Annotated in this window: 50 protein-coding genes, 1 tRNA gene and 1 pseudogene (2 of these 52 running past the window's edge); 23 read left to right on the plus strand and 29 right to left on the minus strand. The window is 65.8% G+C overall.

Annotation, left to right across the window (positions count from 1 at the left end; translation table 11 throughout):
- The 3 genes from glyA to L8F97_RS16390 all read left to right on the plus strand — a co-directional run.
- Nucleotides 1-54 carry the 3' end of a serine hydroxymethyltransferase gene (gene glyA / locus L8F97_RS16380; RefSeq protein WP_242152673.1) on the plus strand. 1,266 nt of this gene lie to the left of the window's left edge, so the window shows 54 of its 1,320 coding nt (coding positions 1,267-1,320); its start codon lies beyond the left edge, outside the window; the stop codon is at nucleotides 52-54.
- Between the two features lies 1 nt (nucleotide 55).
- Nucleotides 56-517 carry a transcriptional regulator NrdR gene (gene nrdR, locus L8F97_RS16385; protein ID WP_242152676.1) on the plus strand — a complete coding sequence of 154 codons (462 nt, stop codon included), beginning with the start codon at nucleotides 56-58 and terminating at the stop codon, nucleotides 515-517.
- 94 nt (nucleotides 518-611) lie between these two features.
- A complete protein-coding gene (locus L8F97_RS16390; RefSeq protein WP_242152679.1) occupies nucleotides 612-1,748 on the plus strand; it encodes a TrmH family RNA methyltransferase in 1,137 nt (378 codons plus the stop codon).
- A gap of 190 nt (nucleotides 1,749-1,938) precedes the next feature.
- Here L8F97_RS16390 and L8F97_RS16395 read toward each other — a convergent pair whose 3' ends face one another.
- The 4 genes from L8F97_RS16395 to galE all read right to left on the minus strand — a co-directional run bounded on the left by L8F97_RS16395 (nucleotide 1,939) and on the right by galE (nucleotide 5,356).
- A complete protein-coding gene (locus L8F97_RS16395) occupies nucleotides 1,939-2,112 on the minus strand; it encodes a hypothetical protein (RefSeq protein WP_242152682.1) in 174 nt (57 codons plus the stop codon).
- A 25-nt stretch (nucleotides 2,113-2,137) separates the two neighbouring features.
- Nucleotides 2,138-2,794, minus strand: a complete 657-nt coding sequence (gene msrA, locus L8F97_RS16400) for a peptide-methionine (S)-S-oxide reductase MsrA (protein WP_242152685.1) — start codon at nucleotides 2,792-2,794, stop codon at nucleotides 2,138-2,140.
- 79 nt (nucleotides 2,795-2,873) lie between these two features.
- The gene (locus L8F97_RS16405; RefSeq protein ID WP_242152688.1) at nucleotides 2,874-4,283 is read right to left on the minus strand and encodes a M20/M25/M40 family metallo-hydrolase; all 1,410 of its coding nucleotides are present in this window, start codon (nucleotides 4,281-4,283) and stop codon (nucleotides 2,874-2,876) included.
- Between the two features lie 74 nt (nucleotides 4,284-4,357).
- Nucleotides 4,358-5,356: a UDP-glucose 4-epimerase GalE gene (galE, locus tag L8F97_RS16410; protein ID WP_242152691.1), complete on the minus strand. Its 999-nt coding sequence runs from the start codon at nucleotides 5,354-5,356 to the stop codon at nucleotides 4,358-4,360.
- Between the two features lie 90 nt (nucleotides 5,357-5,446).
- Between galE and msrA (L8F97_RS16415) the strand changes: the two genes are divergently transcribed.
- Entirely contained in the window at nucleotides 5,447-5,995 is a 549-nt protein-coding gene (msrA, locus tag L8F97_RS16415) for a peptide-methionine (S)-S-oxide reductase MsrA (RefSeq protein WP_242152694.1), read from the plus strand.
- Between the two features lie 248 nt (nucleotides 5,996-6,243).
- Here msrA (L8F97_RS16415) and L8F97_RS16420 read toward each other — a convergent pair whose 3' ends face one another.
- Together L8F97_RS16420 and L8F97_RS16425 are read right to left on the minus strand one after the other, a co-directional pair.
- Nucleotides 6,244-10,869, minus strand: coding sequence for an NAD-glutamate dehydrogenase (locus tag L8F97_RS16420; protein WP_242152698.1), 4,626 nt, complete (start codon nucleotides 10,867-10,869; stop codon nucleotides 6,244-6,246).
- A gap of 90 nt (nucleotides 10,870-10,959) precedes the next feature.
- Complete coding sequence (locus L8F97_RS16425; protein WP_242152704.1) at nucleotides 10,960-12,249, minus strand: hypothetical protein; 1,290 nt, start codon at nucleotides 12,247-12,249, stop codon at nucleotides 10,960-10,962.
- A gap of 190 nt (nucleotides 12,250-12,439) precedes the next feature.
- On the opposite strand from L8F97_RS16425, the gene L8F97_RS16430 reads away from it, so the two are divergent.
- Nucleotides 12,440-12,515: transfer RNA gene (locus L8F97_RS16430), tRNA-Thr, on the plus strand.
- Nucleotides 12,516-12,517: 2 nt separating this feature from the next.
- Here the strand turns inward: L8F97_RS16430 and L8F97_RS16435 are convergent.
- Complete coding sequence (locus tag L8F97_RS16435) at nucleotides 12,518-13,351, minus strand: tyrosine-type recombinase/integrase (RefSeq protein ID WP_242152707.1); 834 nt, start codon at nucleotides 13,349-13,351, stop codon at nucleotides 12,518-12,520.
- Between the two features lie 604 nt (nucleotides 13,352-13,955).
- On the opposite strand from L8F97_RS16435, the gene L8F97_RS16440 reads away from it, so the two are divergent.
- Nucleotides 13,956-14,438: a substrate binding domain-containing protein gene (locus L8F97_RS16440; protein WP_277925035.1), complete on the plus strand. Its 483-nt coding sequence runs from the start codon at nucleotides 13,956-13,958 to the stop codon at nucleotides 14,436-14,438.
- On the opposite strand, the gene L8F97_RS16445 is transcribed toward L8F97_RS16440, so the two are convergent.
- The 3 genes from L8F97_RS16445 to L8F97_RS16455 are packed head-to-tail and all read right to left on the minus strand — an operon-like array spanning nucleotide 14,424 to nucleotide 16,896.
- Nucleotides 14,424-15,305: an SDR family oxidoreductase gene (locus L8F97_RS16445; protein WP_242152710.1), complete on the minus strand. Its 882-nt coding sequence runs from the start codon at nucleotides 15,303-15,305 to the stop codon at nucleotides 14,424-14,426. The genes L8F97_RS16440 and L8F97_RS16445 overlap by 15 nt on opposite strands.
- A 16-nt stretch (nucleotides 15,306-15,321) precedes the next feature.
- The gene (locus L8F97_RS16450) at nucleotides 15,322-16,152 is read right to left on the minus strand and encodes a DODA-type extradiol aromatic ring-opening family dioxygenase (protein ID WP_242152714.1); all 831 of its coding nucleotides are present in this window, start codon (nucleotides 16,150-16,152) and stop codon (nucleotides 15,322-15,324) included.
- A 60-nt stretch (nucleotides 16,153-16,212) separates the two neighbouring features.
- The gene (locus L8F97_RS16455) at nucleotides 16,213-16,896 is read right to left on the minus strand and encodes an FMN-dependent NADH-azoreductase (protein ID WP_277925027.1); all 684 of its coding nucleotides are present in this window, start codon (nucleotides 16,894-16,896) and stop codon (nucleotides 16,213-16,215) included.
- An 18-nt stretch (nucleotides 16,897-16,914) separates the two neighbouring features.
- On the opposite strand from L8F97_RS16455, the gene L8F97_RS16460 reads away from it, so the two are divergent.
- Nucleotides 16,915-17,334 carry a winged helix-turn-helix transcriptional regulator gene (locus L8F97_RS16460; protein ID WP_242152716.1) on the plus strand — a complete coding sequence of 140 codons (420 nt, stop codon included), beginning with the start codon at nucleotides 16,915-16,917 and terminating at the stop codon, nucleotides 17,332-17,334.
- Between the two features lie 52 nt (nucleotides 17,335-17,386).
- On the opposite strand, the gene L8F97_RS16465 is transcribed toward L8F97_RS16460, so the two are convergent.
- A complete protein-coding gene (locus tag L8F97_RS16465) occupies nucleotides 17,387-18,310 on the minus strand; it encodes a LysR family transcriptional regulator (RefSeq protein ID WP_242152719.1) in 924 nt (307 codons plus the stop codon).
- An 87-nt stretch (nucleotides 18,311-18,397) separates the two neighbouring features.
- On the opposite strand from L8F97_RS16465, the gene L8F97_RS16470 reads away from it, so the two are divergent.
- Nucleotides 18,398-18,856 (plus strand): ester cyclase, encoded by a 459-nt coding sequence (locus L8F97_RS16470; RefSeq protein WP_242152722.1) that lies wholly within the window; start codon nucleotides 18,398-18,400, stop codon nucleotides 18,854-18,856.
- Entirely contained in the window at nucleotides 18,853-19,428 is a 576-nt protein-coding gene (locus L8F97_RS16475) for an NADP-dependent oxidoreductase (protein ID WP_242152725.1), read from the plus strand. The genes L8F97_RS16470 and L8F97_RS16475 overlap by 4 nt, the downstream gene beginning before the upstream one ends.
- 76 nt (nucleotides 19,429-19,504) lie before the next feature.
- Here the strand turns inward: L8F97_RS16475 and L8F97_RS16480 are convergent, their stop codons facing one another.
- The 3 genes from L8F97_RS16480 to L8F97_RS16490 form a co-directional block, all read right to left on the minus strand.
- Nucleotides 19,505-20,335 (minus strand): 23S rRNA (adenine(2030)-N(6))-methyltransferase RlmJ, encoded by an 831-nt coding sequence (locus tag L8F97_RS16480; RefSeq protein WP_242152728.1) that lies wholly within the window; start codon nucleotides 20,333-20,335, stop codon nucleotides 19,505-19,507.
- A 184-nt stretch (nucleotides 20,336-20,519) separates the two neighbouring features.
- Entirely contained in the window at nucleotides 20,520-20,840 is a 321-nt protein-coding gene (locus L8F97_RS16485) for a hypothetical protein (protein ID WP_242152731.1), read from the minus strand.
- A 195-nt stretch (nucleotides 20,841-21,035) separates the two neighbouring features.
- Nucleotides 21,036-21,488 carry a hypothetical protein gene (locus L8F97_RS16490; RefSeq protein WP_242152733.1) on the minus strand — a complete coding sequence of 151 codons (453 nt, stop codon included), beginning with the start codon at nucleotides 21,486-21,488 and terminating at the stop codon, nucleotides 21,036-21,038.
- A 161-nt stretch (nucleotides 21,489-21,649) separates the two neighbouring features.
- Between L8F97_RS16490 and L8F97_RS16495 the strand changes: the two genes are divergently transcribed.
- Nucleotides 21,650-22,933 (plus strand): mechanosensitive ion channel family protein, encoded by a 1,284-nt coding sequence (locus L8F97_RS16495; protein WP_242152736.1) that lies wholly within the window; start codon nucleotides 21,650-21,652, stop codon nucleotides 22,931-22,933.
- 283 nt (nucleotides 22,934-23,216) lie between these two features.
- Here the strand turns inward: L8F97_RS16495 and L8F97_RS16500 are convergent, their stop codons facing one another.
- On the minus strand, nucleotides 23,217-24,206 hold the full coding sequence (locus L8F97_RS16500; RefSeq protein ID WP_242152740.1) for an amidohydrolase family protein: 990 nt from the start codon (nucleotides 24,204-24,206) through the stop codon (nucleotides 23,217-23,219).
- Nucleotides 24,207-24,431: 225 nt separating this feature from the next.
- Between L8F97_RS16500 and L8F97_RS16505 the strand changes: the two genes are divergently transcribed.
- The 3 genes from L8F97_RS16505 to L8F97_RS16515 all read left to right on the plus strand — a co-directional run bounded on the left by L8F97_RS16505 (nucleotide 24,432) and on the right by L8F97_RS16515 (nucleotide 29,368).
- Complete coding sequence (locus L8F97_RS16505) at nucleotides 24,432-24,845, plus strand: DUF2946 family protein (protein WP_242152743.1); 414 nt, start codon at nucleotides 24,432-24,434, stop codon at nucleotides 24,843-24,845.
- 83 nt (nucleotides 24,846-24,928) lie between these two features.
- A complete protein-coding gene (locus L8F97_RS16510; protein ID WP_242152746.1) occupies nucleotides 24,929-26,980 on the plus strand; it encodes a TonB-dependent receptor in 2,052 nt (683 codons plus the stop codon).
- A 231-nt stretch (nucleotides 26,981-27,211) separates the two neighbouring features.
- Nucleotides 27,212-29,368 (plus strand): xanthine dehydrogenase family protein molybdopterin-binding subunit, encoded by a 2,157-nt coding sequence (locus tag L8F97_RS16515; RefSeq protein WP_242152749.1) that lies wholly within the window; start codon nucleotides 27,212-27,214, stop codon nucleotides 29,366-29,368.
- A gap of 8 nt (nucleotides 29,369-29,376) precedes the next feature.
- On the opposite strand, the gene L8F97_RS16520 is transcribed toward L8F97_RS16515, so the two are convergent.
- From L8F97_RS16520 to L8F97_RS16530, 3 genes are read right to left on the minus strand one after another with little or no spacing between them, the layout of a single operon-like run.
- Nucleotides 29,377-29,721 (minus strand): DUF393 domain-containing protein, encoded by a 345-nt coding sequence (locus L8F97_RS16520; RefSeq protein ID WP_313932023.1) that lies wholly within the window; start codon nucleotides 29,719-29,721, stop codon nucleotides 29,377-29,379.
- A complete protein-coding gene (locus L8F97_RS16525) occupies nucleotides 29,718-30,248 on the minus strand; it encodes a TspO/MBR family protein (RefSeq protein WP_242152752.1) in 531 nt (176 codons plus the stop codon). Before L8F97_RS16525 ends, L8F97_RS16520 begins: the two co-directional genes overlap by 4 nt.
- Nucleotides 30,245-30,493: a glutaredoxin domain-containing protein gene (locus L8F97_RS16530; protein WP_242152755.1), complete on the minus strand. Its 249-nt coding sequence runs from the start codon at nucleotides 30,491-30,493 to the stop codon at nucleotides 30,245-30,247. Before L8F97_RS16530 ends, L8F97_RS16525 begins: the two co-directional genes overlap by 4 nt.
- Nucleotides 30,494-30,686: 193 nt before the next feature.
- Here L8F97_RS16530 and L8F97_RS16535 point away from each other — a divergent pair, with 193 nt between their 5' ends.
- The 8 genes from L8F97_RS16535 (at nucleotide 30,687) to L8F97_RS16570 (ending at nucleotide 42,904) form a co-directional block, all read left to right on the plus strand.
- A complete protein-coding gene (locus tag L8F97_RS16535) occupies nucleotides 30,687-31,673 on the plus strand; it encodes an aldo/keto reductase (RefSeq protein WP_242152758.1) in 987 nt (328 codons plus the stop codon).
- Between the two features lie 110 nt (nucleotides 31,674-31,783).
- A complete protein-coding gene (locus L8F97_RS16540) occupies nucleotides 31,784-31,948 on the plus strand; it encodes a hypothetical protein (RefSeq protein ID WP_242152761.1) in 165 nt (54 codons plus the stop codon).
- Entirely contained in the window at nucleotides 31,932-33,809 is a 1,878-nt protein-coding gene (locus L8F97_RS16545) for an ABC transporter ATP-binding protein (RefSeq protein ID WP_242152763.1), read from the plus strand. Before L8F97_RS16540 ends, L8F97_RS16545 begins: the two co-directional genes overlap by 17 nt.
- A gap of 256 nt (nucleotides 33,810-34,065) precedes the next feature.
- The gene (locus L8F97_RS16550) at nucleotides 34,066-36,606 is read left to right on the plus strand and encodes a TonB-dependent receptor (RefSeq protein ID WP_242152766.1); all 2,541 of its coding nucleotides are present in this window, start codon (nucleotides 34,066-34,068) and stop codon (nucleotides 36,604-36,606) included.
- 139 nt (nucleotides 36,607-36,745) lie between these two features.
- Entirely contained in the window at nucleotides 36,746-38,290 is a 1,545-nt protein-coding gene (locus tag L8F97_RS16555) for a tryptophan halogenase family protein (RefSeq protein WP_242152769.1), read from the plus strand.
- 8 nt (nucleotides 38,291-38,298) lie between these two features.
- Entirely contained in the window at nucleotides 38,299-40,563 is a 2,265-nt protein-coding gene (locus L8F97_RS16560) for a beta-glucosidase (RefSeq protein ID WP_242152772.1), read from the plus strand.
- A gap of 101 nt (nucleotides 40,564-40,664) precedes the next feature.
- Nucleotides 40,665-41,867: an MFS transporter gene (locus L8F97_RS16565; RefSeq protein WP_242152773.1), complete on the plus strand. Its 1,203-nt coding sequence runs from the start codon at nucleotides 40,665-40,667 to the stop codon at nucleotides 41,865-41,867.
- Entirely contained in the window at nucleotides 41,864-42,904 is a 1,041-nt protein-coding gene (locus L8F97_RS16570; protein WP_242152776.1) for a LacI family DNA-binding transcriptional regulator, read from the plus strand. Before L8F97_RS16565 ends, L8F97_RS16570 begins: the two co-directional genes overlap by 4 nt.
- Nucleotides 42,905-42,925: 21 nt before the next feature.
- Here L8F97_RS16570 and L8F97_RS16575 read toward each other — a convergent pair whose 3' ends face one another.
- From L8F97_RS16575 to L8F97_RS16620, 11 genes and pseudogenes are all read right to left on the minus strand, one after another.
- Entirely contained in the window at nucleotides 42,926-45,166 is a 2,241-nt protein-coding gene (locus tag L8F97_RS16575) for a beta-glucosidase (protein WP_242152780.1), read from the minus strand.
- A 97-nt stretch (nucleotides 45,167-45,263) separates the two neighbouring features.
- Nucleotides 45,264-46,220: a SirB1 family protein gene (locus tag L8F97_RS16580; RefSeq protein WP_242152783.1), complete on the minus strand. Its 957-nt coding sequence runs from the start codon at nucleotides 46,218-46,220 to the stop codon at nucleotides 45,264-45,266.
- A gap of 119 nt (nucleotides 46,221-46,339) precedes the next feature.
- Entirely contained in the window at nucleotides 46,340-47,794 is a 1,455-nt protein-coding gene (locus L8F97_RS16585) for a GH1 family beta-glucosidase (RefSeq protein ID WP_242152786.1), read from the minus strand.
- Between the two features lie 60 nt (nucleotides 47,795-47,854).
- The gene (locus L8F97_RS16590; protein ID WP_242152789.1) at nucleotides 47,855-48,187 is read right to left on the minus strand and encodes an L-rhamnose mutarotase; all 333 of its coding nucleotides are present in this window, start codon (nucleotides 48,185-48,187) and stop codon (nucleotides 47,855-47,857) included.
- A gap of 16 nt (nucleotides 48,188-48,203) precedes the next feature.
- On the minus strand, nucleotides 48,204-48,935 hold the full coding sequence (locus L8F97_RS16595) for an SDR family oxidoreductase (RefSeq protein WP_242152792.1): 732 nt from the start codon (nucleotides 48,933-48,935) through the stop codon (nucleotides 48,204-48,206).
- Nucleotides 48,932-50,140 carry a UxaA family hydrolase gene (locus L8F97_RS16600; RefSeq protein ID WP_242152795.1) on the minus strand — a complete coding sequence of 403 codons (1,209 nt, stop codon included), beginning with the start codon at nucleotides 50,138-50,140 and terminating at the stop codon, nucleotides 48,932-48,934. Before L8F97_RS16600 ends, L8F97_RS16595 begins: the two co-directional genes overlap by 4 nt.
- The gene (locus L8F97_RS22870; RefSeq protein ID WP_313932028.1) at nucleotides 50,137-50,445 is read right to left on the minus strand and encodes a UxaA family hydrolase; all 309 of its coding nucleotides are present in this window, start codon (nucleotides 50,443-50,445) and stop codon (nucleotides 50,137-50,139) included. Before L8F97_RS22870 ends, L8F97_RS16600 begins: the two co-directional genes overlap by 4 nt.
- Nucleotides 50,446-50,478: 33 nt before the next feature.
- A pseudogene (locus L8F97_RS16605) lies at nucleotides 50,479-51,426 on the minus strand (aldo/keto reductase); the annotation flags it as partial.
- A complete protein-coding gene (locus tag L8F97_RS16610) occupies nucleotides 51,423-52,244 on the minus strand; it encodes an amidohydrolase family protein (RefSeq protein WP_242152801.1) in 822 nt (273 codons plus the stop codon). The gene L8F97_RS16610 and the pseudogene L8F97_RS16605, both read right to left, overlap by 4 nt.
- Nucleotides 52,241-53,482: an L-fucose:H+ symporter permease gene (gene fucP, locus L8F97_RS16615; protein WP_242152804.1), complete on the minus strand. Its 1,242-nt coding sequence runs from the start codon at nucleotides 53,480-53,482 to the stop codon at nucleotides 52,241-52,243. Before fucP ends, L8F97_RS16610 begins: the two co-directional genes overlap by 4 nt.
- 116 nt (nucleotides 53,483-53,598) lie before the next feature.
- Nucleotides 53,599-56,451 carry a TonB-dependent receptor gene (locus L8F97_RS16620; RefSeq protein ID WP_242152807.1) on the minus strand — a complete coding sequence of 951 codons (2,853 nt, stop codon included), beginning with the start codon at nucleotides 56,449-56,451 and terminating at the stop codon, nucleotides 53,599-53,601.
- 176 nt (nucleotides 56,452-56,627) lie between these two features.
- Here L8F97_RS16620 and L8F97_RS16625 point away from each other — a divergent pair, with 176 nt between their 5' ends.
- On the plus strand, nucleotides 56,628-57,431 hold the full coding sequence (locus tag L8F97_RS16625) for an IclR family transcriptional regulator (protein WP_242152810.1): 804 nt from the start codon (nucleotides 56,628-56,630) through the stop codon (nucleotides 57,429-57,431).
- Nucleotides 57,428-57,671, plus strand: partial view of an alpha/beta hydrolase gene (locus tag L8F97_RS16630; protein ID WP_242152813.1) — the start only. Its footprint extends 728 nt past the window's final position; the window shows 244 of its 972 coding nt (coding positions 1-244); its start codon is at nucleotides 57,428-57,430; its stop codon lies beyond the right edge, outside the window. Before L8F97_RS16625 ends, L8F97_RS16630 begins: the two co-directional genes overlap by 4 nt.

The raw sequence follows: 57,671 nt of genomic DNA on the forward strand, positions 1-57,671 counted from the left end.
CGGCAACGGGTTGCCGCATTGTGCGCGCGCTTCCCGATCTACGCGGAGATGTGATGTGCGCTGTCCCTTCTGCGGACATGAAGACAGCCAGGTAAAGGACAGCCGCCCCACTGACGACGGGGCGGCAATCCGTCGGCGGCGTCAATGCGAGGGGTGTGCGGCACGCTTCACCACGTTCGAGCGCATCCAGTTGCGCGATCTCGTCGTGCTGAAAAGCGAGGACCGGCGCGAACCGTTCGACCGGGAAAAGCTGCTCCGCTCGATCTTGATCGCAGCGCGCAAACGGCCGATCGAGCCGGTGCGGCTGGAAAAGCTCGTCTCCGGCATCCAGCGCCAGTTGGAGACGCAGGGGGAAACCGAGATCCACTCGCAGCGTATCGGCGAAATGGTGATGGACGGGCTGAAGGGTCTCGATTCGGTCGCCTATATCCGCTTCGCCAGCGTCTATAAGGATTTCCGCGAGGCGAAGGACTTCGAGGAGTTCGCCGGCAACGTGACTGCGGTCGCGAACGGATAACGCCGCCCGACCGCCGCCAGTCCCCGGCGAACCGCCAAACGCGTGTCGCCCCGCCTCTTGTCCAACCCGCGCATAGAAGGATAGGGCCTGAGCGATGAGCTTCTGGGTCTACATCCTGCGCTGCGCCGATGGCAGCTATTACACCGGCCATACCGACGATCTCGAACGCCGGGTCGGCCAACATCAATCGGGGGAGTTCGAAGGCTATACGCTGTCACGCCTGCCGGTGGAACTATTGTGGTCACAGGATTTCCCGTCGCGGGTCGAGGCGCTGGAGGCGGAGCAGCGGGTGAAGCCCTGGGCACGGGCCAGACAGGAGGCGTTGACCGCCGCGGACTTGGAGGCGTTACGCATCGTCGCCATGCCGCAATCCCAGCACGATGTCCCACGACCGGACCCGGAGCGAACGGCACATGGCGATGCCGGGCCCCGTCCCCAGCCCGTTCGTGCCGAGCGGGAACGGGGAACCGCCACAGTGCGATCCGAAACTCAAGCTCCAGCGCAAACACCGCCCCCCGTCATCGTGCTCGTCCGCCCGCAACTCGGCGAGAACATCGGCAAGGCGGCCCGCGCCATGCTCAACTTCGGGTTGGTGGAGATGCGTCTCGTCGCCCCGCGCGACGGCTGGCCGAACCCCGCCGCCGGCCCCGCCGCCTCCGGTGCGGACAGCGTGCTGGAACATGCGCAGGTGTTCGACACGCTGGCGGAGGCGATCGCCGATTGCCCCAACGTCTACGCCACCACGGTGCGCAAGCGCGGTGTCACCAAGCCGGTCGTCACCCCCGAAGTCGCCGCGCGCGCGATCCACGCCGGGCCAGGCCGCACCGCGATCCTGTTCGGGCCGGAACGCTCCGGACTTGAAACCGACGATGTCGCGGTCGCGCGCGAGATCATCACCGTCCCGATCAACCCGGAATTCGGCTCGCTCAACCTCGCGCAGGCGGTGATCCTCGTCGCCTATGAATGGTCGAAAGGGGTGGCGCTATCGCAGCCGCCCGAGGTCGATCTGCCCGAGCCTGCCCCACAGGAGGAACTCGACGGTATGATCGCGCAACTCGATGGCATGCTGGAGGAAGCCAACTTCTTCTTTCCGCCGGATCGCTCGCCGGTCACGCGGCGAACGCTGCGCACCCTGCTCACCAAACCCGCCTGGTCGAGCCAGGAGGTGCGCACGCTTCGCGGCGTCCTGTCGGCGCTCGCTGGCGCCAAGCGGAAGAAAACGCTCGACTGACGCGGGATCATCGCTCGGTTGATGACGGTTGCGGCATGACGGCCGACTTGATACCCAAACCGGGTGGCACCTCGGCCGCGATCTGTCTGGAGCACCTCATGCGCTTGCCCCTCATCACCGTCGCTGCACTATCCGCGCTGATCGTGGCCGCGCCGGGTTTGGCCAAGGACAAGAAGCCGATGGACCCGAACTAGCGGATCTGCCGCAGCGAGGTACCGACCGGCTCGATGATGTCCAAGAGCGTGTGCCACACACGCGCCGAATGGATCATGATCGACGAACAGAACCAGGCCGCAACCGACAGCGCGATCCGCTCGCGCCGCACAAACGGCCAATAACCGCACGACCGCCCGGGTACGGCCAATCATGCCGCTCCCGGGTTCGGCACGTCAGGCGGCGAGGCTCGGGAAGCCGGCCCGGAACGCCGCCACCTTGGGCTTGTCCCAATGCGTGATATACGGGTGGTTCGGATTGCGATCGAAGAAGTGCTGGTGGTACGCTTCCGCCGGGTAGAAGCCGCCGGTCTCCAGCTTGGTCACGATCGGCGCCTTGAACGCATGCGCCTGCGATAGCTGCGCGATATAGGCCGCCGCGACCGCGCGCTGCGCCGGGTTCTGCGGGAAAATCGCCGAGCGATAGCTGGTACCGCTGTCCGGATACTGCGCGTTCAGCGTGGTCGGATCATGCGCGACCGAAAAATAGACGCGCAGCAACGTGGCATAGCTCACCTTCGCCGGATCGTATACGACGCGGATCGCCTCGGCATGACGCGTCGTCTCGCTGCTGACCTGATCGTACGTCGCGGTATCGGCACTGCCGCCGGCATAGCCCGCTGTCACGGACTTGACGCCCTTCACATGCTCGAACACCGCTTCCATACCCCAGAAGCACCCGCCCGCCAGGACCGCGACCTGCGGCTTGCCGGCGTTCGGCACGTCATGCTGCGCGGCCGGAATCGGCACCGCGCGCTCCGCGCTGGCCGCCCCGCCCGAAAGCGCGAATACCGCCGCGCCGGCCAATGCGACGCCACCAATCAGGGATTTCATCGTGAGGTTCTCCATGCCACCGATATCGGTAGCGGAGCGACGATTTACACCCCCCGGCTGAACCATGCCTGACGGTGGATCAACCGGCATACGCCTTGACCAGATCGAACAGATAGTCGCGCCCCTCGAACAGCGCCTTGACGCCGATCCGCTCGTTCAGGCCGTGCATGCCGTTGCCGTCGGCATCGAACATAAGCCCCGGCGCGCCGTATACCGGAATGCCGATGCTCTCGAAGAAAACGCCGTCGGTCGCCCCGGTCGACATCAGCGGCAGGATCGGCACGCCCGGAAAGTAACGCGCCGCGACCGCCTTGGCCGGCCCCAGTACCTGCGGGTCGAGCGCGGGCGGGATCGCGGTCGGCCGGATCGGGGCGTTGGCGGTAACGGTCACCTTGGGGCCGGCAAGATCCTTCAGCTTGGCGAGCGTCCCAGCGACGGTCTCGCCCGGGAAGATCCGACAGTTGACGTTGGCGGTGGCACGCTGCGGCAGCGCATTCTCGGCATGACCCGCCGCCAGCAGGGTCGCGACGCAGGTGGTGCGCAGGGTTGCGCGAAAGGTCTTGTCGCGGTCGAGCAGCGCGGCGGCCTCGGCGTCCTGCGGATCGGCGAGCAGCCGCCGGATCGCCTCGGCTAGCAGCGGCGGCGTGCCCTTGCGATCCTGCGCCATCGCGGTGAAAAACGCGCGCGTCGTGTCGGTGAAACGCACCGGAAAGTCATAGCCCTGCACGGCCTTCAACGCATCAGCGAGATCGTAGATCGCGTTGTCGCTGGTCGGCTGCGAACTGTGCCCGCCCGGCCCGGTGGTGGCGAACGTATAGTTCTGCGCCGCCTTCTCACCGACCTGGATGGCGAGCAGTTCGGGCTTGCCATCGTCGCCATAGCGGCCACCGCCACCTTCGTTGAGCGCGAATTCGGCGGCGATCAGCGCGGGCCTGTTCCTGGTCAGCCACGCCGCGCCGTTGAACGCGAAGGTGGTTTCCTCCCCGCAGGTGAGCGCCAGCTTGACGGTGCGTTTCGGGTGATACCCGGTCTGCCGGAAGCGGATCAGCGCATCCGCCCAGATCGCCGCCATGGATTTATCGTCGGCGGTGCCGCGCCCGTAGTAATAGCCACCCTCCTCGACGAGCCGGAACGGGTCGCGCGCCCAGTCCGCCCGGTTTGCCTCCACAACGTCGATATGCGCGAGCAGCAGGATCGGCTTTGCGGCGGGGTCGCTGCCCGGCAGGATCGCCACCACGCCGCCTTCCTTCGGGTGGCCGGGTGCCGCGAACAGCGTCACGTCGCGCGCCGGATAATTGGCATCCTCCAGCCGCGCCGCCACCTTCGCGGCGGCATCGGTGCAACTGCCGGCGGACAGCGTGGTGTTTGTCTCCACCAGTTCCTTGTACAGCGTGAGGAATGACTGTTGATCGGGCCGCGTCTGCGCCGTGGCGGGCAGCGCGGCGACCAGCGCCACCGCGCCCGCGAGCGCCCACGCCAGTCTTTCCATCCGCCCCGCCTTTTTTCGCGCCAAAATCAGAGGCTAACGCGCACGCGCGGGAAAGCAATACGGACGCGACGCGATCAGACCCCGCGTTCGGCCAGCGCGCGTTCCCAAGCCAGCGCATCGCGCACGATCAGATCGAGGTCGTCACGCTGCGGCGTCCAGTCGAGCGCCTTCAGGATCGCGCCGTTGTCGGAAATCAACGCCGCCGGATCGCCCGCGCGCCGCCCCTCGATCTTGCGCGCGATCGTGACGTTGGTGACGCGATCAACCGCGTCGAGCACCTCCAGCACCGAGAAGCCGCGCCCGTAGCCTGCGTTGAGCGTGTGGCTCTTGGCCGGGTCGGCGGTGAGCAGGTCGAGCGCGGCGACATGCGCCGCCGCCAGATCGCTGACGTGGATATAGTCGCGCACCCCGGTCCCGTCGGGCGTATCGAAGTCGGTGCCGAACACGCCGACGCTCGCGCGCTTGCCGGTCGCCGCCTCGACCGCGACCTTGATGAGATGCGTGGCGCCCGCCGTCGACTGGCCCGAACGGCCCTGCGGATCGGCACCGGCCACGTTGAAATAGCGCAGCGCGCAATAGTTGATCGGGTGCGCCGCCGCCACGTCGCGGAGCATCGCCTCGGTCATCAGCTTGGACATGCCGTACGGGTTGATCGGCACGGTCGGGTCGCTCTCCATCACCGGAATGCGCGCGGGCGTGCCATAGGTCGCGGCGGTAGAGGAGAAGATGAAGTGCGGCACCCCGCACACCACCGCGCTTTCCAGTAGCGCGCGTGTCGCGACGGTGTTGTTGCGATAGTATTTCAGCGGATCGCTCACTGACTCCGGCACCACCACCGATCCCGCGAAGTGCATGATCGCCTTGACGTCATGATCGCGGATCGCGGACCGCACCGCGTCGTCATCCTCGATGTTCGCCTCGACCAGGGTCGCGCGGGCATCGACCGCCCAGGCGAAGCCGGTGACGAGATTGTCGACCACCACCACCCGGTAGCCCGCGTCGAGCAGCGCCAGCACCGCATGGCTGCCGATATAACCCGCTCCGCCCGTCACCAGCACCGCGCCGTCGATCATCATATCCTCCTGCAGCAGCGCCGCCTATCGCGCAAAGATTGCGCCACGCCAATCGCTTCCTACATTCCACCCATCAATAAGGAGCAAGACATGGCAACCGAAGTCGCCACCTTCGCGGGTGGATGTTTCTGGTGCACCGAGGCGGTGTTCGCCGACGTGATCGGCGTGGAGAAGGTCGAGAGCGGCTATATCGGCGGTTCGGTCGCGAACCCGACGTACAAGCAGGTGTGCGGCGGCGATACCGGCCATGCCGAGGCGATCCGCGTCACCTTCGACGCGGACCAGATCCGCTACGCCGAACTGCTCGACATCTTCTTCGCCACGCACGATCCGACGCAGCTCAACCGGCAGGGCAACGATGTCGGCACGCAGTACCGCTCGGCGCTGTTCCCGACGACGCCCGACCAGCGCGAGGAAGCGCAGGCCGCGATCGCGCGTGCGGCGGCGGACTCGGCCAAGCCGATCGTCACCACGATCGAGCCGGCCTCGCACTGGTATCCGGCCGAGGATTATCATCAGGAATACTGGGACGGCGAAGGTCAGCGTAATCCCTATTGCCTAGCGGTGATCCCGCCCAAGCTCGCCAAACTGCGCAAGAGTTTCGCCAAACGCTCCAAGGCGGTTGACGCGGCGGCGTGATTGGAAAACCCCGGCCGCTGTTACCAGCGGCCGGGCCAGCTTCTCTGTTCCTACTTCGGCGAGAGCAGGAATTCCATTACGGAACGCCGATAATTTGGCGTGCCCTTTCGTAACATAAGCCATCCCAACCGGCTCCGGCCTTCGCCCGGGAGGGAAAGACGAGGGTAGCGGCGACCGCAGCTGCCCCTTTTTCGATCGGCCCACCAGCCAAGGCGCACGCCAGCCACCAGCCAGCGCACGCCCGGCCATTATCGTCCCAGCAACACCCGCGCCTGCCCCGCGATCTGCGCAAGCATCGCCGCGCTGGGTGCAGCCGTGCCGCGCGCACGATCGATACCGGCGCGGAACTGCCCGACGCGGCCGGCATTGTCCGCCAGCCAGCGTTCCACCCGCGCCTGCGGGTCGCCCGCGTCCTCGCCACCGGTGCCGCGGGCGAGGAACTCCAGCCGCAACTGCTGGAAATCCCGCGCCAGCCCGGCGAGAAGCAGCCGCTCCCACGGGTCACTCGATGCGATGCGCGCGGCGTTGGCCTGCGCCCAGTCCAGACCGAGCGCCTGTCCCAGCCGTGTGAACGCCCGCGTCAGCACCGTTTCGTCGAGACCGACCCGCTGGCCGAGATCGGCAAGCCCGACCGCCCCGTCCAGCTCGAACAGCCGCACCACCTTCTGCGCCAACGCGCCCGGCGCGCCGACCGCTTCCAGGCTGGCGGCGATGCGCGCGCTCTGCGTGCTCGCCTCGTCAAGCAGCAACGCCTTGGTCTGGCGGTCGAGCTGGGCAATGCCCGCACCGATCCGCGCCATAACCATGCCGGGCCCGGCACCGGTGGGCGACACGCGGAGCAGATCGGCGATGTGCGAACGCGTCGCCACCGCAACTTCGTCGAACAGCGCGATCCGCGCCGCTTCGGGCATGTCCGCGCTCTCGATCTCCGCCCACAACGCCGGCAGATCGAACAGCCGTTCGGCCACCACGAACATTGCGGCGATATCGGGCAATGCAGCACCCTCCTCCTCCGCCAGTTCGAAGGGGTGGAGCATGCCGAGCCGGTTGATGATGCGATTGGCAAGCTTGGTCGCGACGATTTCGCCGCGCAAACGGTGCTGGTCGATCGCCTCGGGGAAGGCCTCGCGCATCGCCGGCGGAAAAGCCGCGTGCAGATCGGGCGCGAGATCGGCATCCAGCCCTAGCGGGCTGTGTTCGATAGCCGCCTGCAACGCGAGCTTGGCCGTGGCCAGCAGCACCGCCAGTTCCGGTCGTGCCAGGCCCAGCCCCTCTTGCGCGCGGCGCAGCAGGATGTCGTTGGCGGCCAGCCCCTCGACCGCGCGGTCGAGCGATCCGGCGCTCTCGAAAATCTCGATTAGCCGCACATAGCTCGGCACATCGCGGGCGCCCGTGCTCTCGGCGATCGACAGCGCCAGCGTCTGGAGGCGGTTATCCTCCAGCACGATGTGCGCGACATCGTCCGTCATCGACGCGAGCAGCGTGTTGCGGTCCTCATAGGCCAGCCGCCCCTCGATCATCTCACGGTTGAGCGCGATCTTGATGTTGACCTCATTGTCCGAACAATCGACGCCGGCCGAATTGTCGATGAAGTCGGTATTGATCCGCCCGCCGGCTTGCGCGAACGCGATCCGCGCCGCCTGCGTCACGCCGAGGTTGGCGCCCTCGCCCACCGCCGTCACGCGAAGCTGCTCGGCATCGACGCGCAACCGGTCGTTGGCAGGGTCACCCACCTGGATGTTGTTCTCTGACGCCGCCTTCACATAGGTGCCGATGCCGCCGAACCACAGCAGGTCGACCGGCGCCTTCAGGATCGCAGAGATCAGCGCACCCGGTTCGATCTCGGCCTGGTCCACGCCCAGCACCGCGCGCACCGGTTCGGACAGGCGGATCACCTTGTCGGTACGCGGGAATACGCCACCGCCTGCGGAGATCAGGCTGGCGTCGTAATCCGCCCAGCTTGAGCGCGGCAGCGCGAACATGCGGGCGCGCTCCGCCCAGCTTGCCGCCGGGTCCGGGTTCGGATCGAGGAAGATGTGGCGGTGGTCGAACGCCGCGACGATCTTCAGCGCCTTGGACAGCAGCATGCCGTTGCCGAACACGTCACCCGACATGTCGCCGCAACCGACCACCTGGATCGGCTGGGTCTGCACGTCCACGCCGCGCTCCGCAAAGTGGCGCTGCACTGACACCCATGCACCCTTGGCGGTGATCGCCATCGCCTTGTGATCGTAGCCGACCGAGCCGCCGCTGGCGAACGCATCGCCCAGCCAGAAGCCGTGTTCGATCGCGATCGCATTGGCCACGTCGGAGAAGGTCGCGGTGCCCTTGTCGGCGGCAACGACGAAATAGGGGTCGTCACCGTCGTGGATGACCACCTCGTCGGGATGGGTCACCACGCCCTCGACGATGTTGTCGGTGATCGACAGCAGCGCGCGAATGAATACGCGGTAGCTTTCGGTGCCCTCCGCCAGCCATGCATCACGGCTGGACGGCGCGGGCAGTTGCTTGGGGTAAAAGCCACCCTTCGCCCCGGTCGGCACGATCACCGCGTTCTTGACGCGCTGCGCCTTCATCAGGCCAAGGATCTCGGTGCGGAAATCGTCGCGCCGGTCAGACCAGCGCAAGCCCCCGCGCGCGACCGGGCCGGCGCGCAGGTGGATACCCTCCACCCGCGGCGAGTAGACCCACACCTCACGCCACGGCAGCGGCGCGGGCAAACCGGGAACGCGGTGACTGTCCAGCTTGAATGCCAGAGCGGCCTGTCCAGCAGGCGCGAACGCGTTGGTGCGGAGCGTCGCGGCAATCACGCTGCGCAGCGCACGCAGGATACGATCGTCATCGATCGCCGACACCGCATCCAGCCCCCGCTCGATCGCCGCGTCGGCGGCGGCGACGTCCCGCGTCGATAGCGCCGGGTCATGCGCCACGTCGAACCGTTCGATCAGCGCCGCCGCGACCTTCGGCGCACGGCGCAGCGCATCGACTACGGTGGCGAGACCGTAGGTGAGCCCCGCCTGCCGCAGATAGCGGAACCACGCGCGCAGCAACACCACCGCGCGCGGGCTGATGTTAGCCTCTACGATCAGCCGGTTGAACGCATCGTTCTCGGCGGCGCCTTCCAGCACCGCGCGGATCGCGTCCTCCAGCACGGCCGGGTCCTCCGCCAATGGGTCGCCCACCGTTTCAATGAGGAAGTCATGGACGAAGCTCTGCCCCTCATCAGTCAGCGCGGTCGGCTGTTCCTCGATCACGCGGAAGCCGAAATTCTCCAGCACCGGCACCGCATCCGACAAAGCTAGCGCTCCACCCATCCGGTACAGGTTCAACCGAAGCGCACCGTCCGCCTCGCGGTACAAACGTACCGACCTAGCCTCAGGCGCTTCCAGCCTTGCCAGCCGCACGATGTCGTTAGCCGCCTCTTCAGGAGTTTTCGCGTTGCGATAGCCTTGCGGGAAGCTACCGGCATACCGCAGCGCCAGCCGCGCCGCGCGCGCCGGCTCGACTTGCTCGGCCAGCGCGGATTCCACCGCCGGCGCCCAGCCGCGTACCATCCGCGCGATGCGCGCATCCAGTGCCGCCGCATCCGGCATCACGCCCGGCCCACGCAGATCGATCGTATAGCGCAAGAGCGCCGTCACCCCGTCCATCGCGATCGCCCAGTTGAGCAGGCTGCCGTTCGCCGCCTCGACCAGCATCTCGCCGATCGCGACCCGCCGCCCGGTGGTAAGGTCGTCACGCGGAAGCCAGACGAAGGCGAACAGGTGCCGCCCGAGGATACTGCGCACCAGCACCAGCTTCGGCCGCGGCCGGTCCGCCAGCGACATGGCGGTGAGCGCGAGTTCCTCCAGCGCATCGAACGCGAACGCCGTCGCCAGATCATGCGGCAGCGATGCGAGTGCATGGGTCAGCGCCTTGCCGGCGTGCCCCTTGGGATCGAAGCCGAACTTCGCCTCCAGCGCCGCCAGCCGTGCGCGCAGCACCGGCACCTCCTGCGGCGGTGAGGCCAGTGCGCTGCTCGTCCACAACCCGGCGTGGATCGACAGGCCAACCACCGAGTCACCACGTCGCACCGGCACCAACGCGAGATCGAGCGGCACCTGGCGGTGAACAGCGGAGATCTGGCTCGACTTCAGCAGCAAAGGCGCCTCGCCGCCCTGCTGAAACCAGTCGATCGCAAGCTCCCGCGAAGCCTCGGCGAGGATCGGCACGGCGTGGCCGTTGCGTGCGATTCCCTGCGCGGAGGCAAGCCCGTCCTCCCATTGTTCATGCGCGAGCAGCGTGAAATTGCGGTCGAGGAACCAGCGCAACAGCGCCGCGCCCTCCATGTGCTCCGACGTCGCGCCCAATGTTTCGGCGTCGGCGGCCATCGCCGCCTCCAGCGCCGACCAGTCGTGCACCGCCGTACGCACATCGGCAAGACTATGCTCCAGCGCGGCGATCAACTCGCGCCGGTCACGCGCATCTGCGCGCTCCAGCTCGAGGTAGATCATCGATTCCGCCACACCGGCCGCTACGTCGCCGATCGCGGTCAGTTCGCCGTCGGGATCACGCGTCGCACCCACGACAGGGTGGATAATACGGTCGATCGCGATGTCGTGCGCGCCGATCACCGCCGCGATCGAATCGACCAGGAACGGCATGTCGTCGTTGATGATCGCCAGCCGCATCCGCCGGCGCGGGTCGGTGACGGCAAGCGGCTCAAGCGCGAGCACCGGCGTGCCCGGGCGGCGGTGCGCGCCCGTCGCGACGACGAACGCCGCGGCCTCAGCGATCGCCTGCGCGTCGAACCCCTGTAGTTCGCCGGGAAGCGCGCCCTTGGTCAGCCGGGCGGCGAGCGCCTCCGCCAGCAGTGTCTGCGTCGTGTGTGCCATAACTCGCCCTAGATGACCGTTCGTTACGCGAACACTATAGGACGCTACTACCGTCGCAACACCCTCTGCCGGGAGGGGAATGCGAAAAAATCAGGCAGTCGCTTGGCGCATTGCCTTTTTTAGCAGCACCGGATCATCATCCAGCTGGGCCACGATATCGAGCATGCCCGCCTCGCCCGCCCGGGCGAGCAGCACCACGAAGTCGCCAGCAGCGACCGTCGACGAGATTGCCACTTGAGCGATCGGCGTCCGTTCGCGTAGCTGCGCGACGGGATCAGCCATCACAGCAGGCACCGGCGCGCGGGCGGCGCGCTCGGCCTGGACAATCCCCTTGATGCCGCCCTCCACGCTATCGAGGTAGCCCGCCAGCCCGTCTGCCGCGATGCCGATGCGGCGGGCGTGGGACAATACAGATGCGTACTCCGCCAGGCGTGTCTTGTCATAATTGCCGCCGAACACGAGCTTGACCACCGGCGTCATCGGCGCGCGTAATTGTAGCGTGATCCCGGCATCTTCAAGCAGGTCTTCGTAGCTTCGCGGGTCGGCGTCCGCTGCTGCTGCAAACGCGTAAGCCCGGTCGAGCGCGTGATAGAGCGCGGCGCGCGTTCGCCCTTCCGCGCCGTGCACTGCGTCGGCTGACTCGCGTGCCAGCGCGAGATGATCGAACAGCGTTTCCGGCGGGGCCGGCGTCACTGCGAGGGATGCGGTATCTTGGACGCTCTCGATCTCGTCACCGGGTAGCGTGGCATCGCTGGGACCATCGGCCCAGGCGATCGCGGCCGCCGCCGCCGCCGGGCCGCTGCGCACCGCTGCCGCCAGTTCCGCGTTCAGACGATCCTGCGTCGCATCGTCAACCAGTTCCTTCCAGTTGATGACGCCGTAGATGAAATCGATCGAATCCTCATGCGAGGAGAACGGCATCAGGATGCCGCGATACAACGTATTGTGCCCGCGCGCATTTACGAACTCGGCCTCGAACCCGATCGGAGCACGGTTCGCGATGATCTGGAGGTAATGGTCAGTCAGCCGCGACAGCAAGGAACGACTCGGCACCTGCGAGATGTGCGTGATCGTGCTGTCGATCGAACATTCCTCGCGCAGCGCCCGGCCGACGAATGGAATCGCCGGATTATCGACCCCTTCCGAAAAATCGAGCAGCACGCTGTGCGGACCGAAATCCGCGATATTTGCCGGATCAAGGTTGCCGATCGCCGGATAGGCACGTCCGTGTAGCAACGACACCCAATGGTTATACGCACGAACATGCATGCGCCGCTCGTCGGTGCCGATATCCAGCCGCGGACCATCGACATCGCCATCGCGCACATCGACTTCCGCCGCCCCGCCCCGGTCGCCCTCGACCCCGCGAACATTATCCATGCGCAACCGACCCTATACGGGATTCGCCGCCCGAATCCCTGTTCTGATGCGTCTGTGCGCGCTCTTTGGTAAACGCCGCGTAAAATCGCCTATCCGAACGCTTCCGCAAGAACACCGACTTGCCACACGCCATTTCAGATGATAGGCGGCCGCCCTCAAGATCGGCGATGCAGACCGCCGATCACCAGATGCCGCTTTAGCTCAGTTGGTAGAGCATCGCATTCGTAATGCGGGGGTCACAGGTTCGAGTCCTGTAAGCGGCACCATCCTAAGACATTGATTTTGAGTTTTTTGGCTTGCAGTGCGTCGGGCGCTCGCCAGATCGATGATTCTGGTATCGCAAGTGCGCATCGGTGTGCCGACCGACGTCGGCCCAGAATGATTCTACGCCATCAATGAAGTCGCCCAGATACTCGGGTCGAAGGTGGCGATAATGCTTCTGATTGGTTCCCAGGCCTCGGTGGCCCGCCGCCGTCTCGATCTGGGCCTCGGGCACGCCGCGCCGGTGCATCTCAGTGCTTGCGGTGTGCCGGAGCGTATTGGGAGACCCGAGGCCGACGAGCTTCGGTCGAGGCGCGGTCTCGCCGAGCTTACGTCGAGGCGGTAGCCAGAGCGGAGCACCGGTCTTGTCTGTCGCTTGGCCACACGGTCTGGCCGCGATCAGGGTCTTCTCGAACGCGGTCTTGATGCTATCCACTGGCACTAAATTGAAGCCTTGTGCGCCGGTCACCGGGTCGGTGCACGGTTTGCGCCATTGGATCGCTCGCCCGCGGTGAGTCTCGAGCCAAGGCGCGAGCGTGGGGCAGACCGGAACGATCGAGCGGCGCTTCTTGGTCTGCTGGCGCCCAGGCGCGTTGAAGTAGATTCGACCGTCCCGGACCTGCGTGTCTTTGTCGAGCTCCAGAACTGCCTCAACGCGAGCGTTGGTGCTCAACATGACCATAACGAACATGTGGATGTGGTGGCGCTGCTCGCAGGCCCAAGCCGCATCGAGAAGCGCGGCGACCTGCTCGACCGTGTATACGAGGTGCGTGGTTCGCTTTTCTCGCGGACGTCTGGAACGAAGGGAGCCGACGTGATCATGTTGTGCTTCCGTGCCCAATCAGGGGCTGTCGCAAGGCCGCTGTGTCCCGGGAGACGGTGGCGGGACTCACGCCGTGTGCACGACGCCAAAGATGGAAACCCCCGACCAGCACGATGGTGATGTCGGCAACCGTCGGCGGTCCAAGCAGCCGGCCAGCCGCTTGTTCCATCGCAAAGAAAGACAGCCGGTGTGCGCCGCCGTTCGCGTAACGCACGGGATCAGAGAGCTTGGGCTGCGCATGCTGGAGTAGCCAGTCAGCCATGAGCTTCTCGACACAACAACCTCGATTGGAGCCTGCACCGGACTTTGCGACGCGAGGTAGTGCTCGGGTAGTGCATCGCTCGCTTCTTTGGGCGGCTGATCTGGGCTACCGCCGCCGATGCCAATCGACTTGCGGCATGTCCGACGCCCTCCACTTGCGCCGCCGTCATACCAGCAGATGTTCCAGTCGTCTCTGTCTGCGCGACATCACAGCCAGAAAGAACCGAGCTGGTGCCGGGTGCGACCGCCGTTCTTACTGGTTCGTTGTCCTGCTGACACAGTGCGTTCAGTTCCTTTCGTCGGCGGTGGCGATGGCGTTGTAGATGGGGTACGAATTGGCGACCTGTAGGACTCGCGGCTGCTGTCGTGTCGGCTGACACCGTACCGGCTCTGCTGTTTCGCTTCGCCCGACTATCTCGCGTCACGCGGCACACCGGCCCATCCTGACAACTTGAAAGATCATGATACCGTCAACCTGCGCTACCAGAGCACAGGACAGGCGTACCGATGGCTATTCCGGATGGGCGACCGCGAGGTCGAGGTGGTGCCGTCTTCCGGCATCACCGTTGATGCGAGCGAGGCGCTGGTCGCGACAGTTGTTGCAGGAGGAGGCATCGCCATGCTCGCCACGTTCATCGCGGCGCCGCACGTCAAACGAGGAGAGCTGGTTCCGGTTCTTTCCGGCTTTGCCGTCGAACGTCGCAACATCACGGCGCTCTGGCCCGAAAGCCGGCGGGCCAACCCGGCCGTTCGCGCCTTCCTCGCCATGGTGCAGGGCTTGTCGACCGAAGGTTCGGCGAACGGAGCCCATTCCGGCCTTATGCCTCACTCAGGGCTGGAGTAGCTCCAGATCGTCCAGCAGGCGGGCGTGCGTGGGTTGCCAGCCAAGCACCTCCCGCGTCTTGCGGCTGGACGATGGCTGGTCCGCCGAAAAGATCGGACCGAGAACGCCGAACGCCTCCGATGACACCGACTGCACAGGCAGGCCCAGCCGACGGCCGATGACCGTAGCGATATCGCGAACCGCATCGCCCTCGTCGTCGACCGCATGCCATGCCGTGCCCGGATCCGCGCGCTCGAGTACGATACGGAACAACGACGCCGCATCGCGCGCGTGGACCGCTGGCCAGCGCTGCGAACCGTCGCCGGGATACCCCGATACCTGGGTCCGCCGGGCGATATTAGTGAGAAGCCCGGCGAAGCCGCCTTTCCCCTCGTTGTGCACCGTTCGAGGCAGGCGCACGGCCGCGCTTCGCACGCCGCGCGAGGACAAGTCCAGCAACGCCATTACGGCGCGCCCGCGGCCGCTCAGTGGTCCTTCAATGACCGAGGGATCCTCCTCTGTCGACACGCGTCCGTTCAGGACCGGCGTACCCGACACGGCGACGATGGGGCGGCCGCTGCCGATCAGGGCTTCACCCATTGCCAGCAACGCCGCGCCTTCTTCTGCCACGGACCTCGACAACGCCTCTGGACTGCTGAAATCGTTCGAAAACGCCAAGTGAATGACGCCATCGGCTTCGGCGGCGGCATGGCTAAGAACCTCAATGTCTCCCAGTGCCCCATGCACCGGAACCGCGCCGGCGTTCGCAGCGGCAGCAGCCGCCGCGTCCGATCGGGTGAGCGCCAGAACGGCATGACCATGCCCGATCAGTTCGGCTACGACGGCGGAGCCGACCAGGCCGGTTGCGCCGGTTACGAAAACACGCATGAGGCTTCTCCTATATTCAGTTGTGCATAATTACCGGTTCGCCAAACCGATAGCTTGATGCCGTGATGGCGCCCATGAAGGCAGTCTCGTGATAGACGCGGGTGCCGGCATCGTTTCCGGCCGCACCGGCGACGACCATCAGCGGAATGAGGTGATCCTCGCGCGGGTGAGCAGCGCGGGCAGCGGGCGCACTCGTCCAGTCGAGCAGGAGATCTTGGCGCTCTTCCGGCGAGGCATGGACCAGCGTCTCGTTGAGCCACCCGTCGAAACTCGCCGAAGCCTGCTTGCCGGCACCGCGGATGATGCTGCGAGTGTCGTGGAAGCTGAAGCCGCTGCCGACGACCAGCACACCCTGGTCGCGCAAGGGAGCGAGCAGTTCGCCGACGCGGATGTGCTCTGCGGGATCAAAGTCGGCTTTCATGGCGAGTTGTACGAGGGGCAGCGTCGCCTCGGGATACAGGATATGCATCAGCGAGAAGGTGCCATGGTCATACCCGCGACGCGGATCTAGCCCCGTCTCGACGCCGCCACGCTCCAGCATCGCTCTGGCGGTCTCAGCCAGTCCCGGCTCACCGGGCGCGTCGTAGCGGATGCGGTAGGTGTGCTCCGGAAAGCCCGAATAGTCGTAGAGCATTGGCGGTCGGGCCGCGGAGGACAGAAGGAACCGGTCGGCCTCCCAATGCCCGGAAATCATTAGCACGGCGCGCGGCATTTCGCCCAGCTCCTGGCGCACCTCCTGAAGGGATTGCTCCAGCCGGTCGTATACGCCCGGTCGCCAGTCCTTGAGCCATGGCCAAGGGCCGCCGCCATGGGAAAGGAAATAAGTCGGCAGTCGGTGCTCAGCCATGGTCGCGAGTCCAATGAGATGGGAACCGCCCGGCCGGCTGCGCCGACCGGGCGGATCGGGTCAGGCCGACAGGCGCTGTACGGCGGTACGGGCCTTTTCGACTGCCTCCTCGCGCTTGTCGGGGTTGTTGAGGCCCTCAGCCACGACGGTCTCGATATCGGTGATGCCAATGAACCGCAGCGCGGTGCTCAGAAGCGACTCTGCGTGTTCGGCAGCCTTGAAGGCGGATTCTTCACCGTAGTAACCTCCACGCGCGATCGCGAAGATGACGCGCTTGCCGCCGGCGAGGCCCTCGGGGCCATTCGGGCCGGGCTTGAAGGTGGTGCCGGGAATGATGATCCGGTCGATCCAAGCCTTCAGCTCGGAGGGCAGCGTGAAATTGTACATCGGCACGCCGATCACGACGGTGTCCGCCGCCAGGAACTCGGCCAGGATGGCGTCACTGGTGTCGCGCTTCGCCTGTTGTGCGTCATCCAGCACCGGCACCGCTTTCGAGATCGGATGGGCGGAAGGTGCCGTGACGGCGGTGAAATGCGGCAGGTCCTCCGCCACGATGTCGCGGTAGGTTACGTCGTGCTGACCGTTGCCAACAAGCTGCTGGACGACGAGCTTGGTCAGTTCGCGGGACACCGAGCGGGGGCCGGTGATGCTGCTATCGATATGAAGGATTTTCATGAAGCGGGTTCCGATTGTTGCGTCGGTTATGGTATGTGCCTGCTCGGAAGACGCCGCAAGAACGCACATTTTTGATACCGGAGGCACATGAATGTGACTGAAACGCTCGACGAAGCGTTGCCAACAGCGCGTGAAGCGCGCTCCTGCCTCAAGGTCACGCAGGTGCTGAGCCGCGTCGGCGACAAATGGACCGTGCTGGTCATCATCATGCTGCGCGAGCGTCCCTACCGATTTAATGAACTGAAGCGCGGGATCGATGGCATCTCACAGCGGATGCTCACGCTGACGCTGCGAAACATGGAGCGGGATGGCCTCGTCACCCGAACGGTCACGCCATCCATACCACCCCGCGTCGACTATGAGCTCACCGAGGTCGGCACATCACTGGCAGGGCCAGTCAAGATACTTGGCGACTGGGCGTTCCGGAACCTCAAGCACATCGCCATTTCGCAGGCCGCATATGATGCGCGCAACGATCCGCCTCGAAGTCCTGCGCCTACACCATGAGAGCGCCGAACCGCTCGCGTCTGGTATAGCGAGCGGCTCTCATGTTTCGACATCAGCCTGATGGATGGCAGATCGGCAGGTCTGCGATCGTCTCGCGCATCCACCGCTGCACTGGATGCGCGTCGTTACGCCGATGCCAGGACATGACAAAGGACACCGGCCCAAGATCGAGGGGCGGCGGGAAGATGGCGAGCCGATTGCGGCTGCCAGAATCCATGACGATACCCTTCAGCACGGTGGCGATCATGTCCGAGGCGGCAACAATACCAGGCGCGGCGTGCATCTGCGGTAGGCTGAGTGCGATCCGCCGACGCTTGCCTTTCGCTGCCAGCACGGCATCGACCTGCCCGAACCGGTCACCTTCGGGGGAGACGAGAAGGTGGGACAGGCCGAGAAAGGCTGCCAGATCGAGCGGCTGCGATGCGGCGGGATGGTCGCGGCGCAGGATGCAGACGAAGCGATCCTCGAACAAGGGGCGGGTCAGGATACGGCCGCCCGCTCCCTGCCGGGCTGGCACCCCGATGGTAAGATCGGCTTCACCGCCGTCGAGCAGGGACACGGCATTGTCGCGGTGCGTGTAGGCGTTAATCCGCAAGGTCACGCCCGGAGCGACCGCCCGCAGCCTGTCGGTCAAATGCGGCAACAGCACGATGGCCGGGTGGTCGGACAGCGCGAGCGTGAAGCTCTGCGTGGACGTGGCGGGCTCGAAGCGTTGCGTGAAGTCCAGCGTACGGCGTATCTCCGCCAGCGCCCGGCCGAGCGGTTCGGCGAGTTCCGTTGCGCGCTGCGTCGGTTGCAGGCCGGAGGGGCCGCGCACGAACAGCTCGTCTCCGAACAGTGCCCGCAGCCGGGCGAGCGCTGCGCTCATCGCCGGCTGGGTCCGGCCGGTGCGTTTGCCGGCACGCGTGACGTTGCGCTCAGCCATGAGCGCGTCGAACGCGACCAGCAGGTTCAGATCGATCCCATGCAAATCCATGGGGATGATGTTGCCATATACTCACTATCGATTTCAACGATGCGTGTGCGCAACTTAGTTTGCGGTCATCCACGAAGGAGACGGAACATGGCGCATACGACCGCCGCAATCAGCGGCACCCTGAGCGAGGAGGACCGGACCGCGATCGAGACGCTGTACCGCGCCTTTTCCGAACATAATCCCGATCTGCTTGACCAGGCCGTCACGACCGATTGGCGAGACATTCCGCTCGCGCCAGGCCAGCAGCCCGGCCGCGAAGGCATGAAGCCGTTGATCCGGGTGTTCAGTGCCGCCTTCCCTGACGCGAAGGTCACGGTGCATGAGATCATCGGCGCCCCCGGTCGGGCCGGCGTGCGGGCGGAGATCACGGGTACGCACAAGGGCGAGTGGTTCGGCGTCGCGTCGACCGGCCGCACTTTCACGCTGCCGATCCACGAGTTCCACCATACCGAGAACGGCCGGGTGACGCACACCTGGCACATGGAGGATTGGTTCGGCTGGCTGCATCAGATGGGCGCCATGGGTGCGCCTGAGGAGAATGCATGATGAAGGCGTTTCAGCTCAGCGGCTATAAGGCCGATCCCGCATTTAACGAGGTCGACACGCCGCAGCCCGGTACTGTAGAGGTGCTGGTGCGCGTCGCCTGCGCGGCGCTCAACCCACTCGACGTAAAGCTCCGGAGCGGGGCGATACACGGCGACTTCCCGCTCACCTTCCCGGCGACCGTTGGCACCGACCTCAGCGGCACGGTCGAAGCGCTTGGCGCCGATGTGACCGGCTGGACAATCGGTGACCGCATCGTGGCACGCACCGCGCCGACCAGCAGCGGTGCCATGGCCGAGTTCGCACGCGTGCCGGCGGACCAACTTGTGAAGCTGCCCGATGCGATCGGCTTCGACGATGCCGCTGGTATCCCGACGGCGGCGGGCACGGCATGGCAGGCGCTGTTCGAGGTGGCGGAGCTGAAGGCCGGGCAGACTGTCCTTATTCATGCCGGTGCGGGCGACGTCGGCAGCTTCGCTATCCAATTCGCCCGTGGCGCTGGCGCGCGTCATCGCCACGGCATCAGGCGAGGGCATCGCGATCGCCCAATAACTCGGTGCGAACACCGTGATTGAGCCTTGCGAGATGCTCTGTATAGAACCAGCAGCGGGCAACTGCTCTTTTCGCAGCAGGAGGCAGTCCCTGTTTACGTCAGCCGCTCACCCAACCGGATGCTATCTCGCCGCTATGTCCCTCCGGCGCCAGCGCGGCACGCAGTCCTTCCAGCATAAGCGGCATCGCCTGCGTGAAGGCGTAGGGCGGATTAACGATATAGAGGCCCGCGCCATTATACATGCCGGGCTGATCGCTGTCGTATAGCCAATGCTCCACCCACAGCATTTTTGGGATGGCCAGTTCGCGTAACCGCTCCTTCCAGCGCCAGTGCGTGGCGCGGTCCTTGAGCGGGTACCAGATTACCGTCACGCCATGCGCCCACTTGCGGTAAGCGGCGGCGAGGGTTGCTGTGATACGTGCGCGTTCGTCGGGCTGCTCGTACGGTGGGTCGACCACCACCACGCCGCGCGCGGTGCGGGGCGGCAGCAGCGCCAGCCAAAGCTCGTAGGCGTCGCGTTCATGCACGGCAGCGGACGTGTCGCGCATCACGCGGCGTAGCGAACGGGCGTCCTCGGGATGTTTCTCGTTCAGGATCAGGAAGTCCTGCGGGCGCAGAAGCTGCGCCAGGATCCGGGGCGAGCCAGGGTAGAGGTGCGGCTCGGGCCCGACATTCACCGCCTGTACGGCGGCGCGGTAGTCGTTCAGCAAGGGGTTCGGATCGGCAAAGGCCTGCAGCACGCCCTGCGTGGCCTCGCCGGTACGTTGGGCTTCATCGCCGCCAAGGTCGTACAGCCCGCAGCCCGCGTGGGTGTCGATCAGGGTCAGCGCGCCCTGTTTTAGCTGCAAGGCCCGCACAAGCGCGATCAGCAGGCTGTGCTTCACGACATCGGCGCTATTTCCAGCATGAAAGGAATGTCGATAGTTCATTGAAATCCGAAATCTGACGGGGTGCCTGTATACGTGCGGGCGCGCACGCCTGACGTTTGAGGCGATCGGGCAACAGCCCGGTAGACGAATACGGTCGGGTGCAAACCTTCAGCGTACGTCGGCGCAATAGTTGAAGCCTGCGATAGCGGCCGTCGGGTGGCAGAGACGCACGGACCCGCGCGCTTCAATTGCCTTCGGCATCGACCGTGAACACCACCGGCTTGCCCCGGGACATCGGCTCCCAACCGGCCGACACAGCGGCGCGCACGCACCGAGCGATCATACCGTCATCGAGTTGAAGCCGACCGCGCGGCAAGCCCTTCAAAAGGCGCTTAGGTGGTGGGAATTCTACCCACGCCTCGCGTTTGGCATCGCGCTGGAGAAGGGCGATCGTCATTCCCCTCCAACCTTCGTCATCCGACTGATGCGGTTCACGCTGGAGGTGCCAATCGTATGTGTCGCCATCGACATCGACAGTGCCGCTGCTGCTTTGAGTTTTCGACATGACGGCAGTTCTACCATACCGGCCCGGCAAAAGCATAGGTTCCGGGCCGGACAGGCTTACGGCTCAAGCGGGCGGGTGTTCAAAATCGATGGCATCCACGCCGATACTAGCGGAACTGAAAACCACGCCGCCGTGTGTCCAGACTTAGCGCTACGGGCAGCACTTCGGATTGCCGCCGCCCTCAAATCAGGTCGGTCAAGATGTCTGATCCCGCAGCCGGGCAGCCTGTTCACGCCATCCCTCCCGCACGATCGTTCCCCTCGTCCTGCCCAGCCTGTTTTCTAGGTCGCCAAGCTCGGTATCCGACAGCCTCGCGACGTCGCTATACGTCGTCAGCCCCTCGCGCTTCAATGCCTCGGCACTGTCCGGCCCGACACCATTGATCAGCGTGAGATTGTCACCAAGCGCGGTGCTGCCCCAATGCGGATGATTGCGGGTCTGATGTTCCAGTTCGCCAACCCGGCGGTTCGCCTCGGCAAGCTGTGCTTCGGCCGCTTCTCGTTGCCGGTGTTCAATCTCAAGCTGACGCCGTAGCGGCTTGGTCCGGGGACTTAGAAGAACGCCCACGATGATACCGATCAGAAAAATCAGTCCGAGCACGACCAATTGGTTGAAATCGAAATTCAGATGGTTGGGATCAAACTTCATCGTGGCCTCCTTTGTTGATTTGGTTGCAATGCGGAGATTGATGCGAAAAGGCCGATAGTGGTTCGCCCCGATGCCGGCGAGCCGCGGATAGCGCCTGACACCCCGGAGTTCTCTATCGCGACTATCTAACATCAGACAAACGCTTTCGAGGGGGAGAACCGATGAACTGGCAGAGATGGCTTCAAGACTGGGGGATCCGCGTTCCGAACGCGCCCGATTTTGTATCGCTCGTTCTGGCTGCCGTGCTGGTGATCGGCGCTTTTACGGTCGGCTGGTTCCTGGGCGGCTGGCTCTGTGAACCGATCGGCGCGGCGATCCGGCGCTGGACCGGACGCGAGAACGCTTACGGGAGCAAGATCGCCCAGTCGGTCGTCAATTACGGCGTCGTTACGCTGATCCTGCTCGTTGCCAGCAATGCCGGCCAGTTCAGCCCGCTCAGCCTGCTGATCTTGGCAGTTGGTATGGGTATAGCCGTCGCCGCTCTCGCATTCAGGATCGCCAGGGCGTCAGGGATCGGTGAGGCTGTCGCAGGTGTCCTGACGGTTGTCGCGTTCGTGGCGGCCACGGCGGGCACCCTCGGCGGAATGCAGCCGCTCACTGCCGGGCTGAACGGTGTCGGCCTGGATGTCGGCACGCATCGGATCACGCTGCTCAGTGTCGCCAACTTCGTGGTCGTGGTTGCGGTGCTCTACCTCGCCGCGCGACTTGCCAATCGCGTCGTGCTCCACTCGATCGGCAGGATGAAGGCGCTCGACGTCTCGCAGCGCGCTCTCCTGCAAAAGCTCGCCAGCATCCTCGTGATCGTCGTCGCGGCGCTGCTCGGCATCGATATCCTCGGTATCGACCTGACCGCGCTCACCGTCTTTTCCGGTGCAGTGGGGCTTGCGATCGGGTTCGGGCTACAGAAGACGTTCGGCAACCTGATCGCCGGCCTGATCCTGCTGATGGACAGGTCGGTCAAGCCCGGCGACGTCATCGTGGTCGGCGACACGTTTGGCGCGGTCACCAAGATCGGGGTGCGCGCTGTCTCCGTCGTCACGCGCGATGGCAAGGAACACCTGATCCCCAACGAACAGCTCATGACTGATCCGGTCGAGAACTGGTCGTATTCCAGTCGCAACGTACGCATTCATATCAAGGTAGGTGTCGGTTACGACAGCGACCTTCCGCTGGCGCAGCGACTGATGATCGAGGCGGCGACTGCCTCTCCTCGGGCGTTGAAAGAGCCCAAGCCGGCAGTGTGGCTGACCGGGTTCGGCGATAGCTCGGTCGATCACGAGATTTTGGTGTGGATCACCGATCCCGAGTCCGGCGTCGGCAATGTGCGTTCCGACGTGCTCAATCGACTATGGGTGTTGTTTAAAGACAATAATATCGAGATCCCCTTTCCTCAGCGGGATATCCATATCCGCAACCAGCCTAACAATGCGGCTGGTGAAGCATAACAAACGGAGACGACAGGGTTCTCTCGTCCGGCGCGGAAAAGAGTATGAAAGTCGCTGCTATTGCAATCTGTGGGGCTTAGGGGTTCTGATCTTGGGTAGCGTCACGGGCAGCGGCGCGGGGTACGGTGTCGCTTCCCGCTAGTCGGAGCTACGATTACAGCGCATTCGCCTGCTGACGATCAGCTTTCCAGTACATTGATCGCAGAACAGCGGACGTCGGGCGCCTGTTCAGCTTGGCTCGCCGATAATGTCATCTTCGGCTCAGCGCGCGATACTGTGCAACCTAGATGCTGGCCATCCCGGTTAGTCGTTCCCAGTTCGCGAACGCGAGACCACGTCGCGTCGCATCATCCAGGTCGACGGTTTCGAGGAACCGCCGCGGCTCGCCGCCGGGGCGATACTGATAGGGAAAGTCGGTCGAGAAGAGCAGACGATCCGGCCCGACGATGTCCAGGCAGCGCCGCAGGTAGGGTTCGCTCCACATGCCGCTGCCCGTGACGTAGAGATTGCGACGGGCATAATCGCCCAGCGGCCGGCCAAGCTCGAGAGCGCGGCTTATCACGGCCGCCGTGCGCTCAAGGTAGAACAGCACCACCTCGCCCCAATGACCCAGAATGATCTGAAGATCGGGCAACTCGTCGAAAACGCCCGCCGCCGCGAGCCGCACCCATTCCAGTCCTGCTTCGTAATGCCAGCCCAGGCCGAAAGCGGCGAGTGCGAGGTCGGCCCGTTCGCTTACGCCAGAGTAGTTGGCCTCGCGCACCGCTGGCGCCGGCGTCTGGGGATGGATGAAGAGCGGGACGCCAAGCTCCGCAGCCTTCGCCAACATAGGCCTGAGCGCGGGATGATCGAGATGCCGCTCGCGCGTGCGTCCGCACAGCAACGCTCCCTTGAGGCCGAGTTCACGGACCGCCCGCTCCAGCTCTCGCGGGGCAGAATCCGGGTCGGCGGTGGGCAGAGCCGCAAACCCTTGAAAGCGGCTGGGATGACGGGCGCACGCATCCGCGATCAGATCGTTGACCCGGCGGGCCTCCTCCACGGCCCGAACAGGCTCCAGATTATGAAGCCCCGGCGTGGTCAGCGACAGCACCTGCACGTCGACGCCCTGCTCGTCCATCATCGCCAGACGATTTTCGCCGAGATCGGCCAGACGCTCGCCCGTTTCCCCACCGTCAGCGATCGCAGATACGGGGTCATAGGGCGGCGGCGCGGAGGCCCAAGCCTCACGCACGCTGACAGGGAGAATATGTTCTTCAATGGCGATCAGGCGCATATTCGTCTCACATTGGTTTGCGGACAACTGCTGACCACGGCGCAAGGTTTCCGGCGTCCGTGTCAGCCCCGCATGCGCAACGGTGAGCCCCGCCCGTTCGTCTCGCAGGGCAGCAGCGGCGGTGCCGGGCAACGCTCTGGCGTCGCCCTTGCTTCATCTGTGCTGCGTGTCAGATTACGTGATCTGGTGCGTGACACGGCATGCTTGCTGCGATAGCTGTCACGCGTGATCGTCATACGGCAGCTTCTCGCGTACCGTTGCTTTGCCGCGCTGATCTGCGTGGCGACGCTGCTGCTGAAGCTGATCGTACCCACCGGCTTCATGATCCAAAACGATCATAGCCGCGTGCAAATCGTCCTTTGCTCCGGCACCACATCCAGCGAGATGACGCTTGGTATGCCGGGGATGCACGCCGACCGTACCGGCCACGGCACATCCAGTAACCACGGCAAGGCGGAAATGCCCTGCGCGTTCGTCGGCCTGTCAGCGGCGATGGCAGGCGTGACCGATCCTGTCTTGGTCACCGCCCTCGTCGCCTTCATCATGGCGACTGGGCTCGCCGCGACAGCACTGACAAAGGCGGCGGGTGACGCGGTATGGTTGCGCCCACCCTTGCGGGGCCCGCCCGCCGCCCTTTGACGTGTCAGTTCGCGTCCGTTCGCGGGGCGCGCGTTCACATTTTGTGCCCGTCGCTGGTTGGCTGACGGGCAAAGGGTTATGCAATGCAGCATTATTACCTCGTCGTCGGCGTAGCCGTGCCCTGCCTCCTGCTCGCCTGCCCAGCCTCCGCTCAGACCGAGCAGGCCGCAGGCCGCGACATCGTGGTCACCGCTACACGGTCCGCTACCACGCTGGCCGACGTGCCTGCGAGCGTAAGTGTTGTCACAAGCGACCAGATCGAAGGCACGCCGGCACGGTCGATCGAAGACGTATTGCGGCGGGTTCCATCGGTCGACCTGCCCATCGTCAGCTCCAACGAACAGCACCCGACCAACACCATCGTTTCGATGCGCGGGCTGAGCGGGATACGCTCGCTCGTGCTTGTGGACGGCGTGCCGATCAACGACCCCTTCTTCGGCTATGTCCAGTGGAGCGAGGTGCAGCTGGAGACGATCGACCGCGTCGAGGTCGTCCGTGGCGGGGGTGCGCCGCTATGGGGCAACTACGCAATGGGCGGCGTCATCAACATCCTTACCAAGCCGATCGACAAGGATGCACTGGTGGCGGAAGCCGCCGGCGGCAGCCGGGGCGCATACCGGGCGGACGGCCATGGCGCACTGGCGGGGAACGGCTATGGCATCGGAATCGACGGGGGCGTCAACCACAGCGACGGCTATATCGAACAGGTCGAGAGCGCCCGCGGCGCGATCACCGTGCCGACCGGGTCTACCGCCCACAGCGCGGCGCTGTCTGGCAATGCGGACCTGACGTCCAACCTCACTGCCCGCGCGCGGGTGAGCTATTACGACAACGACCAGAACTTCCTGACCCGCCTGAACACCAACCAGCAGCGCACATGGCGTTACACGGGCACGTTGAGCTGGACGCCGAATGCCGGCGGATCGGTCGACCTGACCGGCTTCCACAATGACGAGCGGTTCGTCACCAACAATCCAGGCACGCCCGATGGGTTCGGCGCAAACGATGCGGAATACGTCCAGAACCGGCATTTCACCCGCGCAAGCGACTGGGGGGCATCGTTGGTGTGGAGCCAGACCTTCGCCGGTCCGCTGCGCTCGCTCTCCGCCGGTGTCGACTACCGCGGCGTGCGCGGCAGCGACCATGCGGCCATCTTTGCCGAGACGGGGGTGCAGCTCCGCACCGACACCGGCGCGGGCAACCAGCGCTTCCTCGGAGGCTTCGTTCAGGCGGATGTTCGCCCGTTCGACCGGCTCCAGATGCTGTTCAGCGTGCGCTATCAGGATTTCTACAGCTTCAACGCGGTGGACAATACACCCGGCGGGTCTGGCAACAGCGTACCAAACAGTCACAGCAGCGATGTCGACCCCCGCCTCTCGATCCGCTACCAATTGCCTGCGGGGTTCGCCGTGCGGGGCGCGATCTATCGCGCGTTCCGTGCACCGACGCTCGACAATCTGTACCGTGGCGCATCTGTTCCCGGGTATATCCTCTACAGCAACGCCGGGTTGAAGCCGGAAACGCTGGAAGGCGCAGAGCTGGGGCTGGATCTCAACCGTGGCCCGATCCGCATACAAGCCACGGCCTATACCAGTCGGATCTCCAGTTTCCTGACCTATCGCTACCTGGATCCGGATATGCTTCCGGCGGGTTTCGACATCGGCGCCCGACTTATCAATGCCGGACGCGCGCGCAGTCGCGGTGTTGAGGCGGAGGTGACCTGGCAGGCGGCGCCGTCTTTCGCTGCAACGCTTGCCTATACATATGCGGACTCGATCGTCACCCGAAACCCGGAAGACACCGCCAGCATCGGCATTCAGCAGGCAGGGATTCCAAGGCAGCGGATCAGCGCTTCCGTCGACTGGACCGGCCCGTACGGCATCAAGCTCTCGCCCCGCCTCCGCTATCTGTCACGAACCAACGGCGATCCGGATGGGATCTATCGAACGGATGCGCATTTCATCGCCGATGTCGCCGTCAGCGTGCCGGTACGGCAGGGATTGGAAGGGTTCGTCCAGATCGAGAACCTGTTCGACCGACGCTACATCGGCGTCAACGACGGCTTCACCGCGCCTTTGTATGGCAAGCCGTTTAGCGCGATGGTTGGTGCTAGGCTAAAGCTCGGCAAGCCCTAAGCCGACTGCGGTCGTGCATGTACGACCGGTGCTCATGCAATCCATCATCGATCTGTGAGGTCGGCAACTTTCACGCACTCCAAAAGTTGAAGAAGGAGGTGCCAAGGCTCTGACATCTGCGCAGAACGGTTCCTCCTGCGGCATCCCCTGCTCGACCTGACAGGCGGTGGGCGCGGACGGGGCGTTTAGCCGTCGGAGCAAGCATGCCCGTGGTGTTGAGGATGTAACCTGATGGACGGACAGCAGTCCCGCGATCCCGCCGACGCGATCCTCGGCCGAGCGCAGGTGCGGATCGACGGCCCCGCCAAGGTTTGCGGAGCTGCCGAATTCCCGGGCGACTTCCATCCGCGTGATCTCGCATACGGCGTGCTTGTCACCAGCCCGATGGCGCGGGGGCGGATCGTGCGCATGGACACGTCGGTCGCCCAGCGCAGTCCGGGCGTGCTCGACATCCTGACCTATCGCAACGCCGGCAACGCCGTGGCGCCGGTGGGTCACATGATGGCGGACGGCTGGGCGAACAGCACGCTGCGGCCGCTCGCGTCGTCGGAAATCCATTACGCCGGACAGATCGTTGCGGTGGTCATCGCCGAGACGCTCGAACAGGCGCGGGCGGCGGCGCTGGCGATCCGCATCGGCTATGAAGGCGCGCCGCATGTCGGCGGGCTTGGCGCGACCGGAGCCGTGTCGGAGCCGCTCGCCAGCCTGCGTGCCGGGTATGAGGACCGTCACATCGGCGACTTCACGGGTGCGATTGCCGGGGCGGTCGCCAGCATCAACGTGGCGTATACGACGCCGATCCAGCATCATAATCCCATCGAGCTGCCGGATACGACCTGCGTCTGGAATGGCGACACGCTGATTGTTTACGAACCGACCCGCTTCATCGGCGCGGCACGGAACGGCCTCGCCGCGCAACTCGGCATCGATCCCGCCAAGGTGAGGGTGATCGCGCGGTTCATCGGCGGGCATTTCGGCGCCAAACTCGGCTTGTCGCAGCACACCGTGTTCGCCGCGATCGCCGCGCGTCGGGTGCAGCGCCCGGTGCGGATCGTGGTGAGCCGTCGCGACAATTTCACCATCGCCAACCACCGGACCGAAACGCATCACGCGATCCGGCTTGGCGCGGATGCGGACGGGCGGTTCGTGGCGCTGTCGCATACCGCGACCACGGCGACATCGCGCTTCGACACCTTCGCGATGGAGGGCACCGACGTCAGCACCGCGCTGTACGCCTGCGCCAACATCGCCAGTGAGGAGCGCGTCGCGCGCGTGGACCGCAACACGCCGGGTCCGATGCGCGCGCCGCCGGAGGTGCCATATCTGTTCGCGCTGGAGTGCGCGGTGGACGAACTCGCCCACGCCATGCGGATCGATCCCGTCGCGCTGCGCCGGCGCAACGATACGGCGACCGATCCGGTCACCGGCCACCCCTTCACCACCCGCCCGCTGATGCGCTGCTTCGACGCCGGTGCGGCCGCGTTCGGCTGGGAGCGGCGATCGGCACGACCCGGCGAGACGCGCGACGGGCGGTGGCGGATCGGTCACGGCTGTGCCGCCGCAGCCCGGCCGGCCAAGATCGGCCCGGCGATCATCCGCGTACACCAGACCAGCGACGGCATCGTCCACGTCCAGACCGCGCATCACGAGATCGGCAACGGCCTGTACACGCTGCTGGCGATGGTCGCGTCCGAGCGGCTCGGCGTTCCGCTCGGACGCATCAACGTCGAACTCGGCGACACCGCCCTGCCAGCGGCCGGCATCTCCGGCGGATCGTCGACGACGACCACGCTGGTGAACGCACTTGCCGAGGCGTGCCGGCAGCTTCGCGCGCAGCCATCCGACCGGGCACGCTCCGTCGAAGTCGCCTTCACGCCACCGGGCGCGGAGCCCTCCGCGATCGACGACCTGAAAAAGGGCCATCTGAAGCTGATGAGCACACCCAAAGACCGACTGGCATGGAGCTTCGGCGCGCATTTCATCGAGGTCGGCGTGCATTCCGATACAGGTGAGGTGCGCGTCCGCCGCCACGTCGGCGCCTTTGCCGCCGGCCGAATCATCAATCCGCTGACCACGCGTAATCAGTTGCTCGGCGGCATGATCTGGGGTCAGAGCGCGGCGTTGTTCGAGGGGACCATCGTGGATCCGGCGACGGGCGCCTACCTGAACCGCGACCTCGCCGAATATCTGGTGCCGACCGCTGCGGACATCGGCGAGATGACCGCGATCATGGTCGAGGACGAGGATCAGGCCGTCAACCCGGAGGGCGTGAAGGGACTCGGCGAGATCGGCATAATCGGCGTTAACGCAGCAGTGGCAAATGCCGTTTTCAACGCGACGGGGCGTCGTATTCGGCATCTGCCGATCCGCGTCGAACAGATGCTGTGACGTAGGTTCTAGGGCTTGCCGAACCACCTTTGCAGGCGGGGACGGATGCGGAGGAACCGCAGATATGCCTGCTCCAGCGCGTGCAACACAAGGCGATGTCGCGCCATCAGACCGAGCGGCCGCAGCAGCGGAATCGCGCGCCACATAGCGGCAAACGCGGCCGCGCCGGACAGGAGACGCCCGTCCTCCATCGCATGAAACCGGGCCAGCAGTTCGGCGCGGTCGACCGGGCAGGTCGCAGGCCCGGTCGCATCGACGAAAGCGATCCGTCCGCGGGTATCCAGCCGCCGCATGAGCGCGATCTCGCGGCGACATAGCGGGCAATCGCCGTCGTACCAGACGGAAAGACTCACCGCGTCCGGGCCGGATTATCGCGCCAGATACGCCCGGCCAGCAACGTGGCGAAGCCGAGCCAACCGACGAACGGGACGCCCATCGCCGCAGCCGGCCTGTCCACTTTCGCGGCGGTGGCGACATAGGCGGCGCTGCTCGCCACCATCGCGCCGGACGCCATTGCGCTCGCCGCCAGTCGCTTTTCCCTGAAGAACAGCTCAGTCCAACCGCCTACCATCGCGGTATTCAGCAGCCACAGCCCGACCGCCGCATTGCGCGTCCGGCCGGAAGGCTGCCGCAACAGCCGATAGCCACCGACCGCCAGCCCCGTTTCCAGCACCGGCCACACTGCCCCGAAGACTGCATCAGGCGGCGTGAAGCCGGGCTTGTCGAGCCGGCGATACCAGCGGCGAATACGCGGATGCGTGCGATCCGGCGCATTGCGACGGCCGAGCACGGCACTAGCGCCAAGCACAAGACCGACCGCCGCCAACGCGGCGAGCGGCGCAAGGCCGACGTCAGGCTTGGCAGGTGCGTCCACGCTCATGCCTGCCCTAGATAGCGCTCGAGATCATCGCTGCCGCCGATCCTCTCATCGTTGATGAAAATCTGCGGCGTGGTCGCCACGCCCTGTTCTTCCTCGAACGCGTCCACTTCCGCGCGCGACCGCAGGATGCGATCATCGACCCGGAAGCCCGCATTCTCCAGAATGTCCTTCGCGCGGACGCCGAACGGACACGTATGATCGGGCAGGATCATGCGGTAGAGCGTCGCGGTCTTGTCCTCAGCCATCAGGCACCTCCTCGGGCACGATCGCCCGTGCGGCTACAGCGTTTCAGCGGGCACAGCGTTCCAACGGCACCTGCGCGCTTGGAATGGCGGCATGGATCGATCACGGCACCGCAGAGTTCTCCGGAAAGACAGTAGCATTCCGCCGCTAACCCCCTCCCGCTGCGCCGGATTGCCGGCCGACAAGGACAGACCGATGCAGACCCGCAAACTCGGCCAGCAGGGCCTCGAAGTCTCCGCGCTTGGCCTCGGCTGCATGGGGATGTCCGATTTCTACGGCAGTCGTGACGAGGCCGAGGCGGTGGCGACCATCAACCGCGCGCTCGATCTTGGCGTCACCTTTCTCGATACCGCCGACATGTACGGCGTCGGTGCCAACGAAGAGCTGGTCGGCCGCGTCGTGCGGGAACGCCGCGACTGGATCGTCGTGGCAACCAAGTTCGGCAACGTGCGCGGCGAGGATGGCAGCTTCAAGGGCATCAACGGGCGTCCCGACTATGTTCGCGCCGCCTGTGACGCCAGTCTGAAGCGTACCGGACTGGACTTCATCGATCTCTATTATCAGCACCGCGTCGATCCCGCCGTACCGATCGAGGAGACGGTGGGCGCGATGGCGGAACTGGTGCAGGCGGGCAAGGTCAAGTATCTTGGCTTGTCCGAAGCCGCACCCGCGACGATCCGCCGTGCCCACGCGGTGCATCCGATCACCGCCCTCCAGACCGAATACTCGCTGTGGAGCCGGGATGTGGAGGCCGAAATCCTGCCCGTCTGCCGGGAGCTTGGTATCGGCTTCGTGCCGTATAGCCCGCTCGGCCGTGGCTTCCTCACCGGTCAGTTCAAGACACCGGACGATCTCGACCAGGGCGACAGCCGTCGCAATCATCCCCGCTTTCAGGGCGAGGCGTTCCAGAAGAACCTTGATCTCGTCGCGGCAATTCGCGCGATGGCGGCGGACAAGGGCTACACGCCCGCGCAGCTGGCGCTCGCCTGGGTGCTGGCGCAAGGCAAGGACATCGTACCGATTCCGGGCACCAAGCGGCGGACGTATCTTGAAGACAATCTCAAGGCGCTCGACGTGGTGCTGAGCGCGGCGGATTTCGCCCGCATCGATGGGATCCTGCCGCCGGGCGCGGCGGAGGGGGCGCGCTACCCGCAGGCATCCATGGTCGCCATCGACCGATAGGCTTCACGCGACGGGGCCGGCAGCCGGGGCATGGCGCCCTGCCCTAATTACAGCACGTCACGGTGCATAAAGTCTTGACCGCGCCGACGGCAGAGGCCCTACGCGCGACCATGATCGCGCCCGAACGTGCAATATCGATGGTGTCGAAGCTGCGCCGTCCGAAGGCGCTGTCTCCGTTAATGATCCAGGAACAAATTGCCGTTTGCATTGATTGCCGCTGCAGTGCAGCAAGTAAAGTCATGGACGGAGCCCACGCCTTTGCCTTTTCTGCGTAGTCCGACCCGCTTCATCCTCCACTATGTCGCCGCGCGACCGTGGATCTTCCTGGCACTGGGGCTGCTGGTCGCTGGAGCTTCGCTGAGCTCGATCGGCGTGCAATTTGCCATGAAACTTCTGGTCGACGCGATGACCGGTGACGTTCGCGCGCGCGGCACCGTCTATGCGGCGCTGGGCGTCTTCCTCGGCCTCGTCATACTGGAGAGCCTGTTGCAGCGTGTCGCCGCACTGACGCTCGGCCACGCTACCGTGTCCTCCGGGGTCGGCATCAGGCTCGACATGGTGGAGTATCTCACCGGCCATCAGATGCCGTTCTTCCAGAACCAGCGGGCAGGTTCGCTTGGACACCGCATCTCTGGCCTCGCAGGGATCTTCGGCGCGATTGTTCACCGCTTGCTGCAGGAGGTGACGCCGCCGCTGATCGCCTTTGTCGGCGCGATGCTGATCTTCGTCACCATAGACGTGGCGATGGCCGCGATCCTCGGCGTGGTGTTCATTGCCGTCACCGCGACGCTGATCCTGCTCGGGCTGCGCGGCCATGTCCATCACAAGGCCTTCGCCGAACACGCCGGCACCGTCGGCGGCGAGTTGATCGACCTGATCGGCAACATCTGGGTAGTGAAGGCGTTCGCCGCCCGTGACCGCGAACTCGAGCGGCTGGAAGGCTTCCTGGACGAGGAAGCCAGTGCACAGCGGCGTGGCTGGTTCTTCGTCGAACGGATGCGTGGCCTGCACGACATCGCGCTCGCGGTCCTTGTCGGGGGTACGCTGATCTGGGCGATCGGCCGCTGGTCGACGGGCGCGATCTCGACCGGCGATGTCGTCATCATCAGCACGATGACGTTTCGCATCCTGCACGGTTCGCGCGATCTCGCCATGGCGCTGATCGATACCAGCCAGCAGTTCAGCTATTTGCGCGAGACGCTCGACATCATCGGCGTTCCCCAGACCTTGAACGACGCGCCTGACGCGGCGCGGCTGCGGGTTGGCGAGGGAAGCGTCGAACTCGCAAGCGTCACCTTCGGGTACGATCCCCATGAGCCGGTGATCCACGACCTGACGCTGACGATCCCGGCCGGGCAGAAGGTCGGTATCGTGGGTTCATCGGGAGGGGGCAAATCCTCGCTCCTCCAATTGATCCAACGTTTCCATGATCCGCAGATCGGCCACATCGCCATCGATGGCCAGCGCATCGATCAGGTCACGCAGGAATCCCTGCGCGATGCGATCGCGGTGGTGCCGCAAGAAGTGCTGCTGTTCCATCGCTCCGTCATGGACAACATCCGTTTCGCGCGTCCTGACGCCAGCGACGAGGACGTGCACCGTGCCGCCGAGGCGGCCGGATGCGATGATTTCATCCGCCGCCTCGCGCATGGCTATGACAGTATCGTCGGGGAACGTGGCGCCAACCTGTCCGGGGGCCAGCGCCAACGCATCGGCATCGCGCGCGCTTTCCTGAAGAATGCGCGTGTCGTGCTGCTCGACGAAGCGACGAGTGCGCTCGATTCCGAAAGCGAGCTCGAGGTGCAGAACGGGCTCGACGCGCTGATCCGCAACCGCACCGTCATCGCGGTCGCGCACCGCCTGTCGACGATCGTCGGCTTCGACCGGGTGATCGTGGTGGATCGCGGGCGCGTCGTCGAGGACGGGCCACCGCAGCAGCTGCTGCGGCAAAAGGGCGGCGCCTTTCGGCAGCTTTGGGTCATGCAGGTCGAGGGGCTTGAACGCTCGTCGAGCTACCCGAGGGACTTTGCGGCTGCTGGGGAACGGCTGCGAAGCGCATCGGTGGAACGCGGGCGCCAGTTACGCGGCGCGATCGTAAGCGCTTGGTCGAACGTCGCGGAGCGCGATCTCCGATAAAGGTTTCGCGCGCCCGTTCACCATGACGGGGGGCCACACTTCCGACGGGTTCCTACACCTCGCCGCGCCGCCTTTCGTTGCCAACATGCCTTCGCGCCGTGCCTGCAGCCACGCAGCCGAAGCCTGTGCAGTTGCACGCCTGACACGACGCCAGCAAAACCGACATCGATGTCAGAAATGTTTTGACACACTCGCGCGGTTTTGCTTTTGAGGCGTCAAGCTCGTGACAAACGGGCGATCTCGGAGGGAATTGATAATGACGCGGCAAGTACTTGCTGCGAGCACGGCGCTCGCGGCTGCTCTCGTGTTTTCATCTGCAGCACATGCTCAGGCAGATGCCACCACACAACCTACTGCGACCCCCGCAGGGCCAACGCCGGCGGCACAGCCATCGGACGCGACCAACGGTTCCGGACAGATCCAGGACATCGTCGTCACCGCGACCAAGCGCGAGACCAGCCTCCAGCGCACGCCGATCGCGATCTCCGCGTTCAGCCAGGCGACGCTCGACCGGCAGCAGGTTCGCGACGTGACAGGGCTCGCCAATTTCGTGCCGAGCCTGCACTTCGCGCAACAGGGCGATCAGGGCGCAATCCTGCTGACGCTGCGCGGCATCGGCAACGACGCCGCCTATACCGAAGTCGCCGATCCTGAGGTCGCGATCTATGTCGACGGCATCTATTCACCGCGCGCGCAGGGCGCGTCGGTGTTGATGTACGACATGGAGCGTGTCGAGGTGCTGCGCGGCCCACAAGGCACGCTGTTCGGCCGCAACGCGACGGTCGGCGCGGTCAGCCTCATCACCGCCAAGCCGCAGCTCGACGGCTTCCACGCCAGCATCGAGGCGGTCGGCGGCGCCTATAACCACTTCGGCACGCGCGGGATGATCAACATTCCCGTCACCGACAATTTCGCACTGCGCGCCGCCTTCATCACCGATCGGCACGATGGTTATATTGATTACCAGCAGGCACCGGACGTGGCGGGCGTGAACCGCTCCGCCTTCGTGACCAGCGGGCAGAAATACTATGCCGGTGACCAGAAATCCGCGCGCCTGTCCGCGCTGTGGGATCTCGGCCGCTTCAAGTGGAACCTGTCGGGCGAATATTACAAGGATACCGGCTCCCCGATCCTCAGCCTGTTCCAGACGCCGCGCGCCGGGCAGAAGTTCTGGTCCGCGCTGGTCGACACCGCACCGCAAACCGATCGCTATTCGTGGGGCATCCGCTCCAACATGACGTACGATCTCTCGGATCATATCGAGGCGGCCTATATCGCCGGCTTCACCCGTGTCGGCGGCAGCGCCGATTCGGATGCCGATGCCGGCGCGCATCCGCCGTTCAGCAACCCGGACGGCTCGCTCAACCTGCCCAACGACAGCTTCGGCGAAAACAACACCGCCTTCTCCCGCTACGACTTCTGGAGCCATGAGCTTCAGCTGAAGTCGATCGGCGCGAACGCGATCGACTGGATCGTCGGCGGCTATTACAGCCACGAGGTCAACAAAATCCGTTTCGATATCGATCAGCGCAACGGCTATCGCAACGGCACGTTCAACTGGGCGGGCAGCTTCATCCAGGCCGATCGCGAGATCGACTCGCGCGCCGCGTTCGGCCAGGCGGTGTGGCACGTCACCAACAAGATCAACCTGACCGGTGGCCTGCGCTACACCAGCGACGAGAAGCGCGATATCGGCGGCCGCAACGTCACCTTCTCGGGCTGTTCGGCCACGCTCGCGCCCGCCACGCTCGCCGCCTGTCAGGCGGCGGTGCCGAACCTGCCGGGCATCTTCACGGTCGATCTGCATCAGGCCGGCAACGCGCAGGATCTGGTCAACACGCTGAATGCGCAGACCGCGCAGTACGGCAATCTGTGGGACATCTCGAACAATGATGCCTATGGCAAATGGAACAAGCTGACCTGGCTTGCCCGTGCCGATGCCCAAATTACGCAGGGCACTCTGGCCTACGGCAGCGTCAGCACCGGTTTCAAGTCGGGCAATATCGAGGATGGCGGCCTGCTCGCCGGCCCCGAGACGCTGACCAACTATGAAGTCGGCACCAAGTCGCGGTTCTTCGACAATCACGTCACCCTGAACCTCGCGGCCTATTACGAGGACTTCAAGGGCTATCAGGTCAACCAGGCGGTGACGACGCGCAACGCCGCGGGCGACATCATCGGCAGCCAGATCATCACCACCAACGCCAAGGGCGCGAAGGCTTACGGCTTCGAGGCGGAGATGACCGCGAACCTGACGCGGACCGACCGGATCAACCTGTCGGGCACGTACCAGCACACCGAGTTCAAGGATCTCTTCACGGTCGACAACCGCATCTACAACAACACGCCCGACAATATCGAGAACCTGAAGGGCAACCAGTTGCCGCACGCGCCGCACTTCTCGGCGACCGGCACTTACGAGCATGATTTCGAGCTGGCCAATGCCGGGCGGATCACGCCACGCTTCACGCTGCATTACGAAACCAGCAGCTGGCTGACCTACTTCAACGGCGATGTCGCATCGCGCTACCCGACCGCAAATCAGGCCGGCAAGGGGCTGCTCGGCACCGCGTTCGACAAGCAGGACGCGTTCGCGCGGATCGACCTCGGGCTCAACTATACCGCACCGGGTGGTCAGTACGAGGTCGAGGCGTTCGCACTCAACCTGACCGATCATCGCATCCGCACCAGTTCGGGCGTGTCCGGAACGGTCGGCACGAACGGCCTGTCGACGGTCTTCCTGTCCAACTACGAACCGCCGCGCACCTGGGGCGTCCGCGTCCGCGCCAAGTTCTGATCGTCCCCCAAGTCTCCTCCCAAGGAGCCTGACTGCGGCCACTGCCCTCCTCACGGCAGGACAGTGGCCGCCATTTTCAAAGCGGCTTGATGTCAGGCATGAGGGTTGATCCACAAAGATCATGGGCGGAGTGGCCACGATGACCAGACGGATTGTGATCGTCGGCGGCGGGACTGCCGGATGGCTCAGCGCCGCCTATCTGGCGCGTATGTTGCCACGTCCGCCACACGCGAACGGCTGGGCGATCACACTGGTCGAAAGCGCGGACATCCCCACGATTGGTGTCGGCGAAGGCAGCTTCCCGACGCTGCGCTCCACCATCGCGACGCTCGGTCGCAGCGAAGCGGAGTTCATCTGCGCCAGCGACGCGACCTTCAAACAGGGCGTGCGTTTTACCGGCTGGGCTGGCCGCGCCACGCCGGGACGTCCCGACGACGACTATTTCCACCCGTTCAATCTGCCGCTCGGCGGCGACACGCCGGGGCTGTTACCGTTCTGGCTCGATTCCGCAGGCGATCCGAACCGCCCCGCCTATGCCGACGCCGTCACCACGCAGGAACGCGTGATCCGCGCCGGCAAAGGCCCCAAGCGCCCGCAGGACCCTGATTTCGGCGGCTCGATGAATTACGCCTACCATTTCGACGCCGCCAAGCTGGCTTCATGGCTGCGCGAGGTTGCCACCGCCAACGGCGTGAGGCGGATCGAAGCGACGATCGCCTCGGTCGAACGCGACGCGAACGGTACTATCGCGTCGGTGACACCAGCGGGCGGTGCACCGGTAGCGGGCGAGATCTTCCTCGACTGCTCGGGGTTTCGCGCGCTGTTGATCGGTGAGACGCTGGACGCGCCGTTCCACGACGTAGGCGACATCCTGTTCAACGATCGCGCCATCGCGATGCAGGTGCCGAGCGCGCCAGACGCACCGATCGCACCCTATACGCTCGCGACCGCGCATGATGCGGGCTGGATCTGGAACATTGGCCTGTCGAATAGACGCGGCACCGGCTGCGTCTATTCGAGCCGCCACATGTCGGACGATGCGGCCGAAGCGGTGATCCGCCAGTACAATGGTGTCGACCTGCCGACCCGCCTGCTGCGCTTCCGCACCGGCTACCGCGAACGCCAGTGGGTCGGCAACACGGTCGCGATCGGCCTGTCCGCCGGCTTTTTCGAGCCGCTGGAATCGACCGGGATCATGCTGATCGAGGTTGCCGCGCGCATGGTCGCGGATATGCTGGCCGGGCCGCTCGACGCGGACGCGATCGCCGGCGCGGCGCGGACCTTCAACCGGCAGATGACCGCGCGGTTCGCGGCGATCGTCGAGTTCCTCAAGCTGCATTACTGCGTCAGCCAGCGCACGGACACGCCGTACTGGCGCGACAATGCCGATCCGGCGAGTTGGCCGGAGGGGCTGCGTGACAAGCTTGCGCAATGGCGCCACCGGCTCCCTTCGCGGTTCGACTTCGTGGCCGACCAAGAGACGTTCTTGCCGCCGAGCTGGGCGTTTATTCTGCACGGGCTTGGCTTCGCGACCGAAGCGGGGCGCGGCGCACTTTATGCGATGCCGCGTGAGACACAGGATGCCATCGCAACATTCGGCAAGATCCGGCACGCCGCCCAACAGGCGGCCGCCAACCTGCCCGACCACCGTTCCCTCGTCCTGCACTATCACCGAGCCCGTTGAGAGGTCCTATGCGCGCGATCCTTACCCCGAAGCGTTTCCTGCTGCTCGCCGGCGCGGCGTGCGTGTCTCTTTCCGCAGCGGCCAGCGCCGAGCAGCCCGAGCAGACGCCGTGGCTGAACCGCAAGCTCGGCGCGGAAGCGCGCGCCGATGCGCTGGTGCGCGCCATGACCATGGACGAGAAGATGCAGATCGTCCGCACCTGGTTTCCGCCCAAGGCACAAGGCATGCCCGGCGCGCCCGACGACCTCATTCCGTCGGCGGGCGAAATGCTCGGCGTGCCGCGCCTCGGCATTCCAACCCTGCGAGAGAGCGATGCCAGCCTCGGCGTCGCCAATCAGATCGAGCAGCGCAAGGGCGACACCGCGACCGCGCTCCCCGCCAGCCTCGCCACCGCCGCCAGCTTTGATCCCGAAATCGCCTATCAGGGTGGCGCGATGATCGGCGCGGAGGCGCGCGCCAAGCGCTTCAACGTGCTGCTCGCCGGGGGCGTGAACCTGACGCGCGATCCATGGGGTGGTCGCGATTTCGAATATCTTGGCGAAGACCCGCTGCTGACCGGCGTGATGGGGGGTGCGCATATCCGGGGCGTGCAGAGCAATCACATCGTCTCGACGATCAAGCACTTCGCGTTCAACGCGCAGGAGACAGGCCGCATGATCGTCGATGCGCGGCTCGACTGGGCCGCTTTGCACGAAAGCGATCTGCTCGCGTTCAAGCTCGGCATCGAGGGCGGCCACCCGGGCTCGGTAATGTGTTCGTACAACCTCGTGAACGGTGACTGGGCCTGCCAGAACAAAACGCTGCTGACCGATATTTTGCGCGGGCAATGGGGCTACAAGGGCTGGGTCATGTCGGACTGGGGCGCGGTCCATTCCACCGCCAAGGCAGCGAACGCCGGCCTCGACCAGGATTCCGGCGCCGAACTGGACCGCGAGGATTTCTTTCGCGAACGCCTGAAGGCGGCTGTCGCCAGCGGCGAGGTTCCCAAGACGCGCTTTGACGATATGGTGCGCAACGTCTTGACCGGCGTGATCGAGACCGGCCTGTATGACGATCCCGTGCCGGCGACGAACCAGCCGATCGATACCGATGCGCATGCGCGGGTCGCGCAGAAGGCCGCCGAGGAAGGCATCGTGCTGCTGCGCAACGCCGGCGGGATGCTGCCGCTTGCCGCCACCGCGAAGCGCATCCTCATCATCGGTGGCCATGCCGATGTCGGCGTGCTGTCGGGCGGCGGTTCCTCACAGGTCCGCTCGACCGGCGGGGTACCGGTCGAGATCCCGCTGAAGAGCGGCCCGGCGGCATCGTTCGCGCGCACTACCTGGCACAACAGTTCGCCGATGCGGGCGGTGCAGGCGCTGAACCCCGGCGCCCACGTCAGCTATGTCGATGGGACCGACACTGCGGCCGCAGCCGCCGCGGCGAAGGCGGCGGATCTGGTGCTGGTCTTCGCGACCCAGTGGCGCACCGAGGCGGAGGACGTCACCACGCTCGCTTTGCCCGATAAGCAGGACGCGATGATCGCGGCGGTGGCTGCCGCCAACCCGCACACCGTCGTCATCGTCGAGAGCGGCGGCCCGGTGCTGATGCCGTGGCTGGACAAGGTGCCGGCGGTGCTCGCCGCCTGGTATCCGGGCCAGCGCGGCGGCGAAGCGATCGCCAACATCCTGTTCGGCAGGGTCAACCCGTCGGGCCGCTTGCCGATCACTTTCCCCGCTTCGGACCGCCAGGCGCCGCGCCCGCAGCCGGTGGGTCTCGACGCAATCGCGAACGACGACGCCGCCTCCAACGCCGGCAGCGCGGGTGGCGAGGCAAAGGGCTTCACCGCCGACTATCCGGAAGGCGCGGACGTGGGCTACCGCTGGTACGCAAAGCGCGCGCAGCGACCGCTGTTCCCGTTCGGCTTCGGGCTGTCGTATACGCATTTCCGCTACGCCAATCTGAAGGTGTCGGGTGGCGCCGCGCTGACGGTGAGCTTCGACGTCACCAACGCCGGGCCGCGTTCCGGCGCGGACGTGCCGCAGCTTTATGTGACGCCCCCTACGGGCGGCGCTGTCGCCCGCCTGAGCGGTTTCCAACGGATTGAGCTCCAGCCCGGCGAGACGCGCCACGTCACGCTGAATGCCGAGCGGCGGACGCTGGCGGCGTGGGACGAGGCGAGCAAGGGCTGGCATCTCGCCGCCGGCAGCTACCGCGCCGCGATCGGCCACGATGCGCTCGACCTGGCGCTGACCGGATCGGCGACGCTGGCTGACCAACGCTTCGAGCCCTGAAGGGCCGAAGCGCCCTTCGAGCGATCGCGGTCCGGACCACGCCGGGTCACCGCGACGCGGTGCTAGTCGGCTGTCGCGGTTCGCGGTAACGAGAAGGCGTTGTGACGGCCGGACCTGCTCCCATCGCTGCAAGGCGCCTGTTCCGCCTGTCGGTCGGCGTGTTCGCGATCGGCGGTTTCGTCACGTCGCTGGTCAGTCTGCTGGTGCCACGGCTGACGGCGCTGTACGGATCGAGCTATTCACACGCGCTTCTCGTGCAGATGGCGTTCTACCTCAGCTACCTGCTCTTCGCCGTCCCGATCGGGCGGATCATAACGCGGCACGGATACATGCGGTCCGCGATGATCGGGCTGGCGATCATGTCGGCGGCGACGGTGTTGCTGCTGATCGCCAACGCGATGCGGCTGTTCCCGCTGCTCCTGCTGGCGTTGCTGTTGCTGTCGTGCGGCATCACCTTCCTGCAGATCGCCAGCAACACCGTCGTCGCGGTGGTGGGCCGGGCGGACGGTGCCGCATTCCGACTGAACCTGCTGCAAGGGTGCAACTCCGCCGGCACGATCGCGGCGCCGCTGTTCGGTGCCGCCTTCCTGACCGAAGGGGTCGGCGCGGAAGGTGGGCCGCCGTTCCTGTTCGCGCTTCTCATCCTCGTAGTGCTGACGATCTCCTATGCCCGCAATCGTCGCCTGCTCGACACCGCACCAGCAGCCAAGGTTGCGGTCGGGCGCTTCGATCTGCTTTCCGCGATCCGGGATCGTAAGCTCGTGTGGGGCATGGCGGCGATCTTCGCCTATGTCGGCGCGGAGGTCAGCATCGGCGCGTTGCTTGCCAATTACCTGATGCAACCCGGCACATTGCACGCGCGCGCCGCCATCGCCGCGCGGATGGTAAGCTTGTATTGGACGGGCGCCATGGTCGGGCGCTTCGCTGGCAGCATCCTCATGCGACGGGTCACTCCATCAACGCCGCTGCTAATCGTCGCCCTTTGCGCCGCCGGTTTGACGGCGATCGCCGCCGGTGGGGGCGGGCTGTCCGGGTCCGTGGCGCTGATCGCGGTGGGGCTGTGCAACTCGATCATGTACCCGACGGTGTACGTTCTCGCGCTTCCGGCGCAGGCGGAACGTGCCACCTCGGCCGCGACGCTGCTGTGCATGGCGGTGGTCGGCGGCGCGGTGATCCCGATGCTGTGCGGCGAGATCGCGGATCGCGCCGGACTGGGCCCCTCGCTCTTCGTGCCGGTGCTGTGCTACCTCGTGGTCGCGGCCTTTGCCGTATCTTGCTCTGGACGGAATTCGGAACGCGCGTGAGTGTCACCAGCATCAAGGATGTAGCCGCTCGCGCAGGCGTTTCGCCGAAAACCGTATCCCGCGTCATCAACGGCGAACGCCACGTCCGCGCAGACAAGCGCGAACGGGTATTGGAGGTCGTCCGCGAGCTGGATTACAAGCCGAATGCGTTTGCGCGCAGCCTGTCCAGTTCGCGTTCGTATCTGCTCGGGCTGCTGATCGACGATCCGGCATCCGGCTACGCCGCCGACGTGCAGCTTGGCGCGCTGATGCGGTGCCGCGAGAAGAACTACCATCTGATCGTCGAGCGGGTCGAACGGGATACGCCCGATTGGGAAGCCGAGCTGAGCCGATCGCTCGGCGTGATGAAGCTGGACGGCGTCATCCTGACCCCGCCGCTGTGTGACGACGTGACGTTGGCGGCGCTGCTCGAACAGGCGGCGATCCCGTTCGTGCGGATCGCGCCAAGTGCCGCAGAGGATCTGTCGGGCTTCATCCGCATGGACGATTGTTCGGCGGCGGCGGAGATGACGCGGCATCTCATCGGCCTGGGCCATCGCCGCATCGGGTTTATCAAGGGTGACCCGGCGCACGGCGCGACCTCTGCCCGCCTGCAGGGCTTCGTGTCGGAAATGACCCGTGCGAACCTGACCGCCTCGCCCAATCTCATCCGCGAGGGCGACTTCTCCTCACGCAGCGGGTTTGCCGAAGCCGAGGCGTTGCTCGCGCTCGCCGAACCACCAACGGCCATCTTCGCGAGCAACGATGACATGGCATTGGGTGCGCTGATGGCGGCGATGCGGCGCGGGCTGGCAGTGCCGCAGTCTTTGGCGATCGCGGGGTTCGACGACGCGCCGACCTCGCGCGTGACCTGGCCGCAACTCACCACCGTCCATCAGCCCAAGGCGGCGATGGCCGCCGAAGCCGTCGATATCCTCACCGATCCGGCCTATCGCGACGCCATGACCGAACCGGCCTATCGCCGCGCGCTCGATTACCGGCTGATGATCCGTGGCAGTACCGATGCCAGTACCGTCTCGACATCAAGCGTGCCGTGACAGTGGCGGCGCGCAGGACGTTCAGCGCGCCGAGGTGAAGTCGGCGCCGGCCGTCAGCGTGCGCTCCGGCAGACGGAGCGAAGTTGACATCGGCAGGTCACGCGCCGACCGGCCCAGCCACACCGTGTACGCACCAGCGCGCTGCGTCCACGCTCCCTTGCTTTCATCGAATATGGAAAGCAGCCGGGGATCGACGGTGACGGTGACGGTGCGCGCGACACCGGGGGCAAGGGTGATCTTGTCGAACGCGCCCAGCCGGCGCGGCGCTTCCCAGTGGCCGTCCGCCGGGCCGACATACACCTGCGGCACATCAGCGCCGGCGCGCTTGCCGGTGTTGCGAACCGTGAAGCTGACCTGCAATGCCTGCCCGGCGAGAACCGCCCGAAGGTTGGAATAGGCGAAACTGGTATAGCTAAGCCCGTGTCCGAACGGCAGCGTCGGCTCCAGCTTGTGCGCGTCATACCATCGGTAGCCGACCGCCGCGCCCTCGGAATAGACCACGTCGAACGGGGTATGCTCTGGCAACCCCTCGCCATCAAGCTTCGGCCGGGGAAGCTGGTCGACACTGCGCGGGATACTGACCGGCAGGCGGCCCGACGGATTGATGCGCCCGGTCAGCACGTCGGCGATCACGTCGCCGCCATCGGTGCCGGGATACCACGCCTCGACCGCGCCCGCGACCCGGTCGAGCCACGGCATCAACACCGGCCCACCCGTTTCAAGGACGACGATCGTGTTCGGATTGGCGCGCGCGACCGCTTCGATCAGCGCATCCTGTCCGTCCAGCAGGGAGATCGAAACATCCCGAGACTCAGCTGCCCATTGCGTTACGAAGACGATCGCGACATCGCTCGCCGCAGCAAGGCTGGCGGCCGCCGCCGGGTCCTGCCCACCGTCGAAGCCGATCGTCGCGCCCGGCAGGTTGCGGCGCAGCGCCTTCAGCGGTGAAGAGGGTAGGTACACGACCGGCCCCGGCCAACTGGTCGGCTCGACACCCGGCACGGCATTGCCGCCGCGCGGATAGACCTGCGCCGAACCGCCACCGGACAGCACGCCGGCATCGGCATGGCCGCCGATCACGGCGATGCGCCTGGCATGTGCGGACAGCGGCAGCACGTCACCCCGGTTCTTGAGCAGGACGATACCCTCTCCCGCCACCTTGCGCGCGACCTCGGCATGCGCGGCGAAGTCGATCGGGGCGAGCCCTACGGGGAAATCGATCACACCCTTGGCGAACATCGTGCGCAGCACCCGCCCCGCCATGTCGTCGAGCCGGGCCTGCGGCACGTCGCCGGCGGCAATCGCAGCGGCGAGTTTCGGACCGAAGTAGAAGTCCTCTGCGCGCTTATACCCGGTTTCCTGATCCTCACCGGCGTTGGCCGCCTTCACCGTCGAATGGGTCGCGCCCCAATCCGACATGACATACCCCGGAAAGTGCCAGTCGTGCTTCAACACCGTGTTGAGCAGCCAGTCGTTTTCGCAACTGAAGTCGCCATCGACCTTGTTGTAGGCGCACATCACCGAGCCCGCGTGGCTCTTCTCCAGCGCGATTTCGAAGGCGAGCAGATCGCTCATTCGCGCCGCGCTGCGGTCGATCACCGCGTTGACGATGTTACGCCCGGTTTCCTGATCGTTCATGGCGTAATGCTTGGCCTGACCGATGATGTGCGCGCTTTCGACGCCCCGCGCACCTGCGCCGGCGATGGTGCCGGCAAGCAGCGGATCCTCCCCGGCATATTCGAAGTTGCGGCCATTGCGCGGTTCGCGGACGAGATCGACGCCACCCGCCAGCATCACGTTGAGGCCCGATGCCCGCGCCTCCGCCCCGATCATCGCGCCGCCCTGCTCCGCCAAAGCGGGGTTCCAGGTAGAGGCGATCGCCAGCCCCGATGGCAAGGTGGTGCGTTCGAGCGGCTTGGCGCGAAACGCGTTCTGGGTCGCGACCCCTGCCCCCGCATCGGTCTGCCACTGCGGCGGTATGCCGAGCCGCGGCACGCCCGGCACAAACCCCGCCGACGCATAGCGCGCGAGCGGATCGACCTTGTAGCCGGGAAGATCGGAGCCGAACCAGCCGGACAGGATGCTTAGCTTCTCATCCTGCGTCATCGCGGCGAGCAGCAGCTTGGTGCGCGCCTCCGGCGAAAGCTTCGCGTTCATCCACGGCCGGGGTGCGGTGGTGCCCGTCGGCTGTTGCGGCTGGGCGGATGCCGCGCCCGATGCGAGGAGGGCTGCGAGCAACGTCGCAAGGGCAACTGACTTCATTCCGGCTCTCCGAACGCTCATGCGCGTTATCCGATTAACGAAAATGGGAACGCTGGCGCATACGACTTAGGTCGTAGTAGCATTGCGGCGCTGCTGGTCAGCGGCGGCGCGACAAAGCATCCAGGGCGGCGCAGGCGTGCATTCTCAGTTCGGGCTCCCGCGTGACCTCCAGCATCGCGCTCAGGCTGGAACGCGCGGCCTCGACATCACCGGTATTCAGTTGCAACCGGGCATGTTCCCACCACGCATGCGCGTTGGATGGCGCGATGACCGTCATGCGCTGGTACAACGTCAGCGCGCGATCCAGGTTACCGCCCCGCTCAGCCCGGCTGGCCTGGTTCATCAGCAGGCGCACCAGCACGGACCGGTTTGACATCGCCGTCAGATGTTCCGGGCGCGGCGCGGCGTCCCGACCCAGCACCGCGCGCAGCAACGCGGCGAATTGCTCCGCATCCAACATCGCACCGCCGTCGAACGGATCGATCAGCACCGGCTCCGTTTCCGAGCCGATGCGGGCGACCACATGCCCGGGCGTATTCAGCGCATCCGCCGCCCAGCCAAGCCGACGCGCCGCCGCCACGTAGAGGATGGTAAGGCTGACCGGCAAACCGCGCCGCCGGTCGATTACGCGAATGAGGTCGGCATTGTCAGGGTCGTCATAACTCTGCCGATCGCCGACGAAGCCGAATTCGGTGCCGATCACCCGTGCCAGGATCTTGGCGCGCGCCACCGCATTCTCCGCATCGCCGCCGAGCACGACCAGCCGCTCCGTAATCTCGCCGAGAAGGTCGACGTAAGCGGACAGGTCCAGCCCGGCATGGTCGAGCGCGGCGATCTGAAGCGCCGCCGAGTCAAGCGAGATCGCCTCGTCCTCGAGCAGCCCGATCTGCAGGATCGCATCGGTGTTCGGTGTCTCGACCAGCGCCGTACCCTCCTCGTGAAATCGTGTCCGGCGCGTCATGTGATTGCGGCGCCACATCCGGATCGCCGGTGGCGCGGCACCGCCATGCCACCAGAATACGAAGGTAACGCACCGCCCCGCCCGCGGTGCCACGGCTGAACCCGTCCGGCCTCGAAATACGGCGCCGTGCCAGCCAAAACCGATCGCAGCCCCTCGGCTACGCCCGGCCCCGCAACAGCAGATCGCGAAGGCACCGAGCTACCAACCGTCAGTTATACCAATTTACCGGTGCGGATCAGTTCCTTGTACCAGTCCGCGCTGAGCTTGGGCGTGCGCTTCTCCGTTTTGAAGTCGACGTGGTGGATGCCGAAGCGGGTGTTGTAGCCGTCCTCCCACTCGAAATTGTCCATCAGGCTCCACAGGAAATAGCCCTGAATTGGATAGCCCTCGCGCACCGCGCGCTGCATGTGGGTGATGCAGTTGCGCAGGTACATGATGCGGTCGGCATCATAGACCTTGCCATCCGGTGACACCACGTCGTCGGCGGAACAGCCGTTCTCCGAAATGAAGATGCGCTTCGGCTTCCACAGGTCCGATACCGTGCGAATACCCCAGTACAGCACCTCTGGCGCGACATAGAGCCACGGCGACACCATGCGCGGGGAATGCTCCAGATGCGGCAGGATCGCATAACCGCGCGGCTGATCGGGCGCGGCGCGAACGTAGTTGGGCGTGTAGAGGTTGAGCGACACGAAATCGAGCGGGCTGCTGATGATCTTCATATCCCCCGCCTGCACGCGCGGCGCATCCTTACCCTGTGCGGTCAGGTAGGTGTCGAGATACTTGCCTTCCATGATCGCGGTGAGGAACATCGCGTTCTCCTCGCGCACCGCGGCCTTGGTGGCGGCGATATGCTCGGGCGTTTCGATCACGGGCACGAACATGCTGGTGTTGTCGGCCAGCCCGATCTGGGTGCCGGGTCGCGCGGCGGCGCGGATCGCCTGCACGCCGAGACCATGCGCCAGCACGCCGTTATGACGGATCTGGTTGACGTCACGCGGCGGCAGCTTGAGGCCGGGCGCCTTCTGGCCGGTCATGTACGACAGGTCGGTGAAGCAGCGCAGTTCGTTGACCGTCATGATGTGCTTGACGCGGTCGGACAGCTTTCCTGCCATATAGCCGGCGTAATCGGCAAAGGCATAGGCCGTGTCGCGCGATTGCCAACCGCCGGCGAGCCCGGTCGGCAGATCCCAGTGGAACATCGTCGCATGTGGCGCGATGCCAGCGGCGAGCAGCCCGTCGACCAGCCGGTCGTAATAGTCGACCCCCTTCGGATTGGGCGCGCCCCGCCCGCTCGGGAAGATGCGCGACCATGCGATTGAGAAACGATAGGCGCGGGCGCCAAGCGCCTTCAGCAGCGCGATATCGTCGCGATAGCGGTGGTAGCTGTCGCACGCCACGTCGCCGGTATCGCCGTTGGCGACCTTGCCCGGCGTGTGCGAGAACACGTCCCAATTGGTCGGCCCGCGCCCATCCTCGTTGACGGCACCTTCGATCTGATAGGCCGCCGTCGCGCAGCCCCATGCGAAATCGCGCGGGAACGCACCATCCGCCACCGCCGGGCGCGGGCCGGGCTGCGCTGTTGCGGCGCCCGGCGTCAGCAGCGATGTCGCGAGCGCGGCGCCGCCCAGACCCAGTCCCAGTTCGCGGCGCGTTACATCGGCCATGTCATCTCTCCTTGTAGGTCGTTTGCGGCGATCACCGACTGTAGCGTGCGTGATCGTAGGTCAGGGTTGTTCGGCGAGCGAGAAGATCCGGGCGGCAGGCGTCCACTTCGCGTCGCGGTCTGCCCAGGGCAAGGGGCGTTGAACGCTGTCCATCCTGCTTTCCCACTCCTGCACCGCTTCGATCGTCTCACGCGTCGGTGCGTAATCCTCGCGCGTCTCCATCACCATGACAAGGCGATTACCGCTGCGATAGATCTCCATGGCGAGAATGCCCGATCCACGAATGTCCGCGCACACCGCCGGTGGCACCGCCCCCGCGGCGTGCCAGCGCTCGTACCGGTCGATCGCCGCCGCTTCGTCGACGAGATCGATAAGCAGGACCTGGCGTGGCATCAGTGCGGCGAGCCGTTCAATTTACCCATCCGCCATCGATGACGTGAACCGCGCCGGTCGTAAAGGCCGCATCGTCGCTCGCCAGATACAGCGCGAGATTCGCGATCTCCTCCGCGCGACCGAGCCGCCCCATCGGCTGGCGCGCGATGAACGCGGCCTGCGCGGCGGCATAGTCGCCGGTATCGTGCAGCCGCTGTTGCAGCGACGGCGTGTCTATCGTGCCGGGGCAGATTGCGTTGCAGCGCACCCCCTGCCCGACGAAATCGGCCGCCACTGCCTTGGTCAGCCCGATCACGCCGGCCTTGGTCGCGCCGTAGGCGAAGCGGTTGGGAATGCCCTTCACCGAACTGGCGATTGACGAAACGTTGACGATCGCGCCGCCGCCCCGCGCCAGCATGCCCGGCAGGAAAGCGCGGACCGTGCGGAACATCGCGGTCATGTTGATCGACACCGCCTGCGCCCATTCCTCCTCCGTACAATCGAGGATCGTGCCGGCGTGAACGATCCCGGCGATGTTGGCGAGCACGTCAATCCCGCCGATCTCACCCGCCAGGGCCACCACGGCGGCTGCATCGGTCACGTCGAGCGCGCGCGTCTCGCATCCGTCCAGTCCGGCTAGCGCGTCGAGGTCGCGATCGGTAGCGATCACGCGTGCGCCTTCGGTCGCGTACAGCTGTGCGGTCGCGCGACCGATGCCGCGTGCCGCCGCAGTGATGACCGCTACCTTGCCTTCAAGCCGTCCCGTCATGCTGTCGTCCTCATTCGTGTCGGCAGGCACGCCGGGCCGATCGGCTCGAAGGCCTTGTAGGTCAGGATGAATTCGCGGTGGCCGAGCGTTTCGGAAACGCTGCGCTCGCCCCCGGCCACCGCCAGCACCGCCGCGACAATCTCCTCGCCGACGGTGTCCAGCGTCGCCTCGCCTTCGAGGATGCGGCCGGCGTTGACGTCCATGTCCGCCGCCAGCCGCCGCGCCGTCTCCGGATTGGCACACACCTTGATGACCGGCGCGATCGCCGAGCCGACCACCGATCCGCGCCCGGTGGTGAAGATCGTCAGGTGGCAACCGCACGCGATCATCTCGACGATCTCGGCATTGTCGGAGATATTGGGGAAGCCGAAGCGCGGCTCGCCGTCCGGCACCACGTCGAGCAGGTAGAGTCCGCCGGTCGGCGGCACGTCACCGGGCTTGATGAGGCCGCTGATCGGTGAAGACCCCGATTTGGAATAGGCCCCCATCGACTTTTCTTCCTGCGTGGTCAGCCCACCCTCGGCATTGCCGGGCGCGAAGCTGCCGAAGCCCATCACCGTGTAATAGCGCTCGGCCTTCTCCACGCAGGCGACGATCGCCTCGCCCAGTTCGGGCGTGACCGCGCGCGTTTCCATGATGCTCTCGCAGCCGACCAGTTCGCCGGTCTCCTCGAAGATACAGGTCGCGCCGTCCGCCACCAGCCGGTCGAACGCGCGGCCGACGGCGGGGTTGGCGGTGATGCCGCTGGTCCCGTCCGAACCGCCGCAGATCGTGCCGATCACCAGTTCGTCGATCCGCATCGGCACGCGTGGGCAATCGGCGATCGCCGCCTGCACGCGCGCCACTGCGGCGAGGCCGGCCGCGATCGTCGCGGCGGTGCCGCCGGTCTGCTGGATCACGTACAGTTCGACCGGGCGACCGCTCGCCGCGATGTGCGCCTGCAGGCGTTCGCGGTCGAAGCTCTCGCAGCCGAGCGACACCAGCACCACGCCGCCGACATTGGGGTGCGTCGTCACCGCTTCCATGATCTTGGCGGCGTAAGCGTTCGGATAGCAGCCGGGAAAGCCGATCAGGTGGACATCCGCATCGTCCGCCTTGTCGACGATGCGCCGCGCGACATGGTGCGCGCATTCGACGAGGTACACCACCGCGACCGTGTTGCGGATGCCCTTGCGTCCGTCCGCGCGCGCATAGCCGAGCATCATGACCCTGTTGCCGTCACGGTCGTGCGACTGTGCGCCGCGATGTAGTCGCTCTTCATGTTATGCATGTGGACCCATTCCCCCGGATTGGCCGCCGCCGTCATCGATCCGATCGGCGCACCGTATTTGATGACCTTGTCGCCCGCCGCCAGCGATCCGCGCGCGACCTTGTGGCCGACCGTGATGCCCTCGCGCGCGGGGATCGTCCCGCCGGAGGTCGGCAGGATGTCGCCCGCCGCGATCGGCGCGACGCAGATCAGCACGTTGTCGTCGGGGTGTAGCAGGATAAGCTGGTCCGCCGGCGAAATCTGCGCGGGCGTGTCGGCCGCGGCCTTGTCGAGCGCGGCCCAGACGGCTGCCGGCACGTCCGTGCCGATCCGCGCCACCATCGCGTCGACCTGCTCGACGCCGACCAGCCCCGCGACCACGCAGGCGACGGCGGGATGGCGCAGCGGATGCTGCAACGCCGCCGCCGACAGCGAAACGCCGGCATCCGCCGCCACTGCCGCCAGCGCCCGAGCCCGCGCGACGATCTCAGCGGAGGGCGGCGCGTAGTCGTAATGCAGGTCGCCCGCGTCGGCGGCGATCGTGTCGTGCGCGAGGATGCCGCTGTTATACGGTCCGCCCGCGATCACGCGCACGCCGAGCGCGGCGCAGCGGTCCAGCAACGCGGTCGCGCGCCGATCGAGCAACGTGTAGCGCCCGGCCAGCAAGATTACGTCGAGCGGCACCGCATCGAGCAGTTCCTCGCACACTGCGATCTCGTTCACGCCGATCCCGATCGCGCCGATCGCGCCCGCGTCGCGTAAATCGCACAGCACGCGGTAGCCGCCGTCAAGGAAGGCGTCACGGTGCCGCGCATGCTCGTCCCCATGCGTCTCGACGCCGAGATCGTGCGCCAGGACGATGTCGATGCGGCGCCCCTGCAGGCGCGCCGCGCTCGCCTCGAACGAGCGGAGCACGCCCTCCGCCGAATAATCGTAAACCTCGTCGAACGGATCGGCATCGACAAAGCCTTGCCGCGTCCCCGTCTGCGTCGTCGGCACCAGTAAACGCCCGACTTTAGTCGAGACGATCGCCGCCTCGGTCGGATCACAGGCGGACAACGCAGCGCCAAGCCGCCGCTCGGCGAGGCCGAAACCGTAGCGCGGGGCGGTGTCGAAATAGCCGATACCCGCCGCCAGCGCCGCGGCCACCGTGGCCATCGCCTCCTCGTCACTGACCGCGCGGTACAGGTTGCCGATCGCGGCGGTGCCCATGCCGAAGCGGGGGAGAGCGGGCGTGGTCATGAATTTGCTCCTTGCGCCAGACGATAGATGCGGCTCGCGTTGCCGCCGAACACAGCCGTGCGCTCCGCCGCCGGGATCGCGTTCTCCGCTAGGTCGCGCCACGCGCGGTAGCTTTGCCGCAGCGTCACCACCGGCCAGTCACTCCCCCAGATCAGCCGGGCCGGGCCGAACAATGCGCGGAGCATTTGGATACAAGGCAGCGTTGCCGCCGCATCGCCTTCGGCGGCTTCGGTGACGAGACCGGACAGCTTGCACGCCACATGCGGCAACGCCGCAAGCGCCGTCATAGCATCCACCCAGGCATCATTCGCTTCGCCGATCACCGGCTTGGCGGCGTGATCGATCACGATGCGCAAAGCCGGGTGTCGCAGCGCACAGCGTTCCAGCGCGGCGAGATGGCGCGGCCGCACCAGCGCCTCCAGTACCAGACCCGCGTGCGCCATATGGGCGAGCGCGACGTCGAGCGCGGGATCGTCATACCAGGTGTCGGCACGATCCTGCACCATCGGCCGAAGGCCGAGCAGTTTGCCCTCGCTCATCAGCCGGTCGATCCGCGCTGGCGCATCGGGAGCGGTAAGGTCGGCCCAGCCGATCACGCCGGCGATGCGCTCGTCCGCGCGCGCAAGATCGAGCAGCCAGCGTGTATCCGCCTCGCTCTCCTGGCTTTGCACGAGAACGACGTGCGTGACGCCGGTTCCGGCGATCTCGCCCCACAGTTCGTCCGGCAGCACGTCGCGATGCAGCGTCGGCAGCTCCGGACCCGGCCACGTGCAGTCGTTCAGGCCCGGGCGCCAGAGATGGACGTGCGCGTCGATCACCGCGCCACCTCGCCACGGTGCGAGCGCGCGAACAACGCCACCACCACGAAACACGCCGCCGGCACCAGCATCGCCAGCGCGATCGCGCCGGTCGCGTCGGAGATGAAGCCCATTATTGCCGTCAGCACTGCGCCGCCGATGATTGCCATCACGATCATCGACGCGCCAGGCTTGGTCAGCGGACCGAGGCCCCGTAACGACAGCACGAAAATGGTCGGATACATGATCGACATGAAGAAGCTGCTCGCCACCAATGCCGCCACACCGACTCCGCCGCCGACAAGCGCAGCGACCAGCACGAGGGCGACGTTGATTGCGCCGAACACGCTCATCAGCCGCGCGCCGTCTATCCGAGCCAGCAACGCGGCGCCGACGAACCGCCCGGCCATGAACAGTAGCAAGGAAGCGGTGAGCAGCCACGCCGCGTGCTGCGTACCGAACCGCGGCAACTCCGCCGCAACGTAGCGGATCAAGTAGCTCCAGATGCCGACCTGCGCGCCGACGTAGAAGAACTGCGCACCAACGCCGGCGATATAGCGCGGCCGCCGCAGCAGCGCACCGACGCCGGACAGGATGCCGCCTTCGCGCTCCACCCCTTCACGCCGGGTCGCCGCCGGCGGGAGCGGGGTCGCGATCAGCAGCGCCGCCCACGCCAATACCACGATGGCGATGGCGAGGTACGGCAGGCGTACATCGGCAGCGTCAGGTACGGCGGTGGCGGGCGTATCCGACAACAACAAAGCGGCACCCAGCGCCACGCCGGTGACCGAGCCGAGCGGGTTGAACGCCTGCGCGAGGTTGAGGCGACGGTCGGCACTTTGGGTTGGGCCCAATACCATCACCAGCGGGTTCGCCGCCGTTTCGAGGAAAGCAAGGCCGCTCGCGATGACGAACAAGGCGACGAGGAAGAACGGATAACTCGGCTGCAACGAGGCTGGCCAGAACAGCAAAGCGCCGCCAGCGAACAGCAACAGCCCGGCTACGACTGTCGCCTTGTAGCCGAACCGTTCCGCCGCATAGGCTGCCGGCAACGCAAAGCAGAAATAGCCGAGGTAGAACGCGGACTGCACCAGTCCGGATTGCAGATCGGAAAGTTGGAAGACCTGCCGGAAGTGCGCGATCAGCACGTCGTTGAGGTTGTTGGCCAGCCCCCACAGGAAGAACAGCCCGACGATCAGGATCATGCCCGCGCGGCCGGCGATCGCCGGCGCGTCTCGGTTCGGCGTGCCCTCGGCCATTGTCACATCCTCCGTTTGCGGGCGGCCGGCATCACCGCCGTGTTCCTTAAAAAAATCGGCCAGAGCCCGGAGGACTCTGGCCGAAGGGGAGGAAGCGTGTCGAGGATCAAGTCGCCTCAGAAAGTAACGCGCGCGACGATGGTGACCTTGCGATCGGTGATGATCGCATCACGCGGGCGCGTCTCGATGCCATAATAGGTCGAGGTCATCGTGTTCAGCAGGTTCACGCCGTTCGCGGTCAACGAGAAGTGCGGATTGACGTTGACGGTGACGGAGGCGTCGAGTTGGCCGAACGGCTTCTGGAACACCGGCAGGTTGCCCGAACCGTTGCCCGAGGTCGTCACCAGGAACTCGCTGCGCCAGTTGTAGGCGACGCGGGTCGAGATCAGGCCACGCTCGTAGATGCCGACGATGTTATAATTGTACTTCGACAAACCTTCGAGCGACACGTTACGCACCGGCCCCGCCGTCGCCGGGCTCGGCGCGTCGGAGTCGACATAGGTGAAGTTGCTCTGCACGCCCAAGCCCTTCAGCGCGCCCGGCAGGAAGTCGAAGAACTGCTGATAGGCCAGCTCGAACCCCTTTACCTTCGCATCGGCGACGTTGTTGTACGACGTGACGTTGTACGTCGCCGTCACGCCATCGTTGAAGGTGACGTCACGCGTGGTGATGCCGGTCTGGATGTAGTTCGAAATCTGCTTGTAGAACGCGGCCGCGGTCAGCGAGCCGGTGTGCGAGAAATACCATTCGGCGGAGAGATCGAGGTTCTTCGACTCCATCGGCCTCAGATTGGGATTGCCGCCCGACGTGTCATGCTCCTGGAAGATCTGCGCGGTGCCCGGCTCCGAAATGGTCAGCGCCGGGTTGAGCTGCGACAGCGACGGGCGCGAGATGTTCTTCGACGCGGCGAAGCGCAATTGCAGCTTGTCGGTGAGGTGCGCGCGCAGGTTCAGGCTCGGCAACCACGTGTTGTAGCTTTGCGCGACGCTGACGAGATTGGCGGTGGTGTCGCCGGTGTTCTGCTTGCCGTCCGGCCCGGTGATCAGCCCGGTCTGCTGAAGGTAGCCCGCGACGTCCTGATCGGTGTGCACGAAGCGCACGCCGATGTTGCCGTCGATCGGCACCGGCAATTGATCCGCCTTGAAGAACGCCGCCACGTAGCCGGCATACGTCTTCTGCGACTGCGTGCTGGTGCCGCTCGCCTGGTACGGCGCGGCGGTCGAGATGCCGAGCGCGGCGCGCGTCGCGTCGTAATTGAGCGTGGTGTTGCGCGAGAAGAACAGCCCCTCGTTCGGCACCGATGCGTCACCACGGAAGAAGTCGCGCAGGCCGACCACCTCAAGCTCGCTCGGCACGCCGGACAGCTGGGTATAGCGATAGCCGGTGTCGCTGAACACGTTGGAACGATCGGCGAAGCGGAAGCCCGCCTTGATCGACCGCAGAATGCCGCCGTCGAACTTATATTCGCCGTCGAGCCGACCGGTCTTGTCCTTCGCCTCGGAGTGGTTGAGGTCGTCGAGATAGAACGCCGCATTATACGTCGATGCGTTGGTGGCACCCTCGGGCGTCGTCAGCGTGAAGCTCGGCGTCGTGCCGGTCACCTTCTGCATCAGCGTGCCGTCGCCGACGCCGTTCAGGCCGACGATCGAGCGCACGTCCTGCGTGTTGGCATCGACAAATTGGCCGTCGGCGGTGATCGTCAGGTGCGACGACGCTTCCCACTTGCCGTGCAGCGAATAGTCGGTGGTACGCGAGTGGCGCGTTTCGAGGCTGGTGTTCGCGGCGGCCGCGATATTCTGGTAGGTGCCGCTCTGCACGTCGCCGTTCGGCGCGAAGGTGAAGGCGGCGCCCGGCGTCGGCACCATCTGCGCGCCGGCCGGTTCGGCGAAGTAGCTGTAATCGTCGAACCGGAAGTTATAATCGTTACGGAACACCTCGCCGGTGAACTCCAGCGTGTCGGTCGGCCGCCACTGGAGCGACGCGTCGATGCCGAAGCGCCGGCGATCGCCGTAGACCTCGCCGATGCCGGTGCCGTGCGCCAGCGTCGTGGTCTGGCCAAGCCGGCCGAGCGTCTGCGCGGCGGTATAGTCGGGCAACGAGTTCGGGGTGCCATCAGCCTTCAGGCTGGTATCGAGCGTGTTGAACGGCTCGGTCGTGATCGTATCCTGCCGGAATGCGGTGCGCTGGTACGACGCGCTGACCAGCACGCCGATCTCGCCGATACCGGTGTGCCAGCGATCGCTGACGAGCAGCGACGCGGACGGCTCGCTCTTGCGGACCAGGTCCGAATAGGTGTTGCTGACCGCGCCCGACACCTTCAACCCGTCGAAGTCGAAGGGTTTGCGCGTGCGGAAGTTGATCGTACCGCTGAGCTGATCCTCGATCAGATCGGACGACGGGTTCTTGTAGACATCGATGCCGGCGAGCAGTTCGGACGGCACGTCCTCCAGGCTCAGCGTTCCCGCCGGGCTGGTACCCTCGCCGCCGCTCGCGGTGAAGATGTCGCGGCCGTTCAGTTCGGTACGGACCTGGGTCAGGCCGCGGATCGCGACCGAGCTGCCTTCGCCGTACTGGCGCTGGACCTGGATGCCCGAGATGCGCTGCAACGCTTCGGCGACGTTGCGGTCAGGCAGCTTGCCGATGTCCTCCGCCACGATCGAATCGACGATCTGGTCGGAATTGCGCTTGATGTTCTGCGCGCTCTGCAAACTCGCGCGCACGCCGGTGACGACGATGTCCGCGGTGGCGGACGCCGGCGCGGCGGATGCGGGATCGGTCGCGACGTTCTGGTCGCCGCTCGGCTGGGTTGTGCCGCTCTGCGTCGTGGCCTGCTGCACCGCCGGATCGGTTGGCGGCGTGGCGGTCTGCGCGAAGGCGGGCGATGCGGCCCCGAGCACCAGCGCAGCGGCGGACGCGCCGAGCAGCATCGTGGCCTTGCGAGTGCTCTGCGTGGTGATCTGAAGTGCCATAATTCGTCCCTCTCCTGCGTGCATGGCCCCCGGGCAGGGCTCTGAAGCCGCTCCTTACGTCCGCCGTTACAATTGTGAAATATAAAAATTGCTTTCACGGGTGATTTTTCGCTACCGCATGGCGGCCGCCGCCGGAGCGACGTACAAGCGCTCCGATAAGCAAACGGGGGAGAGGCATGGCAACGAAGTCGCGGTATCAGGCGCCGGCATTAAAGAAGGGGCTCGAGATCCTGGAAGTCCTCGCCGCCGCCAGCGCGCCGCTTACCATGTCGGACATCTCGGTCGCGCTGGACCGCTCGATCAGCGAGATCTTCCGGATGTTGCAGGTGCTCGAGGAACATCGTTACATCGTCCGCAGCGAAGAAGGGTACCGCCTCACCAATCGGCTGTTCGCGCTGAGCATGGGTCAGCCGCCGGTACGCGATCTCGTCTCCACCGCGATGCCGGTGATGGAAGGTTTGGCGCGCCGGATCGGGCAGAGCTGTCATCTCGCGGTCGTATCCGGTGCCGAGATGGTGGTGATCGCCGGCGTCGATTCCCCCGGCTTGTCGGGCTTCGCGGTGCGCGTCGGCTACCGGCGGCCGCTGCATCGCTCCGCATCCGGGCGCATCCTGCTCGCCTTCCAATCCCCCGACGGGCGCGCCGCTATGCTGGAGGACGTGCGCGCGACGGGCGATGCGGTCGATCTGCCGGTGCTGACCGCGCAACTCGACGCGATCATCGCGGACGGCGGCGGCACATCGCCCAGCCCGGTGCTGACCGGGATCATCGACCTGTCCGTGCCGGTGCTGTCGCTGAACGTGGCGCGCGCGGCGCTGACCATCCCTTTCGTCGACGGACCGGGCGCGCGGGTCGGGCTGGCCGAGTCGCAGGCGGCGCTGCGCGAAGCGGCTGAGGCGATCGCCGACCAGCTCGCCCCGGTGCTGCGCGATGCTACACTCCGCCCGGACGAGGATCAGGAAAAGGATTCGGACGCATGAACGACCTGTCACGCCGCACGCTGATCGGCGGCTCCATGCTGCTCGGCCTTGCCGCCGCGGCCACATCGGCGGATGCGCAGACCAGCGCACATGACGAAGTGGTAGAGCTGTGGCCCGGCCCGCCGCCCAGCAGCACCGGCGCCACGATCACGCGCAAGATCGCCGATCAGTCGAAGGACCCCGCGCACCTCGATCGCTGGGTGACCGGGATCGCGCGGCCGGTGCTGGTGGTGTACCGCC

The sequence above is a fragment of the Sphingomonas sp. BAUL-RG-20F-R05-02 genome (genome assembly GCF_022662305.1).
Taxonomy (GTDB): Bacteria; Pseudomonadota; Alphaproteobacteria; order Sphingomonadales; family Sphingomonadaceae; genus Sphingomonas.

Coding starts and splice junctions, on each gene's coding strand:
- L8F97_RS16390 (WP_242152679.1), top strand. CDS start 612: ATGAGCTTCTGGGTCTACATCCTGCGCTGCGCCGATGGCAGCTATTAC.
- msrA (WP_242152685.1), bottom strand. CDS start 2,794: ATGAAATCCCTGATTGGTGGCGTCGCATTGGCCGGCGCGGCGGTATTC.
- L8F97_RS16405 (WP_242152688.1), bottom strand. CDS start 4,283: ATGGAAAGACTGGCGTGGGCGCTCGCGGGCGCGGTGGCGCTGGTCGCC.
- galE (WP_242152691.1), bottom strand. CDS start 5,356: ATGATCGACGGCGCGGTGCTGGTGACGGGCGGAGCGGGTTATATCGGC.
- msrA (WP_242152694.1), top strand. CDS start 5,447: ATGGCAACCGAAGTCGCCACCTTCGCGGGTGGATGTTTCTGGTGCACC.
- L8F97_RS16420 (WP_242152698.1), bottom strand. CDS start 10,869: ATGGCACACACGACGCAGACACTGCTGGCGGAGGCGCTCGCCGCCCGG.
- L8F97_RS16425 (WP_242152704.1), bottom strand. CDS start 12,249: ATGGATAATGTTCGCGGGGTCGAGGGCGACCGGGGCGGGGCGGCGGAA.
- L8F97_RS16445 (WP_242152710.1), bottom strand. CDS start 15,305: ATGCGTGTTTTCGTAACCGGCGCAACCGGCCTGGTCGGCTCCGCCGTC.
- L8F97_RS16450 (WP_242152714.1), bottom strand. CDS start 16,152: ATGGCTGAGCACCGACTGCCGACTTATTTCCTTTCCCATGGCGGCGGC.
- L8F97_RS16455 (WP_277925027.1), bottom strand. CDS start 16,896: ATGTGCGTTCTTGCGGCGTCTTCCGAGCAGGCACATACCATAACCGAC.
- L8F97_RS16460 (WP_242152716.1), top strand. CDS start 16,915: ATGAATGTGACTGAAACGCTCGACGAAGCGTTGCCAACAGCGCGTGAA.
- L8F97_RS16465 (WP_242152719.1), bottom strand. CDS start 18,310: ATGGATTTGCATGGGATCGATCTGAACCTGCTGGTCGCGTTCGACGCG.
- L8F97_RS16470 (WP_242152722.1), top strand. CDS start 18,398: ATGGCGCATACGACCGCCGCAATCAGCGGCACCCTGAGCGAGGAGGAC.
- L8F97_RS16475 (WP_242152725.1), top strand. CDS start 18,853: ATGATGAAGGCGTTTCAGCTCAGCGGCTATAAGGCCGATCCCGCATTT.
- L8F97_RS16480 (WP_242152728.1), bottom strand. CDS start 20,335: ATGAACTATCGACATTCCTTTCATGCTGGAAATAGCGCCGATGTCGTG.
- L8F97_RS16485 (WP_242152731.1), bottom strand. CDS start 20,840: ATGTCGAAAACTCAAAGCAGCAGCGGCACTGTCGATGTCGATGGCGAC.
- L8F97_RS16490 (WP_242152733.1), bottom strand. CDS start 21,488: ATGAAGTTTGATCCCAACCATCTGAATTTCGATTTCAACCAATTGGTC.
- L8F97_RS16495 (WP_242152736.1), top strand. CDS start 21,650: ATGAACTGGCAGAGATGGCTTCAAGACTGGGGGATCCGCGTTCCGAAC.
- L8F97_RS16500 (WP_242152740.1), bottom strand. CDS start 24,206: ATGCGCCTGATCGCCATTGAAGAACATATTCTCCCTGTCAGCGTGCGT.
- L8F97_RS16510 (WP_242152746.1), top strand. CDS start 24,929: ATGCAGCATTATTACCTCGTCGTCGGCGTAGCCGTGCCCTGCCTCCTG.
- L8F97_RS16515 (WP_242152749.1), top strand. CDS start 27,212: ATGGACGGACAGCAGTCCCGCGATCCCGCCGACGCGATCCTCGGCCGA.
- L8F97_RS16525 (WP_242152752.1), bottom strand. CDS start 30,248: ATGAGCGTGGACGCACCTGCCAAGCCTGACGTCGGCCTTGCGCCGCTC.
- L8F97_RS16530 (WP_242152755.1), bottom strand. CDS start 30,493: ATGGCTGAGGACAAGACCGCGACGCTCTACCGCATGATCCTGCCCGAT.
- L8F97_RS16535 (WP_242152758.1), top strand. CDS start 30,687: ATGCAGACCCGCAAACTCGGCCAGCAGGGCCTCGAAGTCTCCGCGCTT.
- L8F97_RS16540 (WP_242152761.1), top strand. CDS start 31,784: ATGATCGCGCCCGAACGTGCAATATCGATGGTGTCGAAGCTGCGCCGT.
- L8F97_RS16550 (WP_242152766.1), top strand. CDS start 34,066: ATGACGCGGCAAGTACTTGCTGCGAGCACGGCGCTCGCGGCTGCTCTC.
- L8F97_RS16555 (WP_242152769.1), top strand. CDS start 36,746: ATGACCAGACGGATTGTGATCGTCGGCGGCGGGACTGCCGGATGGCTC.
- L8F97_RS16560 (WP_242152772.1), top strand. CDS start 38,299: ATGCGCGCGATCCTTACCCCGAAGCGTTTCCTGCTGCTCGCCGGCGCG.
- L8F97_RS16575 (WP_242152780.1), bottom strand. CDS start 45,166: ATGAAGTCAGTTGCCCTTGCGACGTTGCTCGCAGCCCTCCTCGCATCG.
- L8F97_RS16585 (WP_242152786.1), bottom strand. CDS start 47,794: ATGGCCGATGTAACGCGCCGCGAACTGGGACTGGGTCTGGGCGGCGCC.
- L8F97_RS16590 (WP_242152789.1), bottom strand. CDS start 48,187: ATGCCACGCCAGGTCCTGCTTATCGATCTCGTCGACGAAGCGGCGGCG.
- L8F97_RS16595 (WP_242152792.1), bottom strand. CDS start 48,935: ATGACGGGACGGCTTGAAGGCAAGGTAGCGGTCATCACTGCGGCGGCA.
- L8F97_RS16600 (WP_242152795.1), bottom strand. CDS start 50,140: ATGATGCTCGGCTATGCGCGCGCGGACGGACGCAAGGGCATCCGCAAC.
- fucP (WP_242152804.1), bottom strand. CDS start 53,482: ATGGCCGAGGGCACGCCGAACCGAGACGCGCCGGCGATCGCCGGCCGC.
- L8F97_RS16620 (WP_242152807.1), bottom strand. CDS start 56,451: ATGGCACTTCAGATCACCACGCAGAGCACTCGCAAGGCCACGATGCTG.
- L8F97_RS16625 (WP_242152810.1), top strand. CDS start 56,628: ATGGCAACGAAGTCGCGGTATCAGGCGCCGGCATTAAAGAAGGGGCTC.